The organism is Pseudomonas sp. HR96 (assembly GCF_034059295.1).
Lineage (GTDB): Bacteria > Pseudomonadota > Gammaproteobacteria > Pseudomonadales > Pseudomonadaceae > Aquipseudomonas.
Window position 1 is genome coordinate 4,823,139 of record NZ_CP139141.1, and the last position, 55,399, is coordinate 4,878,537.

At 63.3% G+C, this 55,399-nt stretch carries 57 protein-coding genes and 1 other RNA gene; 17 read left to right on the forward strand and 41 right to left on the reverse strand.

What is annotated here, in order from left to right:
* Positions 1-5: 5 nt before the first annotated feature.
* The 19 genes from SFA35_RS21590 to rsmI form a co-directional block, all read right to left on the reverse strand.
* Complete coding sequence (locus SFA35_RS21590; RefSeq protein ID WP_320572540.1) at positions 6-146, reverse strand: hypothetical protein; 141 nt, start codon at positions 144-146, stop codon at positions 6-8.
* A gap of 163 nt (positions 147-309) precedes the next feature.
* The gene (gene lpxC, locus SFA35_RS21595) at positions 310-1,221 is read right to left on the reverse strand and encodes a UDP-3-O-acyl-N-acetylglucosamine deacetylase (RefSeq protein WP_320572541.1); all 912 of its coding nucleotides are present in this window, start codon (positions 1,219-1,221) and stop codon (positions 310-312) included.
* Between the two features lie 112 nt (positions 1,222-1,333).
* On the reverse strand, positions 1,334-2,533 hold the full coding sequence (gene ftsZ / locus SFA35_RS21600) for a cell division protein FtsZ (RefSeq protein WP_320572542.1): 1,200 nt from the start codon (positions 2,531-2,533) through the stop codon (positions 1,334-1,336).
* Between the two features lie 118 nt (positions 2,534-2,651).
* Positions 2,652-3,932 carry a cell division protein FtsA gene (gene ftsA / locus SFA35_RS21605; protein WP_320572543.1) on the reverse strand — a complete coding sequence of 427 codons (1,281 nt, stop codon included), beginning with the start codon at positions 3,930-3,932 and terminating at the stop codon, positions 2,652-2,654.
* 16 nt (positions 3,933-3,948) lie between these two features.
* The gene (locus tag SFA35_RS21610; protein WP_320572544.1) at positions 3,949-4,815 is read right to left on the reverse strand and encodes a cell division protein FtsQ/DivIB; all 867 of its coding nucleotides are present in this window, start codon (positions 4,813-4,815) and stop codon (positions 3,949-3,951) included.
* 4 nt (positions 4,816-4,819) lie between these two features.
* On the reverse strand, positions 4,820-5,797 hold the full coding sequence (locus tag SFA35_RS21615) for a D-alanine--D-alanine ligase (RefSeq protein ID WP_320572545.1): 978 nt from the start codon (positions 5,795-5,797) through the stop codon (positions 4,820-4,822).
* A complete protein-coding gene (gene murC / locus SFA35_RS21620) occupies positions 5,794-7,248 on the reverse strand; it encodes a UDP-N-acetylmuramate--L-alanine ligase (protein ID WP_320572546.1) in 1,455 nt (484 codons plus the stop codon). Before murC ends, SFA35_RS21615 begins: the two co-directional genes overlap by 4 nt.
* Complete coding sequence (gene murG / locus SFA35_RS21625) at positions 7,241-8,311, reverse strand: undecaprenyldiphospho-muramoylpentapeptide beta-N-acetylglucosaminyltransferase (RefSeq protein WP_320572547.1); 1,071 nt, start codon at positions 8,309-8,311, stop codon at positions 7,241-7,243. Before murG ends, murC begins: the two co-directional genes overlap by 8 nt.
* Positions 8,301-9,512: a putative lipid II flippase FtsW gene (ftsW, locus tag SFA35_RS21630; protein ID WP_320579170.1), complete on the reverse strand. Its 1,212-nt coding sequence runs from the start codon at positions 9,510-9,512 to the stop codon at positions 8,301-8,303. The genes murG and ftsW overlap by 11 nt, the downstream gene beginning before the upstream one ends.
* Positions 9,512-10,858 carry a UDP-N-acetylmuramoyl-L-alanine--D-glutamate ligase gene (murD, locus tag SFA35_RS21635; protein ID WP_320572548.1) on the reverse strand — a complete coding sequence of 449 codons (1,347 nt, stop codon included), beginning with the start codon at positions 10,856-10,858 and terminating at the stop codon, positions 9,512-9,514. The genes ftsW and murD overlap by 1 nt, the downstream gene beginning before the upstream one ends.
* A 5-nt stretch (positions 10,859-10,863) precedes the next feature.
* Positions 10,864-11,946 (reverse strand): phospho-N-acetylmuramoyl-pentapeptide-transferase, encoded by a 1,083-nt coding sequence (mraY, locus tag SFA35_RS21640; RefSeq protein WP_320572549.1) that lies wholly within the window; start codon positions 11,944-11,946, stop codon positions 10,864-10,866.
* On the reverse strand, positions 11,946-13,313 hold the full coding sequence (locus SFA35_RS21645) for a UDP-N-acetylmuramoyl-tripeptide--D-alanyl-D-alanine ligase (RefSeq protein ID WP_320572550.1): 1,368 nt from the start codon (positions 13,311-13,313) through the stop codon (positions 11,946-11,948). The genes mraY and SFA35_RS21645 overlap by 1 nt, the downstream gene beginning before the upstream one ends.
* On the reverse strand, positions 13,306-14,766 hold the full coding sequence (locus SFA35_RS21650) for a UDP-N-acetylmuramoyl-L-alanyl-D-glutamate--2,6-diaminopimelate ligase (protein ID WP_320572551.1): 1,461 nt from the start codon (positions 14,764-14,766) through the stop codon (positions 13,306-13,308). The genes SFA35_RS21645 and SFA35_RS21650 overlap by 8 nt, the downstream gene beginning before the upstream one ends.
* Positions 14,766-16,520 (reverse strand): penicillin-binding protein 2, encoded by a 1,755-nt coding sequence (locus SFA35_RS21655; protein WP_320579171.1) that lies wholly within the window; start codon positions 16,518-16,520, stop codon positions 14,766-14,768. Before SFA35_RS21655 ends, SFA35_RS21650 begins: the two co-directional genes overlap by 1 nt.
* Positions 16,520-16,768, reverse strand: a complete 249-nt coding sequence (gene ftsL / locus SFA35_RS21660) for a cell division protein FtsL (RefSeq protein ID WP_414058558.1) — start codon at positions 16,766-16,768, stop codon at positions 16,520-16,522. Before ftsL ends, SFA35_RS21655 begins: the two co-directional genes overlap by 1 nt.
* A gap of 41 nt (positions 16,769-16,809) precedes the next feature.
* Positions 16,810-17,757: a 16S rRNA (cytosine(1402)-N(4))-methyltransferase RsmH gene (gene rsmH, locus SFA35_RS21665; RefSeq protein WP_414058431.1), complete on the reverse strand. Its 948-nt coding sequence runs from the start codon at positions 17,755-17,757 to the stop codon at positions 16,810-16,812.
* Positions 17,754-18,209: a division/cell wall cluster transcriptional repressor MraZ gene (mraZ, locus tag SFA35_RS21670; protein WP_320572553.1), complete on the reverse strand. Its 456-nt coding sequence runs from the start codon at positions 18,207-18,209 to the stop codon at positions 17,754-17,756. The genes rsmH and mraZ overlap by 4 nt, the downstream gene beginning before the upstream one ends.
* A gap of 321 nt (positions 18,210-18,530) precedes the next feature.
* An RNA gene (gene rnpB, locus SFA35_RS21675) (RNase P RNA component class A) lies at positions 18,531-18,890 on the reverse strand.
* Between the two features lie 102 nt (positions 18,891-18,992).
* A complete protein-coding gene (gene rsmI / locus SFA35_RS21680; RefSeq protein ID WP_320579174.1) occupies positions 18,993-19,784 on the reverse strand; it encodes a 16S rRNA (cytidine(1402)-2'-O)-methyltransferase in 792 nt (263 codons plus the stop codon).
* A gap of 257 nt (positions 19,785-20,041) precedes the next feature.
* Between rsmI and SFA35_RS21685 the strand changes: the two genes are divergently transcribed.
* The 4 genes from SFA35_RS21685 (at position 20,042) to SFA35_RS21700 (ending at position 23,479) form a co-directional block, all read left to right on the forward strand.
* Positions 20,042-21,835 (forward strand): penicillin-binding protein activator, encoded by a 1,794-nt coding sequence (locus SFA35_RS21685; protein WP_320572554.1) that lies wholly within the window; start codon positions 20,042-20,044, stop codon positions 21,833-21,835.
* Positions 21,835-22,206 carry a YraN family protein gene (locus tag SFA35_RS21690; protein ID WP_320572555.1) on the forward strand — a complete coding sequence of 124 codons (372 nt, stop codon included), beginning with the start codon at positions 21,835-21,837 and terminating at the stop codon, positions 22,204-22,206. Before SFA35_RS21685 ends, SFA35_RS21690 begins: the two co-directional genes overlap by 1 nt.
* 104 nt (positions 22,207-22,310) lie before the next feature.
* The gene (locus SFA35_RS21695) at positions 22,311-22,904 is read left to right on the forward strand and encodes a phosphoheptose isomerase (RefSeq protein WP_213875199.1); all 594 of its coding nucleotides are present in this window, start codon (positions 22,311-22,313) and stop codon (positions 22,902-22,904) included.
* Complete coding sequence (locus SFA35_RS21700; protein ID WP_320572556.1) at positions 22,901-23,479, forward strand: BON domain-containing protein; 579 nt, start codon at positions 22,901-22,903, stop codon at positions 23,477-23,479. Before SFA35_RS21695 ends, SFA35_RS21700 begins: the two co-directional genes overlap by 4 nt.
* Before the next feature lie 69 nt (positions 23,480-23,548).
* Here SFA35_RS21700 and SFA35_RS21705 read toward each other — a convergent pair whose 3' ends face one another.
* The 4 genes from SFA35_RS21705 to rplM form a co-directional block, all read right to left on the reverse strand.
* Positions 23,549-23,974 (reverse strand): ClpXP protease specificity-enhancing factor, encoded by a 426-nt coding sequence (locus tag SFA35_RS21705; RefSeq protein WP_320572557.1) that lies wholly within the window; start codon positions 23,972-23,974, stop codon positions 23,549-23,551.
* A gap of 16 nt (positions 23,975-23,990) precedes the next feature.
* Positions 23,991-24,608, reverse strand: a complete 618-nt coding sequence (locus SFA35_RS21710) for a glutathione S-transferase N-terminal domain-containing protein (RefSeq protein WP_320572558.1) — start codon at positions 24,606-24,608, stop codon at positions 23,991-23,993.
* A 220-nt stretch (positions 24,609-24,828) separates the two neighbouring features.
* On the reverse strand, positions 24,829-25,221 hold the full coding sequence (gene rpsI, locus SFA35_RS21715; RefSeq protein ID WP_158155251.1) for a 30S ribosomal protein S9: 393 nt from the start codon (positions 25,219-25,221) through the stop codon (positions 24,829-24,831).
* Positions 25,222-25,235: 14 nt separating this feature from the next.
* On the reverse strand, positions 25,236-25,664 hold the full coding sequence (gene rplM / locus SFA35_RS21720) for a 50S ribosomal protein L13 (RefSeq protein ID WP_213875204.1): 429 nt from the start codon (positions 25,662-25,664) through the stop codon (positions 25,236-25,238).
* Positions 25,665-26,055: 391 nt separating this feature from the next.
* On the opposite strand from rplM, the gene SFA35_RS21725 reads away from it, so the two are divergent.
* Entirely contained in the window at positions 26,056-26,955 is a 900-nt protein-coding gene (locus SFA35_RS21725; RefSeq protein WP_414058559.1) for a GlxA family transcriptional regulator, read from the forward strand.
* A 25-nt stretch (positions 26,956-26,980) separates the two neighbouring features.
* Here SFA35_RS21725 and zapE read toward each other — a convergent pair whose 3' ends face one another.
* The 3 genes from zapE to SFA35_RS21740 all read right to left on the reverse strand — a co-directional run bounded on the left by zapE (position 26,981) and on the right by SFA35_RS21740 (position 30,987).
* Positions 26,981-28,075 carry a cell division protein ZapE gene (zapE, locus tag SFA35_RS21730; RefSeq protein ID WP_320572560.1) on the reverse strand — a complete coding sequence of 365 codons (1,095 nt, stop codon included), beginning with the start codon at positions 28,073-28,075 and terminating at the stop codon, positions 26,981-26,983.
* Between the two features lie 914 nt (positions 28,076-28,989).
* Positions 28,990-30,336, reverse strand: a complete 1,347-nt coding sequence (locus tag SFA35_RS21735) for a tryptophan--tRNA ligase (protein ID WP_320572561.1) — start codon at positions 30,334-30,336, stop codon at positions 28,990-28,992.
* A gap of 21 nt (positions 30,337-30,357) precedes the next feature.
* Positions 30,358-30,987 (reverse strand): alpha/beta hydrolase, encoded by a 630-nt coding sequence (locus tag SFA35_RS21740; RefSeq protein WP_320579177.1) that lies wholly within the window; start codon positions 30,985-30,987, stop codon positions 30,358-30,360.
* A 145-nt stretch (positions 30,988-31,132) separates the two neighbouring features.
* Here SFA35_RS21740 and SFA35_RS21745 point away from each other — a divergent pair, with 145 nt between their 5' ends.
* Entirely contained in the window at positions 31,133-31,570 is a 438-nt protein-coding gene (locus tag SFA35_RS21745) for a YhcB family protein (RefSeq protein WP_320572562.1), read from the forward strand.
* Between the two features lie 68 nt (positions 31,571-31,638).
* Here the strand turns inward: SFA35_RS21745 and SFA35_RS21750 are convergent, their stop codons facing one another.
* The 5 genes from SFA35_RS21750 to SFA35_RS21770 all read right to left on the reverse strand — a co-directional run bounded on the left by SFA35_RS21750 (position 31,639) and on the right by SFA35_RS21770 (position 38,774).
* Complete coding sequence (locus SFA35_RS21750; RefSeq protein WP_320572563.1) at positions 31,639-32,319, reverse strand: response regulator transcription factor; 681 nt, start codon at positions 32,317-32,319, stop codon at positions 31,639-31,641.
* Between the two features lie 111 nt (positions 32,320-32,430).
* Positions 32,431-34,812, reverse strand: coding sequence for an ATP-binding protein (locus tag SFA35_RS21755; RefSeq protein ID WP_320572564.1), 2,382 nt, complete (start codon positions 34,810-34,812; stop codon positions 32,431-32,433).
* 194 nt (positions 34,813-35,006) lie between these two features.
* Positions 35,007-36,908 carry a sulfate adenylyltransferase subunit CysN gene (gene cysN, locus SFA35_RS21760; protein ID WP_320572565.1) on the reverse strand — a complete coding sequence of 634 codons (1,902 nt, stop codon included), beginning with the start codon at positions 36,906-36,908 and terminating at the stop codon, positions 35,007-35,009.
* A gap of 15 nt (positions 36,909-36,923) precedes the next feature.
* On the reverse strand, positions 36,924-37,841 hold the full coding sequence (gene cysD / locus SFA35_RS21765) for a sulfate adenylyltransferase subunit CysD (RefSeq protein ID WP_320572566.1): 918 nt from the start codon (positions 37,839-37,841) through the stop codon (positions 36,924-36,926).
* A gap of 174 nt (positions 37,842-38,015) precedes the next feature.
* Complete coding sequence (locus SFA35_RS21770; RefSeq protein ID WP_320572567.1) at positions 38,016-38,774, reverse strand: Nif3-like dinuclear metal center hexameric protein; 759 nt, start codon at positions 38,772-38,774, stop codon at positions 38,016-38,018.
* 172 nt (positions 38,775-38,946) lie between these two features.
* Between SFA35_RS21770 and algW the strand changes: the two genes are divergently transcribed.
* Positions 38,947-40,113, forward strand: a complete 1,167-nt coding sequence (algW, locus tag SFA35_RS21775) for a Do family serine endopeptidase AlgW (RefSeq protein WP_320572568.1) — start codon at positions 38,947-38,949, stop codon at positions 40,111-40,113.
* Positions 40,114-40,201: 88 nt separating this feature from the next.
* Here the strand turns inward: algW and hisC are convergent, their stop codons facing one another.
* The 10 genes from hisC to SFA35_RS21825 form a co-directional block, all read right to left on the reverse strand.
* Entirely contained in the window at positions 40,202-41,248 is a 1,047-nt protein-coding gene (hisC, locus tag SFA35_RS21780; RefSeq protein ID WP_320572569.1) for a histidinol-phosphate transaminase, read from the reverse strand.
* Position 41,249: 1 nt separating this feature from the next.
* Positions 41,250-42,575, reverse strand: coding sequence for a histidinol dehydrogenase (hisD, locus tag SFA35_RS21785; protein WP_320572570.1), 1,326 nt, complete (start codon positions 42,573-42,575; stop codon positions 41,250-41,252).
* 125 nt (positions 42,576-42,700) lie between these two features.
* On the reverse strand, positions 42,701-43,336 hold the full coding sequence (gene hisG / locus SFA35_RS21790; RefSeq protein ID WP_320579180.1) for an ATP phosphoribosyltransferase: 636 nt from the start codon (positions 43,334-43,336) through the stop codon (positions 42,701-42,703).
* A 79-nt stretch (positions 43,337-43,415) separates the two neighbouring features.
* Positions 43,416-44,681, reverse strand: a complete 1,266-nt coding sequence (gene murA / locus SFA35_RS21795; RefSeq protein WP_320572571.1) for a UDP-N-acetylglucosamine 1-carboxyvinyltransferase — start codon at positions 44,679-44,681, stop codon at positions 43,416-43,418.
* A gap of 22 nt (positions 44,682-44,703) precedes the next feature.
* Positions 44,704-44,943 (reverse strand): BolA family protein, encoded by a 240-nt coding sequence (locus SFA35_RS21800; RefSeq protein ID WP_213879151.1) that lies wholly within the window; start codon positions 44,941-44,943, stop codon positions 44,704-44,706.
* Between the two features lie 110 nt (positions 44,944-45,053).
* Positions 45,054-45,371 carry an STAS domain-containing protein gene (locus tag SFA35_RS21805; protein WP_320572572.1) on the reverse strand — a complete coding sequence of 106 codons (318 nt, stop codon included), beginning with the start codon at positions 45,369-45,371 and terminating at the stop codon, positions 45,054-45,056.
* The gene (locus tag SFA35_RS21810) at positions 45,368-46,027 is read right to left on the reverse strand and encodes an ABC transporter substrate-binding protein (RefSeq protein WP_320572573.1); all 660 of its coding nucleotides are present in this window, start codon (positions 46,025-46,027) and stop codon (positions 45,368-45,370) included. The genes SFA35_RS21805 and SFA35_RS21810 overlap by 4 nt, the downstream gene beginning before the upstream one ends.
* Positions 46,028-46,037: 10 nt before the next feature.
* On the reverse strand, positions 46,038-46,505 hold the full coding sequence (mlaD, locus tag SFA35_RS21815) for an outer membrane lipid asymmetry maintenance protein MlaD (RefSeq protein ID WP_320572574.1): 468 nt from the start codon (positions 46,503-46,505) through the stop codon (positions 46,038-46,040).
* Positions 46,505-47,302 (reverse strand): lipid asymmetry maintenance ABC transporter permease subunit MlaE, encoded by a 798-nt coding sequence (gene mlaE / locus SFA35_RS21820; protein ID WP_320572575.1) that lies wholly within the window; start codon positions 47,300-47,302, stop codon positions 46,505-46,507. Before mlaE ends, mlaD begins: the two co-directional genes overlap by 1 nt.
* On the reverse strand, positions 47,302-48,111 hold the full coding sequence (locus tag SFA35_RS21825) for an ATP-binding cassette domain-containing protein (RefSeq protein WP_320572576.1): 810 nt from the start codon (positions 48,109-48,111) through the stop codon (positions 47,302-47,304). Before SFA35_RS21825 ends, mlaE begins: the two co-directional genes overlap by 1 nt.
* A gap of 231 nt (positions 48,112-48,342) precedes the next feature.
* On the opposite strand from SFA35_RS21825, the gene SFA35_RS21830 reads away from it, so the two are divergent.
* The 10 genes from SFA35_RS21830 to SFA35_RS21875 all read left to right on the forward strand — a co-directional run bounded on the left by SFA35_RS21830 (position 48,343) and on the right by SFA35_RS21875 (position 55,371).
* Positions 48,343-49,317 (forward strand): KpsF/GutQ family sugar-phosphate isomerase, encoded by a 975-nt coding sequence (locus SFA35_RS21830; RefSeq protein WP_320572577.1) that lies wholly within the window; start codon positions 48,343-48,345, stop codon positions 49,315-49,317.
* On the forward strand, positions 49,318-49,842 hold the full coding sequence (locus tag SFA35_RS21835) for an HAD family hydrolase (RefSeq protein WP_320572578.1): 525 nt from the start codon (positions 49,318-49,320) through the stop codon (positions 49,840-49,842).
* A 24-nt stretch (positions 49,843-49,866) separates the two neighbouring features.
* Positions 49,867-50,439 carry an LPS export ABC transporter periplasmic protein LptC gene (gene lptC, locus SFA35_RS21840; RefSeq protein ID WP_320572579.1) on the forward strand — a complete coding sequence of 191 codons (573 nt, stop codon included), beginning with the start codon at positions 49,867-49,869 and terminating at the stop codon, positions 50,437-50,439.
* A complete protein-coding gene (lptA, locus tag SFA35_RS21845; RefSeq protein ID WP_320572580.1) occupies positions 50,426-50,968 on the forward strand; it encodes a lipopolysaccharide transport periplasmic protein LptA in 543 nt (180 codons plus the stop codon). Before lptC ends, lptA begins: the two co-directional genes overlap by 14 nt.
* Positions 50,968-51,693, forward strand: coding sequence for an LPS export ABC transporter ATP-binding protein (lptB, locus tag SFA35_RS21850; RefSeq protein WP_320572581.1), 726 nt, complete (start codon positions 50,968-50,970; stop codon positions 51,691-51,693). Before lptA ends, lptB begins: the two co-directional genes overlap by 1 nt.
* 159 nt (positions 51,694-51,852) lie before the next feature.
* Entirely contained in the window at positions 51,853-53,349 is a 1,497-nt protein-coding gene (locus SFA35_RS21855) for an RNA polymerase factor sigma-54 (protein WP_320572582.1), read from the forward strand.
* An 84-nt stretch (positions 53,350-53,433) separates the two neighbouring features.
* Positions 53,434-53,742 carry a ribosome hibernation-promoting factor, HPF/YfiA family gene (gene hpf / locus SFA35_RS21860; protein ID WP_213879163.1) on the forward strand — a complete coding sequence of 103 codons (309 nt, stop codon included), beginning with the start codon at positions 53,434-53,436 and terminating at the stop codon, positions 53,740-53,742.
* A 12-nt stretch (positions 53,743-53,754) separates the two neighbouring features.
* On the forward strand, positions 53,755-54,219 hold the full coding sequence (gene ptsN / locus SFA35_RS21865; RefSeq protein ID WP_320572583.1) for a PTS IIA-like nitrogen regulatory protein PtsN: 465 nt from the start codon (positions 53,755-53,757) through the stop codon (positions 54,217-54,219).
* Between the two features lie 5 nt (positions 54,220-54,224).
* The gene (gene rapZ / locus SFA35_RS21870; protein ID WP_320572584.1) at positions 54,225-55,082 is read left to right on the forward strand and encodes an RNase adapter RapZ; all 858 of its coding nucleotides are present in this window, start codon (positions 54,225-54,227) and stop codon (positions 55,080-55,082) included.
* 16 nt (positions 55,083-55,098) lie between these two features.
* A complete protein-coding gene (locus SFA35_RS21875; RefSeq protein WP_320572585.1) occupies positions 55,099-55,371 on the forward strand; it encodes an HPr family phosphocarrier protein in 273 nt (90 codons plus the stop codon).
* The last annotated feature ends 28 nt before the right edge of the window (positions 55,372-55,399 follow it).

Here is a 55,399-nt window from a genome sequence, read left to right on the forward strand (position 1 = left end):
CTGCTTCAGTCGGCCTGCTGAAGTCGCGGCAGATCAAGATCAAGATCAAGATCAAGATCAAGATCAAAAGCCAAAGCCAAAGCCAAAGCCAAAGCCAAAGCCAAAGCCAAAGCCAAAGCCAAAGCCAAAGCCAAAGCCAAAGCCAAAGCCACATCTACAGCAAAGCAGATCTCAAGCAGATCTCAAGCAGATCTCAAGCAGATCTCAAGCAGGGTCGGGGTGTCGGGCTTTGGACACTCAATGAAAAAAGGCCGCCCCGCAAGGGGCAGCCTCAATCAAACCAAAACTAGAGAAGGAAAGCTTTACTGCTTAACCGGCGGCTACCGGACGCATATACGAAATCGGCGCCAGACTGGCATCCTCAAACGTAACCACTTCCCACGCATCCTTCTCGGACAGCAACTTGCGCAACAGCTGGTTGTTCAGCCCGTGCCCCGACTTGTAGCCGCGGAACTCGCCGATCAGGCTGTTGCCGAGTTGGTAAAGATCACCAATGGCGTCGAGTATCTTGTGTTTGACGAACTCGTCCTCGTACCGCAGGCCGTCTTCGTTGACCACGCCATCCACGCCAACGACGATCGCGTTGTCCACGCTACCGCCCAATGCACGGTTGTGCTTGCGCAGGTATTCCAGGTCGCTCATGAAACCGAAGGTACGGGCGCGGCTGACTTCCTTCACAAACGATGTGCTGGAAAAGTCGACGCTCGCAGTCTGCGTGCGATCCTTGAAAACCGGGTGATCGAAATCTATCTCGAAACTGACCTTGAACCCTTCGAAAGGCACGAACGTGGCGCGCTTGTCGCCCTCGGTCACGGTGACTTCACGCAGGATGCGGATGAATTTCTTGGCAGCGTCCTGTTCTTCCAGGCCGGCCGACTGAATCAGGAATACAAAGGGCCCGGCACTACCATCCATGATCGGCACTTCGGACGCTGAGAGTTCGACGTAGGCGTTATCGATTCCCAGGCCAGCCATGGCCGAGAGCAGGTGCTCTACCGTATCCACCTTGGTGTCGCCATTGATCAGCGTGGTGGACATCGTGGTGGCGCCGACGTTTTCGGCGCGTGCAGCAATCTGCACGACCGGGTCGAGGTCGACGCGGCAGAACACGATACCGGTATCCACCGGCGCAGGCTTGAGGGTCAGGTAAACCTTTTCCCCGGAGTGCAGCCCGACGCCGGTAGCACGGATAATATTCTTGAGGGTGCGTTGTTTAATCATGGCATTGGCCGCTTCAGCGCAAATTGCGAACTGGTATCAACAAAGGCTGGCGATGATAGCAGACCGCGCCTTTGCTGAACACCAATCACCCTCATGACCCTGATAAATTCCATCAATCAGCCTGACGACGCAGAAATGCCGGGATGTCCAGGTAGTCCAGGTCATCGTGCGGATTCATCTTCTGGGCGGCGGAAGCACCGGCGTGAGCCTGGTTGCGCATCACGGTCGGACGGTCCAGATCGCGGTAGTTCGGCGAAGCGGGCTCCTGGCGAGCGGGCTGCTGCTGAGCGGCGGCCGACTGCTGGGATGGGCTTTGCAGAGTGTTGTCGATGACCTTGACCACCGGCTTCTCGATTTTCGCACCCAGACCGGTGGCAACGACAGTTACATGCAGCTCGTCGCGCATGTCCGGATCGATCACGGTGCCGACCTTGACCATCGCGTGGTCGGAGGCGAACGCCTCGATGATGCTACCCACGTCGGAGTACTCGCCCAGGGACAGGTCGGGACCGGCGGTGATGTTCACCAGGATGCCACGGGCGCCCTGCAGGTTGACGTCTTCGAGCAGCGGGTTGCGAATCGCCGCCTCGGTCGCTTCGCGGGCACGATTCGGACCGCTGGCGCAGCCGGTACCCATCATGGCCATGCCCATTTCGCTCATCACGGTGCGCACGTCGGCGAAGTCGACGTTGATCATGCCCGGACGCTTGATGATGTCCGAGATACCGCGAACGGCACCGGCCAGCACGTCGTCGGCCTTGGCGAAAGCCGACAGCAGGCTGGCGTCCTTGCCCAGGATGGTCAGCAGCTTCTCGTTGGGGATGGTGATCAACGAGTCGACGCTTTCGGACAGCATGCGAATGCCTTCGTCGGCGATCTGCATGCGCTTGCGGCCTTCGAACGGGAACGGACGGGTCACCACCGCAACGGTGAGGATGCCCATTTCCTTGGCCACTTCGGCGATGATCGGCGCTGCACCGGTACCGGTACCGCCGCCCATGCCCGTGGTGATGAAGACCATGTTGGTGCCTTGCAGCACTTCGGCGATGCGCTCGCGGTCTTCCATGGCGGCCTGACGGCCGACTTCAGGGTTGGCGCCAGCGCCCAGCCCCTTGGTGACACCCGTACCCAACTGCAGAATGGTGCGCGCACCAATGTTCTTCAGGGCTTGAGCATCGGTGTTGGCGCAGATGAACTCGACGCCTTCGATGTTGCTCTTGACCATGTGGTTGACCGCGTTGCCGCCGCCACCGCCGACACCGATCACTTTGATGACCGGGCTTTGCGGGATGTTGTCTACGAGTTCGAACATGTTCCCTCTCCTTTCATTCTCTAGTTTTATGCGCCTACCGCTACTGCTGATGAAACTGTCTGAAGCTGATCAAAACGGCTGAAGCTGTGGTAAATCGTGAAGCTTTTTGCCCGAAGGCTTAAAAGTTGCCTTGAACCCAACGTTTCAGGCGCTCCAGCACGGGAGCCTTGGGTTCGTCGCCATAACCGCCACCGTAGCCACCGCCACTGTTGCTGTTATGGCTGATACCGCTCAGGGAGAGGCCATCGGACTGCTTCTGCAGGCCGTACATCAGAAGCCCCACGCCGGTCGAATAGATCGGGTTGCGCACCACGTCGGACAGACCGCGGACCGTATGCGGCACGCCAAGGCGTACCGGCATATGGAAAATTTCCTCGGCCAGCTCGACCGCGCCTTCCATTTTTGCCGTACCTCCGGTCAGCACGATGCCGGCCGGAATCAGGTCTTCGTAACCGCTACGACGCAACTCTGCCTGAATCAGCGTGAACAACTCGTCATAACGCGGCTCCACCACCTCGGCCAAGGCCTGGCGGGACAGCTCGCGCGGTGGACGGTCGCCGACGCTCGGCACCTTGATGGTCTCGCCGGCGCCGGCCAGCTTGGCCAGCGCACAGGCGTAGCGGATCTTGATTTCTTCGGCGTACTGCGTCGGCGTGCGCAAGGCCATGGCGATATCGTTGGTGACCTGGTCGCCGGCGATCGGGATCACCGCCGTGTGGCGGATGGCGCCTTCGGTGAAGATGGCGATGTCGGTGGTACCGCCGCCGATATCCACCAGGCACACGCCCAGCTCTTTCTCGTCATCGGTGAGCACCGAATAGGCCGACGCCAGCTGCTCGAGGATGATGTCGTCGATTTCCAGGCCGCAGCGACGCACGCACTTCTCGATGTTCTGCGCCGCGTTCACCGCGCAGGTGACCACGTGGACCTTGGCCTCCAGGCGCACGCCGGACATGCCCAGCGGCTCGCGCACGCCTTCCTGGTTGTCGATCACGTAATCCTGAGGCAGCGTGTGCAGCACGCGCTGGTCGGCCGGGATGGCTACGGCCTGGGCGGCGTCGAGGACGCGCTCAAGGTCGGCCATGCTCACTTCACGGTCGCGGATGGCGACGATGCCGTGGGAGTTCAGGCTGCGGATGTGATTGCCGGCCACGCCGACGAACGCCGAGTGAATGCGGCAGCCGGCCATCAGTTGCGCCTCTTCCACGGCGCGCTGAATGGATTGCACGGTCGACTCGATGTTCACCACCACGCCCTTCTTCAGGCCGCGCGAGGGGTGGGTACCGATGCCGACGATGTCCAGCGTGCCGTCGGCCGCGACTTCGCCTACCAGCGCCACCACCTTGGAGGTGCCGATATCCAGACCGACGATCATTTTGCCGCTTTGCACGTTTGCCATGGGGTCCTGCCTCTTCTTAATTCTTCGCGACGGCCGGTTTTTCCGGGGCCGCCGCCTGGGGATCGCGCCAGCCTACGGCCAGGCCGTTGGCGTAGCGCAGATCGACCCGCGCGATATTGGTAATCTGGTCTTTCAAGGTCTTGTCATAGATGGCGATAAAGCGGCGCATCTTCGGCAGCAGGTCGTCCCGACCCAACAACAGTTCGATACCGGGGCCGGCATTGCTGGCACCGGTGGTCAGGAACCAGCTGCCACGTTCGCGCAATTCCAGCCGCGCAACGGAGAAACCCAGGGGCCGCAACATCTGACTGAGCACCTGGTATTGCTGCATCACCTGCTGTTGGGCCCGCTGGGGGCCAAACAACTGCGGCAGATGATCGTAATTAGCCAGTTCGCGCGGCGCGAACGCCTCGCCCTGGTTGTTGAGCAAGGCCGAGTCCCCCCAGCGGGCCACCGGCAATTGCTCTTCGAGACGGATCACCACCTGGTCGGGCCACACCCGGCGTACCTCGGCGTGGGCGATCCACGGCATGGTCTCGAGATCCGAGCGCATGGTGGTCAGGTCGATGGTGAAGAAACTGGAATTGAGGTAAGGCGCGATCCGCTGCTGCACCGCCTGCTGGCTGATGTAGCTGAGGTCGCCCTGGATGGCCACGTGGGCGATCGGACGGTCGGCATAGGGCATCAGGCGCTGGGCCCCTTCGTAGGTACCCAGGCCCAGCACCACCAGCAGCACCGGCCACATCAATTTGCGCAGGAAGCCGAAATTGGCCCGCGGCAGGCGCAGCGGTTCCTTTTCCACCATACGGCTGGCACCACGCGGCACCGGCTTGTTGCGGCCGATGGCGGGTGCGGACTGATGACGAATCGATGCGCCTTGCATGGTCTTAACCTCGCGCCTCAAGACTGTCGGCCAGGATCGCCAGCACCAACTGCTGGAAGTCCAGGCCGGCCGCCGCTGCCGCCATGGGGACCAGGCTGTGGTCGGTCATGCCTGGGGCCGTATTGACTTCGAGCAGCCAGAAACGGCCCTGCTCGTCCTGCATGACATCCACGCGGCCCCAACCGGCGATGCCGATGGCCTCGCAGGCACGGGCGCACAGGTCGATCAGCTCGCGTTCGCGGGCAGCGTCCAGGCCACAGGGGATGCGGTATTGGGTGTCGTTGGCGATGTACTTGGCGTCGTAGTCGTAGAACGTGTGCGGGGTGCCCAGGGCGATGGCCGGCAACATCTGGCCACGCAGGGTCGCCACGGTGAACTCCGGACCTTGAATCCATTGCTCGACCAGAACTTGCGAGTCGTAACTGCTGGCGGCCTGCCAGGCGACAATCAGCTCTTCAACGCTGCTCACCTTGGCCATGCCGATACTTGAACCTTCATGGGCCGGTTTGACGATCAAAGGGAAGCCCAGTTCCGTGCTCGCGTAAATACAGTCGGCTTCGCTGGCCAGCACAGCGTGCGCCGGGGTGGCAATGCCCAGGCTCTGCCACACCTGCTTGGTGCGCAGTTTGTCCATGGCCAGCGCCGACGCGAGGATGCCGCTGCCGGTATAGGGGATGCCCATGCATTCGAGCAGGCCCTGCATGCTGCCGTCTTCACCGCCGCGGCCGTGCAGGACGATAAAGGCGCGGTCGAACTTTTCGGTGCGCAGCAATTCCAGCAGGTCGTCGCCCACGTCGATACCAAAGGCGTTGACCCCGGCGTCGCGCAAGGCGTGCAGGCAGGCCTGGCCGGACTTCAGCGACACTTCGCGCTCGGCGCTCTTGCCGCCGTACAGCACCGCGACGCGGCCGAAATCCTCGGGCGCGACGGTCGAAAACAGCTGGGCGTAGCCGCTGTCGGAGTGTGGGGTGCTTACGCTCATTTCAACTTCCCTGCGGCTGCCACAGCGCCGGCGAATAACGGACTTTTCAACAATTGTGGAGCCAGCCCGCCGATATCCCCGGCGCCCTGGCACAGCAGAATGTCACCGGCGCGCAGCAGCGGCTTGACCAGTGGTGCGAGTTCGACGCCACGCTCGATGTAGATCGGGTCGACCTGGCCGCGCTGGCGGATGCTGCGCGCCAGCTGGCGGCTGTCGGCCCCGGGAATCGGCTCTTCACCGGCCGGGTAGACTTCCATCAGCAGCAGCACATTGGCGTCGGCCAGCACCTGGACGAAGTCGTCGTACAGGTCGCGGGTGCGGGTAAAGCGGTGCGGCTGGTAGACCATCACCAGTCGGCGCTCCGGCCAGCCACCACGTACCGCCTTGATCACCGCCGCCACTTCGGTGGGGTGGTGGCCGTAGTCGTCGACCAGCATCACGCTGCCATTCTCTACCGGCAGTTCGCCGTAGACCTGGAAGCGCCGGCCCACACCCTGGAAGCCCGAGAGCCCCTGGACGATGCCTTCGTCGCTGATGCCTTCGTCGGTGGCGATGGCGATGGTCGCCAAGGCGTTGAGCACGTTATGGTTGCCGGGCATGTTGACCGACACGTCAAGCGGCTCGCGGTCGCGCCGCAGCACGGTGAAATAGGTGCGCATGCCCTGCTGGCGAATATTGATGGCGCGCACGTCGGCCTGCTCGCTGACCCCGTAGGTCAGGGTCGGGCGGGCGATCTGCGGGAGAATCTCGCGCACCACCGGGTCGTCCAGGCAAACCACGGCCAGGCCGTAGAACGGCAGGTTGTGGAGGAACTCGACGAAGGTCTTCTTCAGTTTGTTGAAGTCGCCTTCGTAGGTCGCCATGTGATCGGCGTCGATGTTGGTGACCACGGCTACCAGCGGCTGCAGGTGCAGGAAGCTGGCGTCGCTTTCGTCGGCTTCGGCGATCAGGTAGCGGCTGGTGCCGAGCTGGGCATTGGTGCCGGCCGCATTCAGCCGGCCGCCGATGACGAAGGTCGGGTCCAGGCCACCGGCCGCGAACACCGAGGCGATCAGGCTGGTGGTGGTGGTCTTGCCGTGGGTGCCGGCGACGGCGATGCCGTGGCGATAGCGCATCAGCTCGGCGAGCATCTCGGCGCGAGGCACCACGGGGATGCGGCGCTCCAGCGCAGTGGCCACTTCCGGGTTGGAGGTATTGACCGCGCTGGAGACCACCAGCACGTCGGCGCGCGCGGCATTCTCGGCACGATGGCCGATGAAGATTTCCGCACCGAAGCTTTGCAGGCGCTCGGTTACGGCCGAGGCCTTGAGGTCGGAGCCGGACACCTGGTAACCCAGGTTGAGCAGTACTTCAGCGATGCCGCACATGCCCACGCCGCCGATACCGACGAAGTGAATGTGACGTATGCGGCGCATTTCCGGCTGGGGCATGGCGCGTTGGCTTTCAACCATGGGCCACCTCCAGGCAGACTTCGACCACGGTACGGGTAGCGTCGGGCTTGGCAAGGCGGCGTGCGGTGCGCGCCATGCTGTCGAGTTTTTCGGGTTGCATCAAAACCTCTTTCAGGCGCTCGGCCAGTTGCACGGCGCCCGTTGTCGCTTGTGGCATCAGGAAGGCAGCGCCTTCGCGAGCCAGATAATCGGCGTTATGGGTCTGGTGGTCGTCGATCGCATGGGGCAACGGCACCAGCAGCGACGGCAGGCCGGCAGCAGCCAGCTCGCTGACGGTCAGGGCGCCCGCGCGGCAGACCACCAGGTCGGCCCAGCCATAGGCCTGGGCCATGTCCTTGATGAAAGGCGCGACCTGCGCCTCGATGCCCACGTCGCGGTAGCGCTGGGCGGTGATTTCATCGTGTTGCTTGCCGGCCTGGTGAAACACCTCGGGGCGATACGCCTCGGGGACCTGGGCCAGCGCAGCGGGCAGCAGCTTGTTCAACGGCTCGGCGCCCAGGCTGCCACCCAGCACCAGCAGCCGCGGCTTGCGCCCGGCACGGGCCTGGCGCGGGGTTTCCAGAAACAGCTCGGGGCGCACCGGGTTGCCGGTGGTACGGCGCTTGGCCGACTTGCCGAAGGTTTCCGGGAAAGCTTCGCAGACCCGCGCGGCAAACGGCACCAGCATCCGATTGGCGGTACCGGCCACGGCGTTCTGTTCATGCACGATCACCGGCACGCCGCACAGCCGTGCCGCGAGGCCGCCAGGGCCGGTGACATAGCCGCCGAAGCCGACCACGCAGACCGGCTGCAGCTGGCCAATGATGCGCCGCGCCTGCAGCACGGCCTTGACGATCATCAGCGGCGCCTTGAGCAGCGACAGCTTGCTCTTGCCGCGCACGCCGCTGACCTGGATCAGGTGCAACGGCAGGCCCGCTGCCGGTACCAGCTCGTTCTCGATGCCGCGCGGCGTACCCAGCCAGTGCACGGCAAAGCCGCGCGCCTGGAATTCGCGGGCGCAGGCCAGGGCCGGGAACACATGGCCCCCGGTGCCGCCGGCCATGATCAGGACGTTACCGGCCACGCGGCACCTCCTCGGCGAAGTCGCTTTCCTTGAAGTCGGCTTCTTCGCTGCCCAGCGCCGCGCGGCTTTCCCACTCGATGCGCAGCAGCAGGCCCAGGCAGGCGCAGCAGATCACCAGCGAACTGCCGCCGTAGCTGAGAAACGGCAGGGTCAGGCCTTTGGTCGGCAGCAGGCCGACGTTCACGCCAATGTTGATCAGGAACTGGCCGATCCAGAGGAACGACAGCCCGTAGGCCACGTAGGCGGCGAAGAACTGCTTGGCGCGCTCGGCCCACAGGCCGATGTACAAGCCGCGGATACAGACGAACATGAACAGGGCCACGGTGCACAGCGAGCCGACCACGCCCAGCTCTTCGGCGAGCACCGAGAACACGAAGTCGGTGTGCGCTTCGGGCAGGTAGAACTGCTTCTGTACGCTGTTGCCCAGCCCCACACCCAGCCACTGGCCGCGGCCAAAAGCGATCAAGGCCTGGGTCAGCTGGTAGCCGGAGCCGAACTGATCGGCCCAGGGGTCGGTAAAGGTAATCAGACGCGCCATGCGGTAAGGCTGCGCCTGCACCAGCAGGAACACCGCACCCACCGCCAGCAGCACCATCAGGCCGAAGCGGAACAGGCCGACGCCGCCAAGGAACAGCATGGCCGCCGCGGCCCCCATCATGACCACGGTGGCGCCGAAGTCCGGCTCCATCAGCAGCAGGAAGGCCATGGGCAGCAACACCACGAAGGGCTTGAAGAAGCCCATCCAGGTTTCGCGAACCTCGGTCTGCCGGCGGATCAGGTAGCCGGCCAGGAAGATCACCACGAACACCTTGGCGATTTCCGACGGCTGCACGTTGAAGAAGCTGAAGCCGATCCAGCGCATCGAACCGTTCACTTCGCGGCCGATACCCGGCAACAGCACCGCCACCAGCAGGCCGAAGGCGCCCATCAGCATCCACCAGCCAAGGCGCTGCCAGGTGGCCACCGGGATCATCAGGGTGACGCCACAGGCGCCCAGGCCGAGCACCAGGTAGATCAGGTGGCGGATCATCATGTACAGCGGGTTGCCGGACTGCGCGGCAGCCACTTCCGAAGACGCCGAAGTGATCATTACCAGGCCCAGGCCGAGCAGCGCCAGGCAGCCGGCGAGCATGGGGAAGTCGACATCGATGCCGCGCCCGCTGATCAGCGGTGACGGGTAAGGCTTGATCACGCCAAGGATCATGACAAGGCCTCCACGGCCTGGGCGAACAGGCGCCCACGCTCTTCATAATTCTTGAACATGTCGAAACTCGCGCAGGCCGGCGACAGCAGCACGGCATCGCCTGGCTGGGCCAGTTCGGCGCCTCTGGCCACCGCTTCGTCAAGGCTGGCAACTCGTAGCGTAGGCACGCTGTCACCCACCGCGCCGGCGATCAGGTCGGCGTCGCGGCCCAGCAGGATCAGCGCCCGGCAGTGGGCCGCCACGGCGCCGCGCAAGCCACTGAAGTCAGCACCCTTGCCGTCGCCGCCGGCGATCAGCAGCAGTTTGCCGTCGATGTCAGCGCCCAGCCCCTCGATGGCGGCCAGCGCCGCGCCCACATTGGTGGCCTTGGAGTCGTCGTACCAGCTCACGCCGTCACGCTCGCGCAGCCACTGGCAGCGGTGCTCGAGGCCGGCGAACTGGCGCAGCGTCTCGAGCATGGGCGTGAACGGCAAGCCGACCGCGTGGCCGAGGGCCAGGGCCGCAAGCGCGTTGGCCTGATTGTGGCCACCACGGATTTTCAGTTCGCGCACCGACAGGAGTTTCTCGAACTCGAACGCCAGGTATTTTTCGCCGTTTTCCTCGATCAGGCCGAAGCCCTTGAAGTCAGGCTTGTTCAGGCCAAAGGTGAAGAACGGCAAGCCCTCGCCCCACAGCGGACGGCTCAGCGCATCCTGGCGATTCCACACCACCTGGCGCGCGCCACGGAAGATCCGGTGCTTGGCCAGGTGATAGGCCGGCAGGCCGCTGTAGCGGTCCATGTGGTCTTCGCTGACGTTGAGCACCGTGGCCACTTCGGCGTTGAGTTGATCGGTGGTTTCCAGCTGGAAGCTGGACAGCTCCACCACGTACAGCTCGACGTCATCGGCCAGCAGGTCCAACGCCGGCTCGCCGAGGTTGCCGCCCACGGCGACGCGCTTGCCGGCCGCAGCGGCCATCTGCCCGACCAGGGTGGTCACGGTGCTCTTGGCGTTGGAGCCGGTGATGGCCACGATCGGCGCCTGGGCATGGCGGGCGAACAGGTCGATGTCGCCGGACATCTTCACCCCGCGTGCCGCGGCCTGTTGCAGCGCAGGCGTGGCCAGGGCCAGGCCCGGGCTGACATAGAGCTCGTCGGCGCGGCAGAGAAACTCCACGTCCAGCTCGCCGCAGCGCACTTCCACCTGCGGATAGTCGCGCTGCAACGCCGCCAGTTCCGGCGGGTTGGGCCGAGTGTCAGCCACAGCAAAAGCCACGCCCCGGCGCGCCAGGAAGCGCACCAGGGACATACCGCTCTTGCCGAGGCCGACAACGATGCGGAAGTGGTCAGAAGCAATAAGAGACACTCGTTCTACCTCAGTTTCAGCGTGGCAAGGCCGACCAGCACCAGAATCACGGTGATGATCCAGAAACGCACGATCACCCGCGGCTCGGGCCAGCCTTTGAGTTCAAAGTGGTGGTGAATCGGCGCCATGCGAAACACGCGGCGCCCGGTGAGCTTGAAGGACGCGACCTGGATGACCACCGACAGGGTCTCCACCACGAAGATGCCGCCCATGATGAACAGGACGATTTCCTGTCGCACGATCACCGCAATGGTGCCCAGGGCAGCGCCCAGCGCCAGCGCGCCGACGTCGCCCATGAACACCTGGGCGGGATAGGTGTTGAACCACAGAAAGCCCAGGCCCGCGCCGATCAGCGCGCCGCAGAACACGATCAGCTCACCAGCACCCGGCACATACGGGATCAGCAGGTAATCGGCGAATTTGATGTTGCCCGAGAGGTAGCAGAAGATCCCCAGCGCACCGCCCACCAGTACCGTCGGCAGGATGGCGAGGCCGTCCAGGCCATCAGTGAGGTTGACCGCGTTGCTCGAACCGACGATGACGAAATAGGTCAGCACCACGAAGAACGCGCCCAACGGGATGCTGGCATCCTTGAGCATCGGGATGATCAGCGTGGTTTCCACCGCCGACGGCGCGCTGTGGTACAGAAACAGCGCAGCGCCGAGGCCGAACACCGATTGCCAGAAATACTTCCAGCGGCTGGGCAGGCCGCGCGAGTTCTTTTCGATCACCTTGCGGTAGTCGTCGACCCAGCCGATGCCGCCGAACAGCAGGGTCACCAGCAGCACCACCCACACATAACGGTTGGACAGGTCAGCCCAGAGCAGGGTCGCGATGGTGATCGCCGACAGGATCAGCGCGCCACCCATGGTTGGCGTGCCGGATTTCTTGAGGTGCGATTCCGGGCCGTCGTTACGCACGGCCTGGCCAATCTGGCGAATCTGCAAGGTGCGGATCATCCATGGGCCCAGCCACAGGGCCAGCGACAACGCGGTCAACACACCTAAAATCCCGCGCAGGGTCAGGTATTGAAAGACCGCGAAGCCTTTGTAGAACTGTTGCAGATACTCCGCCAGCAGCAGCAGCATTAATGTGTCTCCCCGCCAGATCCGCACAAGGCCGCCACGACGTGTTCCATGGCAGCGCTGCGCGAACCCTTGATCAAGATTGTGGTAGTGGAATCCTGCTCGGCGCCCAGCGCCGCGATCAGTTCTGCTTGTGTGGCGAAGTGCCGGCCCTGACTGCCGAAAGCCTTCACCGCATGGGCCATCAACGGCCCGGTGGCGTACAGGGCCGAGACCTTGCCAACGGCGTATTCGCCGACTTCGCGATGGCCTTGCTCGGCCCAGTCGCCCAGTTCGCCGATGTCACCCAGCACCAGCACGGTGCGGCCGCCGAAGGCCGCGAGGATGTCAATGGCGGCGCACACCGAGGTCGGGTTGGCGTTGTAGCTGTCGTCGATCACCCGCACGCCGCTGCCGGCCAGCTGCGCAACGGTGCGGCCCTTGACCGGCTTGACGCTGTCCAGGCCGGCGGCAATACCGGCCAGCGAGATGCCCATGGCCTTGGCGCAAGCGGCAGCGGCCAGGGCGTTGCGCACGTTGTGCACACCGAGCAGGTTGAGCTGCACCGGTGCCGAACCGTCCGGCCCGTGCAAGGTGAAACCCGGGCAACCACGGGCATCGAGGGTCAGCTCGCTGGCGTGGAAGTCGGCGCGCTCATCGCTCAGGGCGAAGGTCAGCAGCGCGTGGCGGCCGGCGCGCGCCTTCCAGCGGGCGAACGCCTTGTCGTCGAGGTTGAGCACGGCGGTGCCGCCAGGCTGCAGGCCCTCGAGGATCTCGCCCTTGGCTTCGACGATCTTGTCCGGCCCACCGAATTCGCCGACGTGGGCGGTGCCGGCGTTGTTGATCAGCACCACGTGCGGTTTGGTCAAGCCGACGGTGTAGGCGATTTCGCCGACGCGCGAGGCGCCCAGTTCGATCACCGCAGCGCTGTGCTCGCGCTCCAGTTGCAGCAGTGTCAGCGGTGCGCCGAGGTCGTTGTTGAGGTTGCCACGGGTGGCCAATACCGGGCCAGCCGTGCGCAGGATGGCGGCGAGCATTTCCTTGACTGTGGTCTTTCCGCTGGAGCCGGTGATGGCGGCAACCTTGTGAGTGAACGCGGCGCGATTCAGCGCACCCAGCTGGCCGAGAGCCAGGCGAGTGTCGGCCACCACCAGTTGCGGCAGCGGGGCATTCGGCACTTCGCGCTGCACCAGGGCGGCCACCGCGCCTTTTTGCGCGACCTGTTCGAGGTAATCGTGGCCATCGAAGCGTGGGCCGACCAAGGCGATGAACAGATCACCGACATCGAGGCCGCGGCTGTCGATGCTGACCGCGTCGAAACTGCAGTCGGCACCGACCAAGCGCGCATTCAGCGGGCCGGTCAATTGGCTGAGGGTCATGGCATCAAGCATGTTCGGCCTCCCAGGCAGCCAGGGCTTTCTCGGCCTCGAGCAAGTCGGAGAAAGGGTGGCGCACGCCGTCGATCTCTTGATAGTCCTCGTGCCCTTTGCCGGCCAGGACGATCACGTCGTCGGCAGCGGCAGCCGCGATCAGCTGCGCGATCGCAGCGCCACGCCCGGCAATGAACTGGGCGGCATCGGCATTCGTGAAGCCTGGGCGAATGTCAGCGAAGATCGCCTCGGGCACTTCGCTGCGCGGGTTGTCATCGGTGACCACCACGCGATCGGCCAGACGCTCGGCCACTTCAGCCATCAACGGGCGCTTGCCGCGATCACGATCGCCGCCGCAGCCGAACAGGCAGGCAAGCCTGCCACGGGCATGCGGGCGCAGGGTCTGCAGGACTTTTTCCAGGGCGTCCGGGGTGTGCGCATAGTCGACCACCACCAGCGGGCGCTGGCCGCCGCCCAGGCGCTGGATGCGCCCTGCCGGCCCTTGCAGGCCCGGCAACACCTTGAGAATGTCGTCCAGCGGAAATTCCAGTGCGAGCAAGGCGCCGACCACGGCCAGCAGGTTGCTCAGGTTGAAGCGACCCAGCAGGCCACTGACCAGGCTGTGCTCGCCCTGGGCGGTGACCAGGATCGCGCGCACGCCAGCGTCACTGAACTGCATGTCGCGGCAATGAAGCGTGGCGGCCGGATCTTCCAGGCTGTAGCTGATCACCCGGCCAACGGCATCCCGGGCCAACTGCTGGCCAAAGGCGTCGTCCAGATTGAGCACCTGGCACTTCACGCTCGGCCAGGCAAACAGCTGCGCCTTGGCTTCGGCGTAGGCCTGCATGCTGCCGTGGTAGTCCAGATGGTCGCGGGACAGGTTGGTCAGCACAGCAATGTCGAACGCCAGCGCCGCCACGCGCCCCTGGTGCAGGGCGTGGGACGACACTTCCATGGCCACGGCCTTGGCCCCGGCCTTTCGCAGGTCGTTGAGGGTCGCCTGCACCGCCACCGGGTCCGGGGTGGTCAGGCGCCCGCTCTGCAGCGCGCCGTAAAAACCGGTGCCCAGCGTGCCGATCAGCCCGCAATGGCGACCCAACTGGTCAAGGGCCTGGGCCAACAGCTGGGTGACGCTGGTCTTGCCGTTGGTGCCGGTGACTCCGATCAGGTCGAGCATGCGGCTCGGCTCGCCGTAGAAGCGCCCGGCGATGTCCGACAGCTGCGCGATCAGGCCCTTGACCGGAATCAGCGGGACGTCGGTGAACGGCAGCACCGTGGCGCCTTCGGCCTCATAGGCCACCGCGGCGGCGCCATGTTGCAGGGCATCGACGATGTGCTCGCGGCCATCGACCACCGCGCCGGGCACGGCGAGAAACAGGTCGCCGGGGCGAACCACGCGGCTGTCCAGGCTCAGCTCACGGATCAACGGATCATGGCCGGCCTGGGGGAAAAGTTTGTTCAGGGGCATGGACATCAGCCGCGCCCTCCTTTATTGGCCAGCGGCACAGCAACCGGCGCAGGCGCCGCATTGGCCTGCTGTTGCGGGGTGGCGACGATGTTGTCAGGGGTGACGTTCATCAGGCGCAGCGTGCCCGACATCACCTTGCTGAACACCGGCGCGGAAACCAGGCCACCGAAGTAACCGGCCTTGCTCGGTTCGTCGATGACCACCACCACGGCGTAGCGCGGGTTGCTCATCGGGCCGAAGCCGGCGAACAGCGAGCGGTAGGCGTTTTCGGTGTAACCCTTGGAGCCGACCGTGGCTTTACGGGCGGTACCCGACTTGCCGGCCACGTGATAGCCCGGCACGCGCGCACGGTAGACGCCACGCGGGTCCTCGATCACCTGCTGCATCATGCCCTGCAGGGTCTTGGCGATATTCTCCGGCATGACTTGGGTGGCCACCGGCGGCTCGTCGGTCTTGAGAATGGTCAGGGGCAGGATCTTGCCGTTGTTGGCGATCGCCGAGTAGGCGTGCACCAGCTGCAGCGCGGTCACCGACAGGCCATAGCCATAGGACAGCGTGGCGGTTTCGGCCGGGTGCCACTCGCGGTGGTTGGGCAGGTTGCCGACGCGCTCGCCGGGGAAGCCCAGGCCGGTGTACTGGCCCAGACCCACGGCGGACATGGCGCGGTAGATGCTCTCGCCGCCGATGTCGAAGGCTACCTTGCTCATGCCGACGTTACTGGAGTTGATCAGGATGCCGGTGAGGTCCAGTACTGGCCCTTCGGTCTTGGTCACGTCCTTGATGGTGTAGCGGCCGATCTGCAGGGAGCCCGGGTACACGGTGACCTTGTCGGTGGGTTTCCAGCGGCCGCTTTCCAATGCTGCGCTCATGGAGATCGGCTTCATGGTCGAGCCAGGCTCGAACACGTCGATGATTGCCCGATTGCGCATGGCCGCCGGGACCATGGTGCGACGGTTGTTCGGGTTGTAGGTGGGCATGTTGACCATGGCCAGCACTTCGCCGGTCTTCACGTCCATGATCACCAGGCTGCCGGCCTTGGCGTCCTGCTCGGCAATTGCGTTGCGCAGCTCGCGGGTAGCCAGGTATTGCAGCCGCAGGTCAATGGACAAGGCCAGGGTTTTCCCGGCCTTGGCGTTCTTGGTCACCTGTACGTCCTTGATCAGCCGGCCGCGCCGGTCCTTGATCACCTGACGCCGACCCGGCACGCCGGCCAGCCACTCGTCATAGGCCAGTTCCACGCCTTCACGGCCGTGGTCGTCCAGGTCGGTAAAGCCGACCATATGCGCGGCAACGTCGCCGGCCGGATAGAAACGACGAAATTCCTCGATGCCGTAGACACCGGGAACCTTGAGGTCGAGCACCGACTGGCCCTGCTCGGGGGTCAGGCCGCGGACCAGGTAGATGAACTCCTTGGTCGCCGAGGCTTCGAGGCGCTCATTGAGCGACTTGGCGTCCTGGCCCAAGGCCGCAGCCAGCGCCGGCCACTTGTCCTTGCCCTGCTGCATTTCCTTGGGGTTGGCCCACAGCGTGGTGACCGGGGTGCTGACCGCCAGGGGTTCGCCGTTGCGATCAGTGATGACCCCACGGTGCGCCGGTATCGGGATGTAGCGCATGCTGCGCGCATCGCCCTGACCGATCAGGAACTCGCGGTCGATGACCTGCAGGTCGACGATGCGCCAGCTGATGGCCAGCACCATGATCGACAGCAGGCCGACCATGACGCGGAAACGCCACGGGTAAAGAGCGCCTTCGAGCTTCATCATGGCGCCACCATGCGGATTTCGGCGGCATCGGGGATGCGCATCTTCAATTGGTCGGCGGCCAGGGTCTCGATGCGGCTATGGGCGGTCCAGGTGCTCTGTTCGAGGATCAGCCGGCCCCACTCGGCCTGGGCCTTGTCACGCTCGTTGAGCTCGGTGTACAGCGTGTTGACCAGCTGGCGATTGAGGTGCGCGCTGTAGGCCACGCCGATCGCCGAAATCAGCACGCCAAGAAACAGCAGCAGCATGAGGAAGCTGCCACCTGGCAACGGCTTGAAGGCTGACTTGCTCAACGCAGCTTCTCCGCCACACGCATGACCGCACTGCGCGAACGCGGGTTGGCCTTGAGCTCGGCCTCGCCGGCGAACTGCGCCTTGCCGTGGATGCGAATGAACGGCTCGAACGCCTCGAAACGCACGGGCAGGTTGCGCGGCAGGTTGTCGGCCTCACCCTTGGCCAGCTTGCGCATGAACAGCTTGACGATACGGTCTTCAAGCGAATGGAAGCTGATGACCACCAGTCGACCGCCGACACGCAGGGCAGCCAACGCCGCAGCGAGACCCGCCTCGAGGTCGGCGAGCTCGTTGTTGACGTGGATACGCAGGCCCTGAAAGGCGCGTGTGGCCGGGTTCTTGCCTTTTTCCCAGGCGGGGTTGGCAACCTTGAGCACTTCGGCGAGGTCGGCAGTGCGCTCGAACGGCTGGGTCGCGCGGCGCTCGACCACAGCGCGGGCCATGCGCTTGGCAAAACGCTCTTCGCCGTACTCCTTGAACACCCGGGCGATTTCTTCCTCCGGGGCATCGGCGATGAACTGCGCAGCGCTGACGCCGCGGGTGGGGTCCATGCGCATGTCCAGCGGGCCGTCGTTCATGAAGCTGAAGCCGCGCTCGGCATCGTCCAGCTGCGGCGACGACACGCCGAGGTCGAGCAGGATGCCGTCGACCTGGCCGGCCATGCCGCGTGCGGCCACTTCGGCGCCCAGCTCGGCAAAACTGCGCTGCACAATGACAAAGCGGCCGTCTTCGGCCGCCAGCGCTTGCCCGGTGGCAATCGCTTGGGGATCTTTGTCGAATCCCACCAGGCTGCCCTGCGGCCCGAGGTGGCTGAGGATCAGCCGGCTGTGGCCACCGCGCCCGAACGTACCATCGAGGTAGCGGCCATCCGCGCGCACGTCCAGAGCCTCGACGGCTTCGTCGAGCAGCACGGTGATGTGGTTGTAGCCGCTCTTTATAGTCACAGAATCAAATCACGCAGTTCGTCGGGTATGGCACCCGGTTGTTGAATAGCTGCCAGATCCGCTGCCGCAACAGCGTTCCAGGTGTCTTCGTCCCACAATTGAAACTTGTTCAGCTGGCCGACCAGCATGGCCTTCTTGTCCAGCTTGGCGTGCTCGCGCAGGCGCGGAGGCACGAGGAAGCGGCCGCTGCCGTCCAGTTCCAGGTCGACCGCGTTACCGATCAACAGGCGCTGCAGCCGGCGCACGCTTTCATGCTGCGATGGCAGGGCGCGAAGCTTGGCTTCGATCGCTTCCCATTCATCCAGCGGATAGACACACAGGCAGGGGTCAATGGTGTCGACAGTGATGATCAACTGGCCGGAACTCTTCGAATCAAGCTCGTCGCGATACCGGCTCGGCATGGCGAGCCGACCCTTCGCATCGAGGCTGATCGGATTTGCTCCACGAAACACAGTCGCGCCACCTCAGGAATTGACTCGATTTTGGAAAAAGCCGCCGAAAAAACCCACTTTATGCCACTTTCCTCCACCCGCGCACACTATAGGAATGCGCCCACCACACCGTCAAGGCGCGGACGACGGGAAAACCCTTATAGATCGGAGATTTAGGACACGAAAAGCAACGATGAGGGTGTTTAGGACGAGGGAATGAGCGATAAAAGCGTTTGAGTTCAATTAGCTACGAGGCACACTTGATGTAATTTATTAACTTTAAGATCTTTTCGATCTTACGATCCGGGGGTCTGCTATCGATTCAAGCAGGGGAGGAAATAGGTGGAGAGTCGATCTGTAAGCCGGGTTTTGTCGAGGACAGTCATTCCTCTACGATGGCCATCACTGGACACCTCTAGCAACCTACCCGGTTCCAACGCGGGCCGCGCCATGTGGAACCCTATTTGGTCTTGCTCCCAGTGGGGTTTGCCTTGCCACGCACTGTTACCAGACGTGCGGTGCGCTCTTACCGCACCTTTTCACCCTTACCGGCGCTTGCGCGCTTAGGCGGTTATTTTCTGTGGCACTTTCCGTAGGCTCACGCCTCCCAGGTGTTACCTGGCACTGCGCCCTATGGAGCCCGGACTTTCCTCCCCCCTTTTTTGCGGAACAAAAAAAGGCAGCGACTGTCCGATCGACTCTCCGGCGCGCAGGTTAACGACATGGTGCGAGGGGGGCAAGCTTTATTGGCCTGATGACCCGCCATTGGTCCAACACCGGGCAGTCATGCCGCAGGTCGTGCCCTCAGCCCTTCTGCTTCTCCAGGGCCACCTGGTACAGCAGGTTCTTGCGCACCCCGGTGATCTCGGCCGCCAGCGCCGCCGCGCGCTTTAGGGGCAACTCGGCCAGCAGCAGGTCGAGCACCCGCATCACCTCGGCACTGACCGCCTCCTCGGCTTGCGGCGCGGTCCAGCCAGCCACCAGCACGACACACTCGCCGCGCTGCTGGTTGCTGTCTGCCTCCACGAACGCGCGCAGCTCGCTCAATGGCAGACCCTTCAAGGTCTCGAAGGCCTTGGTCATCTCACGCGCCAATAGCGCCGGCCGGTCACCGCCAAACACCGCCTCCATATCCTGCAGGCATTCGAGAATGCGGTGCGGCGCCTCGTAGAAAATAAGCGTACGCGGCTCTTCGCGCACCTGCTCCAGGCGCGCACGGCGGCCCACTGCCTTGGCCGGCAGGAAACCCTCGAAGATGAACCGGTCGGACGGCAACCCGGCGGCCGACAAGGCCGCGATCAAGGCACAGGGCCCCGGCACCGGCACGACCGGGATGCCCGCAGCCCGAACCTGACGCACCAGGTGATAACCCGGATCGGAAATCAGCGGCGTTCCCGCATCAGAAATCAGCGCAACGTCCTCGCCCGCCTGCAACTTGGCCAGGAAACGGCTGCCCTCCTCACGCTCATTGTGCTCGTGACAGGCAGCCAACGGCGTACCTATGCCGAAGTGTTGCATCAACCGGATCGAGTGCCGGGTGTCCTCCGCCGCGATCAGCGCCACGTCGCTCAGCACCTTGAGCGCGCGTGCACTCATGTCGTCGAGATTACCGATGGGAGTCGCCACCACATAAAGTGTGCCAGTGGTGGAATTCAAAGCGCCCGGAGCAGTCACAGCACACACCTTTCGTTCAGCAAAAGCGCATTCTACATAATCACGCTGCCGAGACAGGAAATGCGTGGTGGGCAGTCGCTGACACGAAAGGTAAAGCCTCAATCACCAGCAAGATCGCGCCCCGGCCAGTGCTTGGGTACAATCGAGCGTCTTTATGCCCGCGTATCAGGAAAACCTACATGATTGCTTGTCTGCGGCTGTTCTCCGCTCTCTGTCTCGCAGCCCTGCTGGCCGCGTGCGCCAGCTCGCCTTCATCGAACCTGGGCGAACTGCCGCGCACCCCTGACGCCAGCATCGAGCAGCTGCTGCAGCAAGCCGACAGCAGCAAGACACCAGAACAAGGCGCACTGCTGCGGCTCAACGCAGCCCAGCTGGCTTACCAGCAGAAAGACAACAACCGCGCCGCGCAGATTCTCGCCCAGGTCAAGCTGGACGTGCTCAAGCCGGGCCCGCAGGTGATCGCCAGCACCCTGGCTGCCGAGCTCGCCCTGAGCCGCAATGACGCCAAGGGCGCTCTCGCCGCCCTGAGCCATCCCAGCCTCGGCCGCCTGAGTGAGCTGCCGGTCGAGCAGCAGGTCCAGACTCAACTGGTTCGCGCCAAGGCACTGGAAGCCGACGGGCAGATCCTCGCCGCCGCGCGTGAGCGCGTGTTCATCGCGCCGATGCTCAGCGGCGAGCAAGCCGCGAGCAACCACGAAGCCATCTGGAGCCTGGTCGCCGCACTGCCGGCCGACCAACTGCAAGGTGCTGGCAACGACGAATTCGGCGGCTGGCTGAGCCTGGCCCTGGCGGTCAAGAACGGCGCCAGCCTGGAACAACAGCAGAGCGCCATCGACACCTGGAAAGCGCAGCACCCTGACCACCCAGCCGCCCGGCAACTGCCGGCACCGCTGGTCAAGCTCAAGGAGCTGGCCAGCCAGCCGCTGAGCAAGATCGTTCTGCTGCTGCCCCAGGAAGGCCAGCTGGCCAGCGTTGGCCGCGCCTTGCGCGACGGCTTCATGGCGGCGGACTTCCAGGCCCAGCAGGCCGGAGTCAAGACTCCGACCATCGAGGTGGTGGACAGCTCGCGACTAACCTCCCTGGACGATTTCTACCGCCAGGCCCAGGCCGCGGGTGCACAGCTGGTGGTCGGCCCGCTGGAGAAGCCGCTGGTCAAGCAACTGGCCGGGCGGGCGCAACTGCCCATCAACACCCTTGCCCTGAATTACAGCGACACCAACCAGGCCGGCCCGCCACAGCTGTTCCAGTTCGGCCTGGCCGCTGAAGACGAAGCGCGCGAAGTCTCCCGACGTGCCCGCGCCGATGGCCGTCACAGCGCCGTGGCCCTGGTGCCCAAGGGCGAATGGGGCGACCGCGTGCTGGCCGCCTTCCGCCAGGACTGGGAAGCCAATGGCGGCACCCTGCTGGGCGCTGAACGGGTCGATCAGCCGGTGGCGCTGGCCCAGCAGATCGAGCGCCTGTTCCAGGTGCGCGGCCAGGCCAATGGCAGCCTGCAGAGCGGCCAGGCGCAGCCGAGCCGCCGCCAGGATGTCGACTTCATCTTCCTTGCCGCCACGCCGCAGCAGGCCCAGCAGATCAAGCCCACGCTCAACTACCAGTACGCCGGTGACGTGCCAGTGTATGCCACGTCCCACGTATACAGCGCCAGCGGCGACCAGGCGCAATACAACGACATGAACGGCATCCAGTTCTGCGAAACTCCGTGGCTGCTGGACACAACTGGCGCCCTGCACCAGCAGGTCACCCGGCAATGGCCGCAGGCGGCCAGCAGCCTGGGTCGCCTGTACGCCATGGGCGTCGATGCCTTCGCCCTGACCTCGCGCCTGCAGCAGCTCAAGGCCCTGCCCGACAACCGCATTCCGGGCGCTTCCGGCAGCCTGGGGCTGGGCCCGAACCAGCGTATCGATCGCCAGCTGCCCTGGGCACAGTTCGACGCGCGCCAGATCAAGCGCTTGGCCGACACCGCGCCCTGATGGCCAGTGCCTCGCCTCGGCAGGCCGGCCAGGCCGCTGAGCAGCAGGCCCTGGACTATCTCCAGGCCCAGGGCCTGCAACTGCTGCAGCGCAACTGGATGTGCAAGGGAGGAGAGCTTGATCTGGTCATGATGGATGGCGATACAGTAGTATTCGTCGAAGTTCGTTACCGGCGTCATGCGCAATGGGGCGGCGCCCTGGAGAGCATCGATGCGCGCAAACGCGGTCGGCTGATCCTCGCCGCCCAACGGTTTCTGCAAACACAAAGTCAGTGGCAGGATTCGCCGTGCCGCTTCGACGTCGTCGCTCTGGAAGGCAACGCGCGAATCGGCCAGCCCGTGCAGTGGCTGACCAACGCCTTCGACTGCTGACTGCTTTTCGCTTTTCGCTTTGCGGGCTGCACATTCATGTGCCGGGACCACGCCAGGAAGACCCTGGCATTGCCCGACCAGCCGCCCTTATTAAGGTCACTTTGATGGACATGCAATCCCGAATTCGCCAGCTTTTCCAGGCCAGTATCGACACCAAGCAACAGGCGATGGAAGTCCTTGCACCGTACATCGAGCAGGCCAGCCAGGTCATGGTCAACGCCCTGCTCAACGAGGGCAAGATGCTGTCCTGCGGCAATGGCGGCTCGGCCGGCGATGCCCAGCACTTCTCTTCCGAGCTGCTCAACCGCTTCGAACGCGAACGCCCCAGCCTGCCGGCCATCGCGCTGACCACCGACAGCTCGACCATCACCTCGATCGCCAACGACTACAGCTACAACGAGGTGTTTTCCAAACAGATCCGCGCCCTGGGCCAGCCCGGCGACGTGCTGCTGGCGATTTCCACCAGCGGCAATTCGGCCAATATCATCCAGGCCATCCAGGCCGCCCATGATCGCGAAATGATTGTCGTCGCCCTGACCGGCCGCGACGGTGGTGGCATGGCCTCGCTGCTATTGCCCGAAGATGTCGAGATCCGCGTGCCGGCCAACGTCACTGCGAGAATTCAGGAAGTCCACCTGCTGGCGATCCACTGCCTGTGCGATCTGATCGACAGCCAACTGTTCGGGAGTGAAGAATGACCCCTCATCGCCTTGGCCTCATGGCCCTGACCCTGTGCCTGAGCCTTTCCGGCTGCGGCTCGGTATTGACCGCCACCCGCGACAAACCTATCGAAGACGACCGTGGCACCCGCACCTTCGGCAGCAAGATCGACGACTCGCTGATCGAGACCAAGGTGCAGGTCAACGTGGCCAAGGCCAACGTCGACCTCGACCAGAACTCGCACATCGTCGTCACCAGCTTCAACGGTGTGGTGCTGCTCGCCGGGCAGACCCCGCGCGCCGAGCTCAAGGCCCAGGCCGAGCAGGCGGCCACCGAGGTGCAGAAGGTCAAGAAGGTACACAACGAGATCCAGGTGCTGCCGCCTTCGTCCATCCTGGCGCGCAACAACGATGCCTGGCTGACCACCAAGATCAAGACCCAGATGCTCGCCGATTCCAGCGTGCCAGGCTCGCGCATCAAGGTGGTGACCGAGAACGGCATCGTCTACCTGCTTGGCCTGCTGACCCAACAAGAGGCCGCTCGCGCCACCAGCGTGGTGCAGAGCGTCTCGGGCGTGCAGAAGATCGTCAAGCTGTTCGAGTACATCGACTGACCGGTTCGAGTCTGTGATGGGCCCCACTGCCTGGCACAATAAAAAAGGCGACCCTCAGGTCGCCTTTTTTCATTTCACCACTTTGAGACTCGGCCGCCCGCTCGGCCGTGGCGGCTGGCCATCCGGCGGCGTATCGTCGTCAGAGCCCTCCTCCAGCGACTCCGACAGCTCCTCCTCGGCCAACCCAGGCTCCAGGTCGAACACCATGCCCTGGCCGTTCTCGCGGGCGTAGATGCCCAGGATCGCGCCGGTGGGCACGTACAGGGTGTGCGAGGTGCCACCAAAGCGGCCATCGAAGCTCACAGCCTCGTTGTCCATGTGCAGATGGCGCACGGCACTGGGCGACACATTGAGCACGATCTGACCATCGCTGGCAAAGCCCTGGGGAACCTGCACTGCAGGGTATTCGGCGTTGACCAGCATGTGCGGGGTGCAATCGTTATCCACGATCCACTCATAAAGAGCACGGATCAGATAGGGACGACTGGAGTTCATCAACAGCTCCTTAAAGCTAGCGCATTTCACGTTCAGCGGCCGACAGGCTGGCCTGAAAGGCCTCCCGGGCAAACTGACGCTCCATATAGTCCAAGAGCGGCTTGGCGGGCCGTGGCAGTTCGATACCCAGCACCGGCAAACGCCAGAGTATCGGTAATAGACAGCAGTCGACCAGACTTAGCTCCTCACTGAGGAAATAAGGCTTGTCGGCGAACAGGGCAGACACGCCGGTCAGGCTCTCGCGCAATTCCTTGCGCGCCTGGACGCGCAACGGCTCCTTGCTGCGCGGGTCGAGAATCTGATCGACCAGCCCGCACCAGTCACGCTGGATACGGTGAATCAGCAAGCGGCTGTTGGCGCGAGCCACCGGGTACACGGGCAGTAAAGGTGGGTGCGGGTAACGCTCGTCGAGGTATTCCATGACCACGGTCGACTCGTACAACGCCAGGTCACGATCGACCAGGGTGGGCGTGCTGCCGTAGGGATTGACTTCGACAAGCTGCGGCGGCAGGCGGCCCGCCACGACATCGATGATTTCGACGCTGACACCCTTCTCGGCGAGAACGATGCGCACCCGATGAGAATAGTGGTCGGCGGGGTCGGAGTAACAGGCCAACCGATTGGTCACGCCCATGGCGGTCCTCCTCGCGTATAGAAATAAAAACTCACAAAAGCAAACGCGCCCCTTGGGGCGCGCAGGATCAGCCGGGAATTTTACAGCATTTCCCGGCACAACCCTTGGCTAATCTTGCCCTGCCCCGCACAAAGGCACGCGCCGATACAAATCAAAAAAAAACCCGCTTCCGTGAGGAGGCGGGTTTCTTTTGAGCGTAAAGCTCGAACGAAGCAGCGAATTAACGCTTCGAGTACTGCGGACGCTTACGCGCTTTACGCAGACCGACTTTCTTACGTTCAACTTCACGGGCATCGCGAGTGACGTAGCCCGCTTTGCGCAGAGCGCCACGCAGGGTTTCGTCGTACTGCATCAACGCACGGGTGATACCGTGACGGATCGCACCGGCCTGACCGCTGACACCACCACCGATAACGGTGACGTAGATGTCGAACTTTTCAGTGGTTTCGGTCAGTTCCAGCGGCTGACGAACTACCATGCGGGCAGTCTCGCGGCCGAAGAAAGTGTCCAGCGAACGGTTGTTAATGGAGATGTTACCAGTGCCCGGACGCAGGAAAACGCGTGCGGTTGCAGTCTTGCGACGGCCAGTGCCGTAATTTTGAGTCGCCGACATAATGAACTATTCCGTTAAAACTTCAGTTCTTGGGGCTGCTGAGCAGTATGAGGGTGAGCAGTGCCCGCATAGACTTTCAGCTTACGGTACATGTCGCGACCCAGCGGGTTCTTAGGCAGCATGCCTTTAACCGCGGTCTCGATCACGCGCTCAGGGGCCTTGGCGATCAGCTTTTCGAAGTTGATCGACTTGATACCGCCCGGGAAACCGGAGTGGGAGTAGTACATTTTATCGGTGGTCTTGGCACCGGTAACGCGAACCTGCTCGGCATTGATCACGACGATGTAGTCGCCAGTGTCAACGTGAGGGGTGTACTCAGGCTTGTGCTTGCCACGCAGACGGCTCGCGATTTCTGTAGCCAGACGACCCAGGGTCTGACCAGCAGCATCAACGACGAACCAGTCGCGCTTTACTGTTTCCGGTTTAGCAGTAAAAGTTTTCATTCTTTATAGCCTCAGGGGCCGCCCAGCAAAAATAGACGGCGGATCTTACTGAATAGTGCTTACTTTGACAAGTCAAAGGCAGCCGGGCACATGACGCTTTTCGGGGGCTCGGGTCATCACGTCGCATGCACGGCAAGATTCTTCCGGGAGGCGGGGCATCACGCCGCTTCTTAGAGAGGTGCCGAATTATCCAGATTTTCAGCTGAAAAGCAAGCTTGATGCGGACGTCTTGAGCTCAAGGCGTTCCGGCCATATCCTGACCGCTTTCCCCTATAAGAATAATGATATGACCTTCTCTCCTCCCGCCACGGCGGCGTTGCGCCGTGTCAGCATCCTGGCCGTCGACAAGGTCATGGCCGCCACCTTGATGCAGGCCAAGGACTTCTTCCACATGGCCAGCCTGCGCTATGGCAAGCAGACCGGACGCGGCCTGACTGCGGTGTTCGAGAGCCGGCTGGTCAGCCCCGACGGCCTGCCGGTGCGCAGTTTCAGCGATGTGGTGCTGCCGGTGAGCGGCGCGCTGGAGGATGCCGACATCATCATCCTGCCGGCCCACTGGGACGACTTCGACGCCCTGAGCCAGCGCTACCCGCAGGTGGTGCCCTGGCTGCGCGCGCAGCATGCCCGGGGCGCGGTGCTCTGCGCCGAGGCCAGCGGGGTGTTCTGGCTGGCCGCTGCCGGCCTGCTGGACGGCAGGGAGGCGACCACCTATTGGCGATTCTTCGAGGAGTTCCGCCAGCGCTTCCCGCAGGTCATCCTCAACCCGGACAAGCACCTGACCGACGCCGACAATGTGTACTGCGCCGGCGGGCCGGTGTCCGCGTGCGACCTGTACATCTACCTGATCGAGCGCTTCTGCGGCGCCAGCGTGGCCCAGGCGGTTTCGCGCGACATTCTCTACGAGGTGCAGCGCAGCTATTCACCGGGACGGATGGGTTTCGGCGGGCAGAAACTGCATCAGGACGCCCTGATCCTGCAGGTGCAGCAATGGCTGGAGGGGCATTTCGCCGAGAAATTCCGCTTCGAGGACGTCGCCCGCCAGCACGGCATGAGCATCCGCAACTTCATGCGACGCTTCCAGACCGCCACCGGCGACAAGCCGCTGCATTATCTGCAGCGACTGCGCATAGAAACCGCCAAGGGTCTGCTGTCGGGCTCGCGCAAGAGCATCAAGACCATCAGTTACGAGGTGGGCTACGACGATGCCAGCTTCTTTGCCCGACTGTTCCGCCAGCACACCGAGCTGTCCCCCAACGAGTACCGGCTGCAGTTCGTCGGCAGCTGCGCGTAGGTGCTAGCCGCAGCGCCCAGGCCTCTCAGGGCTTGTGCGCGCGCGCCAGGAATTCGTGGGACTGCATCTCCAGCAGCCGGCTCAGGGTACGCTGGAACTCGAAGTTCAGGCGACCGCCGGTGTACAGGTCCTTGAGCTCGACCTCGGCAGAAATGATCAACTTGACGTTGCGATCGTAGAACTCGTCGACCATGTTGATGAAGCGCCGGGCGATGTCATCGGTGGTCACACTCATCTGCTCCACGCCGCTGAGCAGCACGGCATTGAAAATCTTGCCCAGCTCGATGTAGTCGTTCTGGCTGCGTGGGCCGTCGCACAGCTCGCGAAAGTCGAACCAGGCCACGTCGTCACAGGTGCGCAGGGCATGGATCACACGATTCTCGATGGTCAGGGGATCGTTTTCGGTGACCTTCTTGCTGTTGTGGGTCAATGCCGCGAAGCTTTCGCGCATGCTCTTCTGCGCCGCTTCGTCGAGCGGAAAATGGAACAGCTCGGCCTGCTCGAGATGGCGCAAACGGTAGTCGACGCCGCTGTCGACGTTGACGATCTCGGTGTTTTCCTTGATCAGGGCAATCGCCGGCAGGAAGCGCGCGCGCTGCAGGCCGTCCTTGTAGAGCCCGTCGGGAACGATGTTGGAGGTGGCGACCAGGGTCACGCCGTTCTTGAACAGCTCCTCCATCAGGGTGCCAAGGATCATGGCGTCGGTGATGTCGGAGACGAAGAATTCGTCAAAGCAGATGACCCGGGCCTCGTCGGCGAACCGCCGAGCGATGACGGTGAGTGGGTTCTTCTGGTCCTTGAGGGTCTTGAGCTCTTCGTGGACGCGTTTCATGAAGCGGTGAAAGTGCGTGCGCACCTTCTGCTCGAACGGCAGCGCATCGAAGAAGGTATCGACCAGGTAGGTCTTGCCACGCCCTACCCCGCCCCAGAAATACAAGCCCTTGACCGGCTTCTGCTCTTTTTTCCCGAACAGCTTGCCGAAGACCCCGGGCTTGCTGTCCGGGGCGGCGATCAGGTCGTCGTAGAGCCGCTGCAGATGACGAACGGCCGTCTCTTGCGCTGCATCGTGGAAAAAGTCAGGGCGTTGAAGATCGGCTTGATATCGTTCTAGAGGCGTCATATTCGTTAGCAAGGCAACAAAAACGGGCGGTCACTGTAGCGACGGGTTGGAATAATGGCAATGCAGCTTGCGACGTTCTGTCGCTTTTGCGTTGCGAGGGCCGCCTATCGGCGAGATGCAACCGCGCGGGCCGGGATTCTGATCCGGATCTAATCTGTGAATAGGATTTTGCAGGTGTTCTTGATCTTGATCTTGATCTTGATCTGCTTTTGACCTTGATCTGCTTTTGATCTTGATCTGCTTTTGATCTTGATCTGCTTTTGATCTTGATCTGCTTTTGATCTTGATCTTGATCTACCGCGACTTCAGCAGGCCGAACGGAGCAGCGCGGGAGTGGTGGCGCGAGGCAGGAGCCGAGCGAGCGCCGCGCGGCCAGGGACGGCCGCTCGGCGCGTACGCCACGGAGCGATGTGGAGTGAGGGAACCCGGAGCGCAGCGTAGGGCCAATGAATGGAGCGGAGGCCTTTTGGTTACTTTTGGGCCTTTCCAAAAGTGACTCGCCGTAAGGGCGAAAAGGTGATTTCGCGCCACCCTAGCAAATGGATTAGCTTAAAAACCCGGGGGTCGCTACTGCGATATCGAAGCTTATCCGGCATCTTCGACGCGGCCAAAGGCCCCTTTCGCCCTTACGGCGACTCACTTTTGGAAAGGCCCAAAAGTAAGCAAAAGGCCTCCGCTCCGTTCATTGGCCCTGCGTTACGCTACGCTCCACTCCGGGTTCCCTCCTTACGCATCGCTCCGTGGCGTACGCGCCGAGCGGCCGTCCCTGGCCGCGCGGCGCTCGCTCGGCTCCTGCCTCGCGCCACCACTCCCGCGCTGCTTCAGTCGGCCTGCTGAAGTCGCGGCAGATCAAGATCAAAAGCCAGATCAAAAGCCAGATCAAAAGCCAGATCAAAAGCCAGATCAAAAGCAGATCATTCCTGCGGTAGCAGCGCCAATCTCAATGCCTCGATGGCGATCTCACGCGCGCCGGCATCGGCAAACGCCGGGCTGTCGGCCACGCAGACACCGTCCACCCACAGAGTGAAACTGTGCAATTCAGGTCGCACGTCCAGTGCCGCGCCGCTCTGCAGTTGCTTGGTCACCGCGCCAGCGGCCTTGCCATCGGCGAAGTTGCGCGACAACAGCAGTTGCTCGCCATCGGCGGCCAGCAGGCGGAAACGGAAGCTGCCGTCGTCTTCGCGGAAACTGACGAAACGCGCGGCTTTGCCGGTTTTCTTCTTGCTGGCAGTGGCCACCTGGACCTGTTCGCGGAACGAACGCAGACCAACCGCTTCACGTAGCTCGCCAAGGAAAGGCGTTGCCACCTGGCGGGCCTTGCGGGCGCCGGTCTGCAGGATATCTTCCAGCTCCGCCGGCCGCTCGATCAAACGTCGATAGGCCTCGCGTGGCTCGGCCAACTGCCCGTCCAGCAGCGTGAACAAGCGGCTCTTCGCTTCGCCCCAGCCGAGGCCCTGCAGCAGCGCCTGGCGAAATTCGGCGCTGCCCTCTGGCGTGGCGAACGCCTGATAGAGGGTGAACAGGTGCGAGTTGTCCGGATCCTTGGCCTCGCCCGGCGCCCTGGAATCGGTGACGATGCGCGAGATCGCTTCCTTCATTTCCTTGGCGCTGCTGAAAAGCGGGATGGTGTTGTCGTAGCTTTTGGACATCTTGCGGCCATCGAGGCCGGGCAAGGTGGCGACGCTTTCCTCGATCAGCGCCTCGGGCATGACGAAAAACTCCTTGCCCTGGCCGAACAGATGGTTGAAGCGCTGGCCAATGTCCCGGGCCATTTCCACGTGCTGGATCTGGTCACGACCCACCGGCACCTTGTGCGCGTTGAACATCAGGATGTCGGCGGCCATCAGCACCGGGTAGCTGTACAGGCCCATGGTGATGCCCGCGTCGGGGTCTTCGCCGCCCTCGACGTTCTTGTCCACCGAGGCCTTGTAGGCGTGGGCGCGGTTGAGCAGCCCCTTTGCCGCCACGCAGGTCAAGAGCCAGGTCAGCTCGGTGATTTCCGGGATGTCGGACTGCCGGTAGAAGGTCACGCGGTCGACATCCAGCCCCGCCGCCAACCAGGTCGCGGCGATCTCCAGGCGCGAGCGCTGAATGCGCAGCGGCTCGTCGCACTTGATCAGCGCATGGTAGTCGGCCAGGAAATAGAACGAGTCGGCATCGCTTTGTCGGCTGGCGACGATGGCCGGGCGGATGGCACCGGCGTAGTTGCCCAGGTGCGGGGTCCCGGTGGTGGTGATGCCGGTGAGGATACGAGTGGTCATATTTTTTGAATTCTTGTGCATTCAGTTCGAAAGGCGCGGCAGCACCAGATCTTTCAGGTCGGTGAGCTTGCCATGAAAAAAGTGTCCGCATTCTGCCACTTTCAGCAGCTCATGGGGCAGTGCAAGGGCCTGCGACCAGTCGTAGACCTTCTGCGGCTCGACCACTTCGTCGCTTTGCGGCTGGATCACGGTGATCGGGCAGCGCTCGGGCAGCGGGTGCTCGGCGCCCAGGCGCATGACCGCCGGTGCCACCATGAACAGCCGCTCGACCGCCTGCCCCGCCGCCTCCAGGCGCCCGGCCAGGCTGGCGGCGACAAAGCCGCCAAAGGAAAAGCCGAGCAGCGTCAGCGGCAACGGCGGTTGCTGGCCAAGCAGCCAGGCAGTGGCGGCCCGGGCGTCATCCACCTCACCGCTGCCCATGTCGTGGCTGCCAGCACTGGCACCGGTGCCGCGATAATTGAAACGCAGTGTGTTGAGGCCTGCGTCGCGCGCCGTGCGCTGCAAGGTCGACACGACCTTGTTGAGCATGGTGCCCCCTTGCACCGGGTTGGGGTGGCAGATCAACGCCACGCCCCGGGCGTCCGGGACTTGCAGGTACAATGCTTCCAATTGGCCGACGGGGCCATCGATGAAAAAGGCGGTTTCGCGCATGAGCACGTCTGAACTCCGTGACCTTGAATAGGGTCGACTCGTCTAGTCGATTGACGCTGCCAGGCATATCCGCGTCTTATCGCAGGTATACAGGGCAGGTCCGAGCCGTTAACGTAAAGCAAAGCCGTTTATAGAGGAAGGACTCGTGGATTACTCGCTCTTAGTTTGGCTGTTGCCGACCCTGGCCCTGGTCATCGGCGTTGCCGTAGGCTTTCTGGTGGCGCGGGTGCTGCCCAATGCCGTGCCCAATAGCACCCAGCGTCAGCTGGATGACATCCAGGAACGCTTCGACAACTATCAGAATGAAGTGGTGACCCACTTCAACAGCACGGCGATTCTGGTCAAGAAGCTGACTCAGAGCTATCAGGAGGTGCAAGACCACCTCGCCGAGGGTGCCAACCGCTTGGCGCTCGACGAGCTGACCCGTCAGCGCCTGCTGGCCTCGCTGCACTCCGACAGCGCCGCGCAGGTCTCCCAGCGCCTGACGCCACCGCGCGACACCGAGGTACCCAAGGATTACGCGCCAAAGGCGCCGAACTCTCCCGGCATGCTCGACGAGCAATATGGCCTGAAGCGCAAGTAAGGCCTGCCAGCACCACCGTGGAACTGCAACGGGGCCGATGGGCCCCGTTTGCTTTTACCTGGGCCCGGTCAACAAGGCCCCAGCCCGCCGTCGACCTTGAACAACTCGATGTCGCTGCGGATGCCCAGCTTGCGGAACGCCGCGATTTTTTGTGCGCTGATGGTCTTGACGCTGCGGTTGAATTTGCTGGCAATCTGCGACACCGACATCCCCTCCAGGCAACAGCGCAGCACTTCCTGCTCGCGTGCGGAGAGCCCCGGTGTGGCGGCCAGGGTTTGGGCGCGCTCGGCGCTTGCCGGCTCGCCCGACACCGCTGCCTGTCGTTGTCCCGGCTCGATACCCGGCTGCAGGTAGACCTTGCCGCTGCCGACCTGGCGGATGGCGCGCAACAACTCGTCCAGGCCCTGGGATTTGCCGATGAACCCACTGGCGCCCGTACGCAGGCTCAACGCCACGATCGCCGGCAGCTCGCTGGCTGAAGACACCAGCAGACGCATCGCCGGGTAGCGCACAGCCAACAGGCGAATCAGGTTGAGGCCATCCACCTCATGGGGCTGCAGCGAGTAATCGAGCACCAGCACATCGATCGATGTACTGCTCAAGGCCTGCAGCATCTCGCGGCTTGAGGCATACAGCGCCACCACCTCGATATCCCGCTCAGGCTGCATGCGCATGGCAAAGCCGTTGCGGATCAGCGGATGATCATCCAGCAAGGCCACGCGCAACGGGGACCGATTGGACCATTTCATGGGGGTGAGCGCCAGTGAGCCGCAGGTACTACTTCGCGCCAGTATATGTGTGCGAGCCTCACCCAGAGGCGGTGAGCAAAGATATTCTTGAGCAGACTGGCGTAATGATTTTTACACCGGCCGCTCGCCTTGCAGGCGTTGCAGCTCGGCGTCCAGCTCGTCTACCAAAACCGCCAACGGGCCGACCGCCACTGCGCCGCAAGGCCCACCGGCATGCTCCTCGATGCGCCGGGCGGCGCCTGCGACAGCTGCCAAGTCGAGCATCAGCGCTGCTCCCGCGATTCGATGGGCGAGGCTGGTCACTGCCCGCCAGTCGCCATTGGCGTGCGCCGCACGAATGCCCTGGAGGTCGTCCCGCGAGGTCTGCTGGAACAAACCCCGTTGCCCGGCCATCACCTCGCTGATGGTGGTCGCAGTCTTGGCTGCCCGCTGGTCAGGCTCCCCGGCGCACCATAGCTCGATCATTTCCTTGAGCTCCTGGATGCGCAATGGCTTGCTCAGCAAGCCGTCCATCCCCGCTGCCAGGCAGGTCTGCGCGTGATCAGCACCGACCATGGCGGAAATGGCGATGACCGGGGTGTGACGGCCATTCACTCTCTCCCTTTCGCGCAGGCGGGTGGCCACGGTGTAGCCGTCCATATCGGGCAGGTTGCAGTCCAGCAGCACCAGGTCGAACACCTCGTCGTTCAGCAGCTCCAGGCCCGCCTCCCCGGTGCTCGCCTGGGTTACCGCATGGCCCAGGGTGGCCAATTGCCGCTCGATGACGAACTGATTGACCGGGTGATCCTCGACCACCAGCACTTTCAAGCCGGACACGCTGGCCGGCTCGATACCCGGCTCGGCCGTCGATAACCCGCTCGGGGCCGCCGCCAGCGCCACCGGTAGTTCGACATGCATGACCGTGCCGCGGCCAGGTTCGCTGTCGACGGTGATATGCCCCTGCATCAGATTGACCAGGTCGCGGCAGATGCTCAGGCCCAACCCGGTGCCGCCAAACCGCCGGGTAGTGCTGCGGTCGGCCTGGGTAAAGGCCTTGAACAGGCGTGCCTGCTGGCGTCGCGGGATACCAATGCCGGTGTCACTGACAGTGATGAGCAAGGTGCCCCGTTCGGGCTGCCCGGGCGCGGCGTCCAGGGTCGCCGCCAGCTCGACGTAACCCTGCTCGGTGAACTTGATGGCATTGGCCAGGAGATTGTTCAGCACCTGGCGAACCCGATGGGCGTCGAGCACCGGCCAGACCTCCCGCTCGGCAGGCAACCGCACGTAGAGCAGTAGTCGTTTGTCGGCAGCCCGGGCCTGGGCGATGTCGACGACCTCCTGCAGCAGGGCGCGGATATTCACCGGCGCGCATTCGAGCTCCAGCTTGTCGGCCTCCATTTTGGAGAAGTCCAGAACGTCATCGAGCAGCTGCAGCAGGGTGACCGAGCTGGCCACCGCTACATTGGCCAGGCGCGCCTCCGCAGGCGGCAGGCGACCTTGGGCGAGCAGCTCCACCGAAGCGAGGATGGCGTGCATCGGCGTGCGAATCTCGTGGCTCATCACCGCGAGAAACATCGATTTGTCGCGCTCGCTGCGCTCTGCACGGCGGCGCGCCAGCACCACGCGATAACTGAGAAAGGCCAGAAACAGCACCACGGCAACGCCCGCAGCGAATTCCAGGCGGTAGTGGTGCAGCATCAGCGACCAGGAGGGCAAACCGTAATCGCTGGACTCCAGCCAGCGGGCAAGCATGCGGTCAGTCTCCTGGGCGCTGAGCGAAGCCAGGGACTTGTCGATGATCGACAGCAGCACGCGATCATCGGCGCGCACGGCCATGCTCAGCGATGCCGGCATCTGGGTCAGCACGCCCGCCACATGCAGCTCGTCGAAATAGCGTCGATGCAGGATGGGAATCACCGCCGCATCGATGTCGATGGCGGCGTAGGCGTGCCCGTTCGCGACCTCTTCCAGTGCCTCGTCAGGGCTGGCGGTGCCGATGACCTGTATGCCTGGGTACTCCTCGCGCAGCTCGGCGTCATAGGCGGCGCCGCGCTTGACCGCGACCACCTTGTTCAGCAGTTGCCGCAGGTCATAGATGACGGCAGCATCCGCCCGGGTGACCACCAGGGTACTGCTGGCGAAATACGGCGCACTGAAGGCGATCTGTTCGGCCAGTCGCGAGTCGCCCAGTTGGCCGTAGGCAGCGGGAAGCAGGTCGACCTGGCCGTCGATCAGCGCGTGGCGCGCCGAGCTCCAGTGGATGTCGGGACGAACACTGAAGCGCAGGCCGGACACCCGAGTGATGGCCGCCAGGTACTCTGCGGCCAGGCCCTTGACGGTGCCGTTCTCCAGGTAGGCCAGCGGCACCCAGGCGGGATCGACGCCGACCCGCAACACGGGGTGCGCCTCGATCCAGGCGAGCTCTTCGCCGGTGAACAGACTGCGGTTCTGGCTGAAGGCTGGTGCGCAGAGCAACAGCAAGCCGCAGAGCAACACATGCAGAGCCTGGCGCATCACGGTCTGTCCTGGTCGGTGGGAAATGCTGATGAGGGAGGCGAAGAGCAGAAGTCTATACCGCAGCAAGGCTGCAACGACACGCGCCAATTGCAAGCGAACGTCTCAAGGCCGCTGCGCACGAGCCAGAAGCAAAGACCCCGCGTCGGCGGGTGCCGGCGCGGGGTCGGGTGTTGCGAGGAAGTGGCGGCCGGTCAGATGGCGCCGCGCAGACGCAGCAGGTCCAGCACCTGTTTAACCCCTTCGTCCACCGACAACGACTGGGTGTCGACCACCAGGTCGGCCCCCAGCGGCACGTCGTAGGGGAAGGACTCACCCGGAATGTTGTCCTTGTCGGCCGCATACAGCCCTTGCGGGTCACGCTCGCGGCAGGCCTGGGGCGAAGCCTGGACATACACGGTGATCAACCGGTCGCTGCCGATCAGGTCCCGGGCCTGGTCGCGGCCGGCGGCGTCCGGTGCGACGAACGCGGCGAGGGTGATCATCCCGGCCTCGTTGAACTGGCGCGCGACATGGGCGGCACGGCGCCAGTTTTCGGTACGCCCGGCGCGATCCTGGGCCAGGCCCTTGTTCAGGTCGTGCCGCAGGTTCTGGCCGTCGAGCACATAGACGGCGCGGCCCTGGTCGAACAGCTTGCGCTCCACGGCATAGGCCAGCGTGCTCTTGCCAGCGCCGGACAGGCCGGTAAACAGCACGGTGGCCGGTTGCTGGCCAAGGCGCAGGGCACGCTCCTCGGTGGTGACATGCGCCAGCTTGCCATGGTTACCGCTGCCGCCATGGGGCACTACCGGCGGCGCGACGATCATGCCGGCGCCCACGGTGCCATTGGTCATGCGGTCGATGACAATGAAAGCACCGGTGGTGCGATTGCTGTCGTAGCCGTCCAGGGCGATCGGCGCGTCGAGGGCGATGCGCACCTTGCCGATCTCGTTGAGGCTCAGGGAGCTCGCCGGCCCTTCGGCCAGAGTGTTCACATCGACCCGGTTGACGATGCTGGCGATGGAACCTGGCACGTAGCTGGTGGCGCGCTTGATGTCGTATTTCTTGCCCGGCAGCATCGGCTCTTCGGCCATCCACACCAGCATGGCTTCGAAGCTGTCGGTGACCGTCGGCACGTTGTCGGCATGCACCAGCAGGTCGCCGCGTGAGATGTCGATCTCGTCTTCCATGGTCAGGGTCACGGCCTGGCCCGGGCCAGCATGCTCCAACTCGCCTTCGAAGGTGACGATGGACTTGACCCGGCTCTTCTTGCCCGAAGGCAGCACCACCACTTCATCGCCCTTGTGCACCACGCCGCTGGCGAGGGTGCCGGCAAAGCCGCGGAAGTTGAGGTTGGGGCGGTTGACGTACTGCACCGGGAAACGCAGGTCGGTGAGGTTGCGGTCGGCCGCCACTTCCACGGTTTCGAGGATTTCCATCAGGGTCTGGCCGGTGTACCACGGCGACTGCTCGCTGTGGTTGACCACGTTGTCACCCTTGAGCGCCGACATCGGCACGAAGTGCAGGCTGCTTGGCTTGAGCTTGATGCCCTCGGCAAACTTCAGGTAGTCGGCCTTGATCGACTCGAACAGGTTCTGGTCGAAACCCTTGAGGTCCATCTTGTTGATGGCCACCACTATGTGCTTGATGCCCAGCAGCGACGCGATGAAGCTGTGCCGGCGAGTCTGGGTCTGCACGCCATAGCGGGCGTCGACGAGGATGATCGCCAGGTCGCAGGTGGAGGCGCCGGTGGCCATGTTGCGGGTGTACTGCTCATGGCCCGGGGTGTCGGCGATGATGAACTTGCGCTTGGCGGTGGAGAAATAGCGGTAGGCCACATCGATGGTGATGCCCTGCTCGCGCTCGGCCTGCAGGCCGTCGACCAGCAGCGCCAGGTCGATGTCGTCACCGGTGGTGCCGCTTTTCTTCGAGTCGCGGGAGATGGCTTCAAGGTGATCTTCATAGATCATCTTGGAATCGTGCAGCAGGCGGCCGATCAGCGTGCTCTTGCCGTCATCGACGTTGCCGCAGGTGAGAAAGCGCAGCAGCTCTTTACGCTCGTGCTGGGCCAGGTAGGCGAGGATGTCCTCGCTGATCAATTCAGAAACATGCGACATGAATACACCCTCCCCTTAGAAATAGCCCTGACGTTTCTTTTCTTCCATGGAGCCGGCACCGTCGTGGTCGATGACCCGGCCCTGGCGTTCGGAGGTTCGCGTCAGGAGCATTTCCTGGATGATGTCGGTGAGGCTGGTCGCCTCGGACTCGACGGCACCGGTCAACGGGTAGTCGCCCAGGGTGCGGAAACGGACCTTCTTCTTGACGATGCGCTGCTTGTCCTCGTCGCTGAGGTGGTTACGCAAGCGATCGTCGTCGATCATGATCCAGGTACCGTTCATCTCGATGACTTCGCGCTCGGCGGCAAAGTACAGCGGCACGATCGGGATGCCTTCCAGGTAGATGTACTGCCAGATGTCCAGCTCGGTCCAGTTGGACAGCGGGAACACACGGATCGACTCGCCTTTGTTGACGTTGCCGTTGTACACGTTCCACAGTTCCGGACGCTGGTTCTTGGGGTCCCAGCGGTGCTTGCTGTCGCGGAACGAGTAGACTCGCTCCTTGGCCCGCGACTTTTCTTCGTCGCGGCGCGCGCCACCGAAGGCCGCGTCGAAACCGTGCTTGTCCAGAGCCTGCTTGAGGCCTTCGGTCTTCATGATGTCGGTGTGCTTGGCACTGCCGTGGGTCAGCGGGCTGACGTTCTGCGCCACGCCATCCGGATTGATGTGCACGATCAGGTCCAGGCCCATTTCCTTGACCATGTGATCACGGAACGCGTACATCTCCTGGAACTTCCAGCGAGTGTCGACGTGCATCACAGGAAACGGCAGCTTGCCGGGGAAGAAAGCCTTGCGTGCCAGGTGCAGCATCACGGCAGAGTCCTTGCCCACAGAGTAGAGCATCACCGGGTTGTCGAACTCGGCGGCGACCTCGCGGATGATATGGATACTCTCCGCCTCCAGCTGTTTCAAATGCGTCAGTTTGTCGACCATGGCTACTCACGAATCATTGCGTTTATGGGGCCAGACGGCAGGCCTTTGGGCGGCCAGCGGGCCGTGTTCGAGCCGGCCACTTTATCATGGAGACTGATTCTATTGACCGGCCTTGGTATATCGAAACGGTATAACGATATACCCGCAGGTTTGGTGCCAAATGTTTCGACAGCCTCAGATCGGGTTGGCGCAATCGATGAACAGGTGCTCGACTGCGAAACGCCGGGCCAGGTATTCACCCAGTGCCTGCACACCATAGCGCTCGGTGGCGTGGTGGCCGGCAGCGATGAAACTGATGCCGTTTTCCCTGGCGCTGTGAAAGGTCTGCTCCGAGGCTTCGCCACTGATATAGAGGTCGACCCCGGCTGCCACCGCGTGATCGATGTAACCCTGGCCACCGCCGGTGCACCAGCCCACCCGCCGGATCATCTCCGGCCCCTCGACCAGTAGCGGCTCACGGCCTGTCACCTCCTGAACCCGGCGTGCGAAGTCGCGCGGCGACACCGGCTCGGCCAGCGAGCCGACCAACCCGACCACCTTGCTGTCGGCCGGATCGAGCGCGCTTTCCACGGTAATGTCGAGGTGCCGGGCCAGTTGCACGTTGTTGCCGACTTCAGGGTGCAGATCGAGTGGCAGGTGGTAGGCCAACAGGCTGATGTCATGCTTGAGCAGGGTCTTCAGGCGTCGCTGCTTCATGCCGGTGACACAGGGGTTTTCGCCTTTCCAGAAATAGCCATGGTGCACCAGGATCAGGTCGGCCTGGGCCTGGACGGCAGCATCGAGCAGCGCCTGGCTGGCGGTCACGCCACTGACGATGCGCATGACCTGCGGGCGGCCTTCGACTTGCAGCCCATTGGGACAGTAGTCGTGGATTTTCGCACTGTTGAGGTAGCGATCGGCTTCTTCGACCAAGGTATTCAAGGCAACGGCCATGGGGCCTCCGCAAACTGGATGTAAAGAGGATGAAAAGGCCGTTCGGCGAACAGAAAGCCCTCGTATAATGGCGCCCATTATGGGCCCTTCGCCGCGGTTGCAGAACCGGCTGCATGGCAATGTTCGCCTGACCTCCCCCGATCACTCCTACTGCTGACTGCGGAATCGTTCAATGTTCAAGGCACTGCGTTTTTTTGGCTGGCCGTTGCTGACGGGCGTGCTGATCGCCCTGTTGATTATTCAGCGCTTTCCCGAGTGGGTCGGCCTGCCCAGCCAGGACGTCAACCTGCAGCAGGCCCCGCAGGCCATCAGCAGCCTGCAGGGGCCGGTCACCTACGCCGATGCCGTGGTTGCCGCAGCGCCGTCAGTGGTCAATCTCTACACCACCAAGGCGGTCAACAAGGCCGCCCACCCGCTGTTCGATGACCCACAGTTCCGGCGCTTCTTCGGCGACAATTCGCCCAAGCAGAAGCGCTGGGAGTCGAGCCTCGGCTCGGGCGTGATCATGAGCCCCGAAGGCTACGTACTGACCAACAACCATGTGGTCGCGGGTGCCGACCAGATCGTCGTGGCGCTCAAGGACGGCCGCGAAACCCTGGCCCGAGTGATCGGCAGCGATCCGGAGACTGACCTGGCGGTGGTCAAAATCGACCTCAAGAACCTCACGGCCATCACCATCGGCAGTTCCGACAGCATCCGCATCGGCGACATCGCGCTGGCCATCGGCAACCCCTTCGGTGTCGGTCAGACAGTCACCATGGGCATCATCAGTGCCACCGGGCGCAACCAGCTGGGGCTCAATACCTACGAAGACTTCATCCAGACCGACGCGGCGATCAACCCGGGCAACTCCGGCGGTGCGCTGGTGGACGCGCGCGGCAATCTGACCGGGATCAACACGGCGATCTTTACCCGCTCCGGCGGCTCCCAGGGCATTGGCTTTGCCATTCCCACCAAGCTGGCGCTGGAGGTGATGAAATCGATCATCGAACACGGCCAGGTGATTCGTGGCTGGCTGGGTATCGAAGTGCAACCGCTGACGGCGGAGCTTGCGCAATCCTACGGGCTCAAGGACCGCCCAGGCATCGTGGTGTCCGGGGTATTCCGCGACGGGCCGGCGGCGAAAGCCGGACTCAAGCAGAGCGATGTGATTCTCAGCATCGACGGCGAACCGGCCGGCGACGGCCGCCGCTCGATGAACCAGGTGGCGCGCACCAAGCCGGGCGACAAGATTGCCATCCAGGTGATGCGCAATGGCAAGGAGTTGAAGCTGCTGGCCGAAGTGGGCCTGCGCCCGCCACCGGCGGCTGCAGCAGCGCCGGCGGCCGAGCAGCCTTGATTGGGTAACCACAGGGCTGATCAAGCCGGCCCTGTGGCCTCGGGACCACGCACCTCCCACTAGGGGGCCGCATCCCGATGTGTCGACCTTATCCGAGCGCGTCGATGAGCGCCTGATTCTGCTCCGGCGTGCCGATGCTGATGCGCAGGAACTGGGCGATGCGCGGCTGCTTGAAGTGGCGCACGATCACACCCTTTTCGCGCAGGCGCGCCGCCAGTTCGCCAGCATCCTGGTGGGGATGCCGGACGAAGATGAAGTTGGCAGCCGACGGCAACACTTCAAAGCCCCTGTCCTGCAGCTGCGCCACCAACTGCTCGCGACTGGTGATAACGGCCTGGCGGGTCTGTTCGAACCAGGCCTGGTCCTCGAACGCTGCCGTGGCACCGACCAGCGCCAGGCGGTCGATCGGGTAGGAGTTGAAGCTGTTCTTGATCCGCTCCAGCGCCTCGATCAGGTCTGGATGGCCCACCGCGAGGCCGACCCGCAGCCCCGCCAACGAACGGGATTTGGACAGAGTCTGGGTCACCAGCAGGTTGGGGTAGCGATCGACCAACGCGATAGCGGTCTGGCCACCGAAATCGATGTAGGCCTCATCGACCACCACCACCGAATCCGGACTGGCCTTGACCAGCGCCTCGACCGCATCAAGTGCGAGCACACAGCCCGTGGGCGCGTTGGGGTTGGGAAAAATGATGCCGGCGTTTGGCCGGGCGTAATCCTCGACGCAGATCTGGAACTGCTCATCGAGCGGCACCGCCTCGAACGGGATGCCGTACAGGCCACAATAGACCGGGTAGAAGCTGTAGCTGATGTCGGGAAACAGCAGCGGCTGATCGTGTTTGAACAAGCCGTGGAAGATGTGCGCCAGCACCTCGTCCGAACCATTGCCGAGGAAGACCTGGCGCGGCTGCACACCGTAGTACTCGGCCACGGCCTGCTTGAGCAGGTCGCTGTTGGGGTCAGGGTACAGGCGCAGGTTGTCGCCCAGCTCGGCGCGCATGGCTTCGAGTGCCTTGGGCGACGGGCCATAGGGGTTTTCGTTGGTGTTGAGCTTGACCAGATTGGCGATCTTGGGTTGCTCGCCGGGCACGTAAGGCACCAGCTCCTTGACGAAATCACTCCAGAACTTGCTCATTTCAGACCTCCTTGCTGTCGTCGAGGATGCGGTATTCGGCGCTGCGCGCGTGAGCGCTGAGGGACTCGCCACGGGCCAGCACCGAGGCGGTCTTGCCCAGTTCGGAGGCGCCCTCTGGCGAGCAGAAGATGATCGAGGAGCGCTTCTGGAAGTCGTACACCCCCAGCGGCGAAGAGAACCGCGCGGTGCCGGAAGTGGGCAGCACGTGGTTGGGCCCGGCGCAGTAATCGCCCAGCGCCTCGCTGGTGTGGCGGCCCATGAAGATCGCGCCGGCGTGACGGATGTGCGGCAGCCAGGCCTGGGGGTCGGCCACCGACAGTTCGAGGTGCTCGGGAGCGATGCGGTTGGCCACTTCGATGGCCTGTTCCATGTCACGCACCTTGATCAGGGCGCCGCGGCCGTTGATCGAGGTGTTGATGATGGCGGCGCGGTCCATGGTCGGCAAAAGTTTGTCGATGCTCGCCGCGACCTTGTCGAGAAACTCGGCGTCGGGGCTGACCAGGATGGCCTGGGCGTCTTCGTCGTGTTCGGCCTGGGAGAACAGGTCCATGGCGATCCAGTCCGGATCGGTGCCGCCGTCGCAGACCACGAGGATTTCCGAAGGCCCGGCGATCATGTCGATGCCGACCTGGCCGAACACGTGGCGCTTGGCCGTGGCTACATAGATATTGCCCGGCCCTACCACCTTGTCCACCTGGGGTACGCTCTCGGTGCCGTAGGCCAGTGCGGCCACGGCCTGCGCCCCGCCGATGGTGAAGACTCGGTCGACACCGGCGATGCAGGCAGCGGCCAGCACCAGCTCGTTGATTTCGCCGCGCGGGGTCGGCACCACCATGACCACCTCGGTGACCCCGGCGACCTTGGCCGGGATCGCGTTCATCAACACCGAGGAAGGGTAGGACGCCTTGCCGCCCGGCACGTACAGGCCGGCACGGTCCAGCGGTGTGACCTTCTGGCCAAGCACCGTGCCATCGGCCTCGGTGTAGCTCCAGGAGTCCTGCTTCTGTTTCTCGTGGTAGCTGCGCACGCGCGCGGCGGCGGTTTCCAGGGCTTGGCGCTGCTCGGCGGTGATGCGCGTGAGGGCCAGCTCGAGCCGCGCGCGCGGCAGGATCAGGTCCGCCATGGACGCCACTTCGAGGCCGTCGAAACGCTGAGTGAATTCCACCACGGCGGCATCGCCGCGCTCGCGTACCGCCTTGATGATGTCCAGCACCCGCTGATTGACCGAGTCGTCGGACACGCTTTCCCAGCTCAGCAGATGATCCAGATGCCTGGCGAAATCGGCATCGGTGGCGTCGAGTCGGGCGATTGCAGTGGGAGCGGTCATAGCGGGGGCCTCAAATGGATGACAAAGACTCAGGCGCCCTAAATTACTACGCTATCCGCGCGGGCACCTGAGAATCTGGCTATGAGGCGGATAGAGGCATCGCGCGGCGAGTGCCGCGCACGAACTCAGCCGCGGTGTCGCGATTCGACCGCCTGGCGCAGGGTATCGATCAGCGACTGGATGCGGGCGTGCTGCATCTTCATCGAAGCCTTGTTGACCACCAGCCGCGAGCTGATCATGGCGATCAGCTCCTGGGGCTCGAGGCCATTGGCGCGCAGCGTGTTGCCGGTGTCGACCACGTCGATGATCTTGTCGGCCAGGCCCACCAGGGGTGCCAGTTCCATGGAACCGTACAGCTTGATGATGTCGACCTGACGGCCCTGTTCGGCGTAGTAACGCTTGGCCACATTGACGAACTTGGTCGCCACGCGCAGACGGCCCTTGGGCTCGGCTGCGCCCACGGCGCCGGCGGTCATCAGCTTGCACTGGGCAATCTGCAGGTCCAGCGGCTCGTACAGGCCCTGGCCGCTGTACTCCATGAGCACGTCCTTGCCGGCCACGCCGAGGTCGGCCGCGCCGTGTTCGACATAGGTAGGCACATCGGTGGCACGGACGATCAGCAGACGCACATCGGCCTGGGTCGTGGGAATGATCAGCTTGCGGCTCTTGTCGGGGTTCTCGGTGGGCACGATGCCCGCCTCCGCCAGCAATGGCAGGGTGTCATCGAGAATTCGGCCCTTGGACAACGCAATGGTCAGCATGGGAAACGTCAGCCCTTCAAAAAAAGAGCGCATTGCTGCGCTCTGTCGTCCTGGCTGGAAGCGTCCAGCCCAGGAGCACCTAGCCTGGTACGCGACGGATCTTCGCGCCCAACTGCTGGAGTTTTTCTTCGATGCACTCGTAACCACGGTCGATGTGGTAGATGCGGTCGATCAGGGTATCACCTTCGGCCACCAGGGCCGCGATCACCAGACTGGCCGACGCACGAAGGTCGGTCGCCATGACCGGCGCACCCTTGAGGTGGGTCGCGCCAGTGACCACAGCCGTGTTGCCCTCGACGAGGATCTGCGCACCCATGCGAACCATTTCGTAGACGTGCATGAAGCGATTTTCGAAGACCGTCTCGATGACTGCGCCAGTGCCTTCGGCAATCGCGTTGAGCGAGACGAACTGCGCTTGCATGTCGGTCGGGAACGCCGGGTACGGCGCGGTGCGCAGGTTGACGGCCTTGGGCCGCTTGCCGTGCATGTTCAGCTCGATCCAGTCTTCACCCGAGGTGATCTCGGCACCGGCTTCGCGCAGCTTGTCGAGCACGGCTTCGAGAATGGTCGGATCGGTGTCCTTGAGCTTGACGCGGCCACCGGTGACCGCGGCAGCGACCAGGTAGGTGCCGGTCTCGATACGGTCGGGCATCACCTTGTAGTGCGCCGAACCCAGGCGCTTGACGCCGTCGATGGTGATGGTGTCGGTGCCTGCGCCGTGGATTTTCGCGCCCATGGCGATGAGGAAGTTGGCCAGGTCGACCACTTCAGGCTCGCGCGCGGCGTTCTGCAGCACGCTGCGACCGTTGGCCAGCGCCGCCGCCATCATGATGTTCTCGGTGCCGGTGACGCTGACGGTATCGAAGAAGAAGTGCGCGCCACGCAGGCCGCCTTCCGGCGCCTTGGCCTTGATGTAGCCAGCCTCGACGTCGATTTTCGCACCCATGGCCTCGAGGCCGCGGATGTGCAGGTCGACCGGGCGCGAACCGATGGCGCAACCGCCGGGCAGGGCCACTTCAGCCTCGCCGAAGCGCGCGACCATCGGGCCGAGCACGAGAATCGAGGCGCGCATGGTCTTGACCAGCTCGTAAGGCGCCACCAGGGTCTTGATGGTGCGCGGGTCGATTTCCACCGCCAGCTTCTCGTCGATCACAGGCTCGATGCCCATGCGCCCGAACAGCTCGATCATGGTGGTGATGTCGTGCAGGTGCGGCAGGTTGGCGACGGTCACGGGACCATCAGCCAGCAAGGTAGCCGCCAGAATCGGCAGGGCGGAGTTCTTCGCCCCGGAGATGCGGATTTCGCCATCAAGACGAACGCCGCCGGTAATAATCAGTTTGTCCATAGGGATCTCGACGCCAATTGGCTCAGGAACGCTCAGCCCAGGCTGCGCTGCTGAAGAATTTCATGGTGACCGCATGGATGCTGCCATCGGCAATCCACGGGTTCAGGTGAGCATAGATCTGCTGCTGACGCTTGACTGGGCTCAGTGCCACCAAGGCGTCATCGATCACGTTCAGCTGAAAATTACAGCCTTCGCCTTCAACTTCCACCAGGGTTCCTGGCAGTTTCTCTTCAAGGAAGCTTTTAACTTCTAGGGCCTGCATGCTCAACCTCGATCGGCGCCCAGTGCGCGCGGGTCGGCCATCATACAAAAAAAGCCCCTCGACGGCGAATCCAGCGTGCAAGGATCCGACGCAGGGGCATCGTTGTCGCTTCAGACTTCGGCGAACATGCCAGTCAGGCCGCAGACCTGCGCGATCTGCTGCATGTCGTGGGGCATGGCGCGGACCTGCAGGGTCTTGCCCGCGGCAATCGCGTCGCGAGTGAAAGCCAGCAGCAGGGAAACCCCTACGCTGCTGGACTTCTCCACGGCCGAGCAGTCGACCACTACGGCCTCGACCTGGCTGCCACTGATCAGCGCCTGGCCCTGCTTGCGCAGGGCGGCGCCGGTGCGGTAGTCGAGCACGCCGCCAAGCATCAACTGCCCTGGAGCGGTCTCGCTGAGCGCAGCGTTTACAGGGCTGTCGGTCATTGGTCGCCCTTGGCCGCAGCGGGGTCGGTGTCGGCCTTGGCCTTGGCTTTGGCCACTTCACCGGCCCAGCCGTTGATGGTGGCCTCGAGATTGCCATTGTTGGCTTTCATGGCATCGGCGAACTGGTCACGGAACAGCTTGCCCAGGTTGATGCCGTTGATGATCACGTTGCGCACTTTCCACTCACCGGCGATTTTCTCCAGCGTGTAGGAGACCGGGTAAACCGCACCGCCATTGCCCTTGACGGTCATGTCGACGCTGGTGCGATCGCCACTCTCGTCCTTGGCCGGAGCTACGGTGATGCCCTGGTTGTTGTACTCCAGCAGGGCGTTGCCGTAGAACTGGAACAGGCCGCGCTTGAAGTTCTCCTGGAACCTGTTGATCTGCTCAGGGGTGGCATTGCGCGAATACTTCACGGTCATGACGCTTTTGGATATACCTTCGGCGTCCACTACCGGGCCGACGATGCTGTTAAGCGACTCGTAGAAAGCACCCGGATTGGCCTTGTACTTTTCCTTGTTGGTGGCCAGGTCGGCAAGCAGCTGCTTGGTCGTGCCTTCGACCACATCATGGGCCGAGGTACCAGGCGCCGCGTTGGCCCACAAAGGTACGGCGGCCAGCAGGACCAGCAAACTGCGGCGCAGAATCGTCATCATGAAGCGTCCCTCATTTGGCGTCTTTATTGACGGAATTGAGCATGAATTTACCGATCAGGTCTTCGAGCACCAACGACGATTGTGTGTCGTGGATGGTCCCGCCATCGGTGAGCAGCTTGTCGTCGCCGCCCACGCTGAGGCCGATGTATTTCTCGCCCAACAGGCCGGCAGTGAGAATCGACGCAGTGGAGTCGATGGGCAGGTTGTTGACCTTCTTGTCCAGTTGCATCGTCACTCGACCGGTGAAGTTGTCGCGATCCAGATCGATGGCCGTGACCTTGCCGATGCTCACACCGGCCATGGTCACTTTGGCTCTGACCGTCAAACCGGCAATATTGTCGAAGTAGGCGTAAAGTTTATAAGTGTCGGTGTTGGCGCTGGCGGACAGTCCACTGACACGCAGGGCCAAAAGCAGCAAAGCCAGGATCCCGGCCAGTAGAAACAGGCCGACACCAACTTCCAGGGTGCGGTTTTGCATTAGAAATCTCCAAACATCAAGGCGGTCAGAATAAAGTCCAGGCCGAGCACTGCCAGCGAGGCGTACACCACGGTCTTGGTCGTCGCACGGCTGATGCCCTCCGACGTGGGTTCACAGTCGTAGCCCTGAAACACGGCGATCCAGGTGACCACGAAGGCGAACACCAGGCTCTTGATCACGCCGTTCAGGACGTCGTCACTGAAATTGACGCTGTTCTGCATGTTGGACCAGAACGAGCCCTGATACACACCGAGCCAGTCGATCGCCACCCAGGAACCGCCCCAGATACCCACCACGCTGAAGATCATCGCCAGCAGTGGCAGCGAAATGAAGCCCGCCCACAGGCGCGGCGAAACAATGTACTTGAGTGGGTCGACGCCGATCATCTCAAGGCTGGAGAGCTGCTCGGTGGATTTCATGTTGCCGATTTCGGCGGTCAGTGCGGAACCGGCGCGACCAGCGAACAGCAGCGCCGTCACCACCGGGCCCAGCTCGCGCAGCAGGGTCAGGGCGACCATCTGCCCCACGGCCTGCTCCGAGCCGTACTTGGCGAGAATGCTGAATCCCTGCAGCGCCAGCACCATGCCGATGAACATGCCGGAAACGACGACGATCAGCAGTGACATCACGCCAACCGAATAGAGCTGCCTGACCAGCAGCGAGAAGCTGCCGGCGACCGAGCCACGGCCCACCAGCGCGTGCATCAGAAACAGCCCGGAACGCCCCAGCACGCCCACGGCGTCGATCGCCGCGCGACCAAACAGGCGAATGCGTTCAATTATGGATTTTCGGCGCATCAACGCGTCCCCAACAGATCGGCGCGGTAATCGGGCGCAGAGAAATGGAAAGGTACCGGACCGTCCGGGTCACCCTTCATGAATTGCCGGATGCGCGGGTTGTCGGAGCTCATCAGCTCCTCGGGCGTGCCCTGCCCCAGCACCTGGCCATCGCCGACCACATAGAGATAGTCGGCGATGCTGGCGGTTTCCGAGAGGTCATGGGACACCACGATGCTGGTGATGCCCAGGGCGTCGTTGAGCAGGCGGATCAGCCGCACCAGCACGCCCATGGCGATCGGGTCCTGGCCCACGAAGGGCTCGTCGTACATGAGGATCTGCGGGTCCATGGCGATGGCGCGAGCCAGGGCGACCCGGCGCTTCATGCCGCCGGACAGCTCGTCGGGCATCAGCTCGATGGCGCCACGCAGGCCTACGGCCTGCAGCTTCATCAGCACGATGTCGCGAATCATTTCCTCGGGCAGGTCGGTATGCACCCGCAATGGGAAGGCAACGTTCTCGAACACATCCAGGTCGGTGAACAGCGCGCCGCTCTGGAACAGCACGCCCATGTGCTTGCGCGCGTCGAACAGGTCGCTGCGCGACAGCTTCGGCAGGTTCTGGCCGTTGACCCAGACTTCACCCTGGGTCGGACGCAACTGCGCACCCATCAGCCGCAGCAGGGTGGTCTTGCCACTCCCTGACGGCCCCATGATGCCGGTGACCTTGCCCCGGGGAATGCGGATGTCGACGTTCTTGAAGATGCTCCGCGCACCTCGCTGGAAGGAAACACCCTTCAGCTCGACCGCGTAGTCGTTCTCGGCACTCATTGGAACTCCTTGCAATGCGGCCCCATCACTCCGACAGCGCCCCTCGTGAAAGGGTTCGCCTACCGAGCGGGCCGGACAAGCGGCGCACTATATCACCGCAGACACAACCGCCCCAAGCCGTTAGCACCCTTGTTAAGTAACCGGACAGTAACCTTTGATGAATCGAGCGTGAGCCTTTGTCGCTTTACCGCTATAATCGCCGCCTTTTCGTCAGGCAACCCGATTTCGTCCATGAGCCAGTCCAGCGAGTTGATCCAATCCGCACAACGCACCATCCGCTTCGAAGTCGAGGCGGTCGAAGGCCTGCTCGCGCATATCAATGCCGACTTCGTGCGCGCCTGCGAGATGATCCTGGCCAGCAGTGGTCGCGTCGTGGTGCTGGGCATGGGCAAATCCGGCCACATCGGCAAGAAGGTGGCCGCGACCCTGGCCAGCACCGGCACGCCGTCGTTCTTCGTTCATCCGGCCGAGGCCAGCCACGGCGACATGGGCATGATCACCGGCAACGACATCATCCTGGCCCTGTCGAACTCCGGCTCCACCGCCGAGATCGTCACCCTGCTGCCTCTCATGAAGCGCATGGGCATCCAGATGATCAGCCTGACCGGCAACCCCGATTCGCCCCTGGCCCAGGCCGCCGAGGTCAACCTCGATGCGCGCGTGGCCCAGGAGGCCTGCCCGCTCAACCTGGCGCCGACGTCCTCGACCACTGCCGCCCTGGTCCTCGGCGACGCCCTGGCCATCGCCCTGCTCGAAGCGCGCGGCTTCACCGCCGAGGACTTCGCCTTTTCGCACCCCGGCGGCGCCCTCGGCCGCCGCCTGCTGCTCAAGGTCGAGAATGTCATGCACAGCGGCGCCGCCCTGCCTCGGGTAGACCGCGGCACGCCGCTGCGCGAGGCGTTGATGGAGATGACCCGCAAGGGCCTGGGCATGACCGCCATCGTCGAGCCCGACGGGCGCCTGGCCGGGATCTTCACCGACGGTGACCTGCGCCGCACCCTGGACCGCGAGCTGGATATCCGCAGCGCCACCATCGACGAGGTGATGACCGTGCACGGCAAGACCGCTCGCCCGGACATGCTCGCCGCCGAGGCGCTGAAAATCATGGAAGACCACAAGATCGGCGCGCTGGTGGTGGTGGACGGCGACGACCGCCCGATCGGCGCCTTCAATCTCGGCGACTTGCTGCGCGCAGGAGTGATGTAAATGCACGACGAATTGTTGCAGCGCGGCCGGCAGGTCAAACTGGCCGTTTTCGATGTGGACGGCGTACTCACCGACGGGCGCCTGTATTTCCTCGAGGACGGCAGCGAGATCAAGACCTTCAGCACCCTCGACGGCCAAGGTATCAAGATGCTGATCAACGCCGGGGTGGCCACGGCGATCATCACCGGGCGCTCGTCGCCAATGGTGCAACGGCGCGCGAAGAGCCTGGGCATCGCTCACTTGTACCAGGGGCGCGAGGACAAGCTGGCGGTGCTCGACGAACTGCTCGCGCAGCTGGGCCTGAGCTATGCCGAAGTAGCCTATCTGGGCGATGATCTGCCCGACCTCGCGCCGATCCGCCGGGTGGCGCTCGGCATGGCCGTGGCCAATGCCACCGCATTCGTCAAGGAGCACGCCGCCGGCGTCACCCAGGCCCGTGGCGGCGAAGGTGCCGCACGGGAATTCTGCGAACTGATTCTACGCGCCCAGGGCAATCTCGACGCCGCCCTGGCTGCTTACCTCTAAGCGTTACCCGAACCGAGTTATCCGATGCCGACCAAGAAACTACGCAACCTCGTGCTGTTGGCAGTGCTCGCCGCACTGTTCGCCGCCGTGGGCTATTGGAACATCAGCCCCGAGCGCTTCCAGGCGCGCCCGGTGGCAGTCATCGACCCCAAGGCCGTCGACTACTACGCCATCAACGCCCATGCCAAGCAGTTCCTGCCCGATGGTGGCATCCAGTACGACATGACCGCCGACAAGGTCGAGCACCTGCAGGCCAGCCAGGTCTCGCTGCTGACCAACCCCGACATGAACCTGTACCGCGGCACGGTCTACCCCTGGCACGTCACCAGCGAGCGCGGCGAGGTCAACCCCGACGGCACCCAGGTCGAGCTGATCGACTCGGTGCGCATCGCCCGTACCGACCAGAAATCGCGCGCCACGGTCATAACCTCTTCACGCATGACCGTATTCCCGCAGAAGCAATATGCGCAGACCGAGCAAGACGTTAGAATCGACGGCGCCGGTGGCGTCTCCACCGGCAAAGGCATGAAAGCCTATTTGAACGACAGCAAGATCAACTTGCTGTCCAACGTAAGAGGACTGTATGAGGCTCGTTAAAACCCTCCCCTTTTTGCTCAGCCTGGGCGCAGCACTGGGAAGCGTGAGCGCCTGGGCATTGCCGACGGATCGCGATCAGCCTATCCACATCCAGTCCGACGACGCGCAGATCGATGACAAGCAGGGCATTGCCACCTACAAGGGCAATGTCATCATCACCCAGGGCACCATGAAGATCACCGGCAACACCGTGACCGTCACCCGTACCCCCCAGGGCGATATCGACGTATTCACCTCGGTCGGCAACCTGGCTTACTACGAGCAGAAGCCGGCGATCGACAAACCGATCGTGCAGGCCTGGGGCGTGACCATCCAGTACTTCGCCGCGCAGAACCGCATCATCCTGATCGACAAGGCCAAGGTGGTGAACGACGGCAACACCTCGGTCGGCGAGAAAATCGTCTACGACACCGTCAAGCAGGTGGTCAACGCCGGCCGCGCCAATGGCGCCAAGGTCACCGAGCCGCGTCCGCGGGTCGACATGGTGCTCCAGCCGAAAAGCAAAACCGACGCACAGAAGGCTCAGTAATGGCAACTCTCAAGGCTCAGCACCTGGCCAAGGCCTACAAGGGCCGCCAGGTGGTGCGCGACGTCAGCCTGTCGATCGAGAGCGGGCAGATCGTCGGCCTGCTCGGGCCCAACGGCGCCGGCAAGACCACCTGTTTCTACATGATCGTCGGCCTGGTGCAGGCCGATCAGGGCCGCGTGCTGATCGACGACCTCGACGTCAGCTTCCAGCCCATGCACGGCCGGGCCAAATCCGGCATCGGCTACCTGCCCCAGGAAGCCTCGATCTTTCGCAAGCTCTCGGTGGCCGACAACATCATGGCCATCCTCGAGACGCGCAAGGAGCTGGACGCTGCGGGCCGGCGCAAGGAGCTCGAAGGCCTGCTGCAGGAATTCCACATCACCCACATCCGCGACAACCTCGGCATGAGCCTGTCCGGTGGCGAACGGCGCCGGGTGGAAATTGCCCGAGCACTGGCGACCTCGCCCAAGTTCATCCTGCTCGACGAACCCTTTGCCGGTGTCGACCCGATATCGGTCGGCGACATCAAGCAGATCATCCATCACCTCAAGGCCAAGGGCATTGGCGTGCTGATCACCGACCACAACGTCCGTGAGACCCTGGATATCTGCGAGACCGCGTACATCGTCAACGATGGTCGACTGATCGCCGAGGGCGATTCGGCGGCCATTCTTGCCAACGACCTGGTGAAAGAGGTGTACCTCGGCCACGAGTTCCGCCTGTAAAGGATGATTCGCGCGCCACAAGGCGTATTTATTGTGGCGCAGCTCTAGGCAAATGCTCGGGTTTCAGGCATATAATTTGCTTACGACATAAGTGCGACGCTTCGGCGCCGTGTAGTGGATGGCGCATCGCGCCGGCGAACAAGGTGTTAAGCCCCTGCCATGAAACCATCGCTCGTCCTGAGAATGGGCCAGCAACTGACGATGACACCGCAGTTGCAACAGGCCATCCGACTACTCCAGCTCTCGACCCTGGATCTTCAACAGGAGATCCAGGAAGCGCTGGAATCCAATCCTATGCTGGAGCGCCAGGAAGAAGGCGACGACTTCGACAACAGCGATCCACTGGCCGACAAGATCGAGCACAACGCCACCCCAGAGGTCCAGGAGCCCAGCTTCCAGGAAACCTCCGCGCCGACCGTCGACAACCTTGAGGACGGCGAGTGGAACGAGCGCATCCCCAACGAGCTGCCGGTCGACACGGCCTGGGAAGACATCTACCAGACCAGCGCCAGCAGCCTGCCCAGCAATGACGACGACGAGTGGGACTTCACCACCCGCACCTCGGCGGGCGAGAGCCTGCAGAGCCATCTGCTCTGGCAGCTGAACCTCGCGCCGATGTCCGACACCGACCGCCTGATCGCCGTCACCATCATCGACTGCATCAACAACCAGGGTTACCTGGACGAGACGCTGCAAGAAATCTGCGACTCGTTCGACGCCGAGCTGGACATCGAGCTCGACGAGGTCGAGGCCGTGCTGCGCCGCGTGCAGCAGTTCGAACCCGCCGGTATCGGCGCGCGCGACCTCAGCGAGTGCCTGGTCCTGCAACTGCGCCAGATGCCGCCCAAGACGCGCTGGCTGGCCGAAGCCCAGCGCCTGGTGCGCGAATTCATCGATCTGCTCGGCAGCCGTGACTACAGCCAGCTGATGCGCCGCATGAAGCTCAAGGAAGACGAGCTGCGCCAGGTCATCGAGCTGGTGCAGAGCCTCAACCCGCGCCCTGGCTCGCAGATCGAGTCCAGCGAGCCGGAGTACGTCATACCCGACGTCATCGTGCGCAAGGACAACGAGCGCTGGCTGGTCGAACTCAACCAGGAATCGGTGCCACGCCTGCGCGTCAACCCGCAGTATGCCGGCTTCGTGCGCCGTGCCGACACCAGCGCCGACAACACCTTCATGCGCAACCAGTTGCAGGAGGCGCGCTGGTTCATCAAGAGCCTGCAGAGCCGCAACGAGACGCTGATGAAGGTCGCCACGCAGATCGTCGAGCACCAGCGCGGCTTCCTCGACTACGGCGACGAGGCCATGAAGCCACTGGTACTGCACGACATCGCCGAGGCCGTGGGCATGCACGAATCGACAATTTCCCGGGTGACCACGCAGAAATACATGCACACCCCCCGCGGCATTTACGAACTGAAATACTTTTTTTCCAGCCACGTCAGCACCTCGGAGGGCGGTGAGTGCTCGTCCACGGCCATTCGCGCGATCATCAAGAAATTGGTTGCCGCCGAAAATCAGAAAAAGCCGTTGAGTGACAGCAAGATCGCTGGTTTACTGGAGGCACAAGGCATCCAGGTAGCCCGTCGCACCGTCGCCAAGTACCGTGAGTCCCTCGGGATTGCACCCTCCAGCGAGCGCAAGCGACTGATGTGAATGGCGCTTTCCTGATGCCACCACCAGCGTTCCAGTGGCAGGTTCCACCTGCCTCTTTATGCACTGGCAATAAGGAGAAGCGGTATGCAAGTCAACATCAGTGGGCACCAGCTGGATGTGACCGACGCCATGCGTGACTATGTCGGGGAAAAACTCGCCCGACTCGAGCGCCATTTCGACAAGATAACCAACGTGCAGGTCATCATGGAGGTCGAAAAGCTCAAACAGAAGATCGAAGCCACCCTGCGTGTACCTGGTGGTGAAGTTGTCGCCAACGCCGAGCATGATGACATGTACGCCGCCATCGACCTCCTCACTGACAAGCTCGACCGACAATTGCTCAAGCATAAGGAAAAGCAGCAGAGCCACCTGCAAGGTGCCGCCGCTCGCTGATACTCCCAACCCATGATCCGACTCGAAGATATCCTGACCCCCGGCCGTTCCCTGGTGAACGTGCCGGGTGGCAGCAAAACACAAGTACTCGAACAGATTGCTCAGCTGATCGCACGCGAAGTGCCACAGCTGGATCAGCAAACCGTGTTCGACGCCTTGGTTGCCCGTGAGAAACTCGGCTCTACCGGTTTCGGCAACGGCATAGCCATTCCCCATTGTCGCCTGAACGGTTGCGCCTCGCCGATCAGCGCCTTGCTGCACCTGGCTTCCCCCGTAGACTTCGACGCCATCGACGGTGCGCCCGTCGACCTGCTGTTCGTGCTGCTGGTACCAGAGGCAGCGACCGACGCGCACCTGGAATTGCTCCGGCAGATCGCCAGTATGCTGGACCGCAAGGATGTCCGTGACAGCCTGCGTGCCGCTGCCAGCAACGAAGCCCTCTATCAAGTAGTTCTGGACGTGCAGAAAGGGCATTGACCACCATGCGCTTGATCATTGTCAGTGGACGCTCCGGCTCCGGCAAAAGCACCGCGCTGGATGTACTGGAAGACAGCGGCTTCTATTGCATCGACAACCTGCCCGCCGGCCTGCTGCCGGAACTGGCCGAGCGCGCTCTGATCCACACCGAACTGGCGCAACCGCTGGTGGCGGTGTCCATCGACGCCCGCAACCTGCCCAGCCACCTGTCGCGCTTTCCGCAGCTGCTCGAGGAAGTGCGCAGCCGGCACATCCAGTGCGACGTGCTGTACCTGGACGCCGACGAAGACACCCTGCTCAAGCGCTTCTCGGAGACGCGCCGGCGTCATCCACTGAGCAGCGCCAACCGCTCGCTGGCTGAAGCCATTCGCGTCGAAACCGTGCTGCTGGGGCCGATCGTCGACCTTGCCGACCTGAAGATCGACACCACCAATCTCAATCTTTACCAGCTGCGCGACTCGATCAAGATCCGCCTGCTGAACAAGCCCGAGCCTGGCACCGCCTTTCTCGTGGAATCCTTTGGCTTCAAGCGTGGCATGCCGGTGGACGCCGACCTGGTGTTCGACGTGCGCTGCCTGCCCAACCCCTACTGGAAGCCCGAATTGCGCGAGCAGTCGGGCCTCGACCAGCCGGTGGCCGATTACCTCGCAGCCCAGCCGGACGTCGAGGAGATGTTCCAGGACATCTCGGCCTACCTGCTCAAATGGCTGCCGCGCTTCGCCGCCAGCAACCGCGCCTACGTCACCATCGCCATCGGCTGCACCGGCGGCCACCATCGCTCCGTGTACCTGACCGAGCGCCTGGGGATACTGCTGCAACAGTCACTCAAGAACGTTCAGGTTCGCCACCGCGACCTCAGTTGAAAGGATCACCTGCGCAATGCCCGCTTTGCAAATAACCATCATCAACAAGCTGGGCCTGCATGCGCGCGCTGCGGCCAAATTCGTCGGCGTCGCTGGGCGCTTTCCTTGCCAGGTGCGCATCGGCCGTACGCCGGAAACCCTGGTGGACGGCAAGAGCATCATGGCCGTCATGATGCTGGCGGCAGGCAAGGGGACCGAGGTGCACCTGAGGACCGAAGGCGAGCAGGAGCAGGAAGCACTGGATGCGATCGTCGAGCTGATCAACAATCGGTTCGACGAGGGGGAGTAATTTCGCCACCGACTCTTGGGCTTGCCCC

Bases quoted from the DNA above. Each gene is read 5' to 3' on its own strand.
- lpxC (WP_320572541.1), bottom strand. From the start codon at position 1,221: ATGATTAAACAACGCACCCTCAAGAATATTATCCGTGCTACCGGCGTC.
- ftsZ (WP_320572542.1), bottom strand. From the start codon at position 2,533: ATGTTCGAACTCGTAGACAACATCCCGCAAAGCCCGGTCATCAAAGTG.
- ftsA (WP_320572543.1), bottom strand. From the start codon at position 3,932: ATGGCAAACGTGCAAAGCGGCAAAATGATCGTCGGTCTGGATATCGGC.
- SFA35_RS21610 (WP_320572544.1), bottom strand. From the start codon at position 4,815: ATGCAAGGCGCATCGATTCGTCATCAGTCCGCACCCGCCATCGGCCGC.
- SFA35_RS21615 (WP_320572545.1), bottom strand. From the start codon at position 5,797: ATGAGCGTAAGCACCCCACACTCCGACAGCGGCTACGCCCAGCTGTTT.
- murC (WP_320572546.1), bottom strand. From the start codon at position 7,248: ATGGTTGAAAGCCAACGCGCCATGCCCCAGCCGGAAATGCGCCGCATA.
- mraY (WP_320572549.1), bottom strand. From the start codon at position 11,946: ATGCTGCTGCTGCTGGCGGAGTATCTGCAACAGTTCTACAAAGGCTTC.
- SFA35_RS21645 (WP_320572550.1), bottom strand. From the start codon at position 13,313: ATGCTTGATGCCATGACCCTCAGCCAATTGACCGGCCCGCTGAATGCG.
- SFA35_RS21650 (WP_320572551.1), bottom strand. From the start codon at position 14,766: ATGTCCATGCCCCTGAACAAACTTTTCCCCCAGGCCGGCCATGATCCG.
- SFA35_RS21655 (WP_320579171.1), bottom strand. From the start codon at position 16,520: ATGAAGCTCGAAGGCGCTCTTTACCCGTGGCGTTTCCGCGTCATGGTC.
- ftsL (WP_414058558.1), bottom strand. From the start codon at position 16,768: ATGCTGCTGCTGTTTCTTGGCGTGCTGATTTCGGCGATCGGCGTGGCC.
- rsmI (WP_320579174.1), bottom strand. From the start codon at position 19,784: ATGAGTGCACGCGCGCTCAAGGTGCTGAGCGACGTGGCGCTGATCGCG.
- SFA35_RS21685 (WP_320572554.1), top strand. From the start codon at position 20,042: ATGATTGCTTGTCTGCGGCTGTTCTCCGCTCTCTGTCTCGCAGCCCTG.
- SFA35_RS21690 (WP_320572555.1), top strand. From the start codon at position 21,835: ATGGCCAGTGCCTCGCCTCGGCAGGCCGGCCAGGCCGCTGAGCAGCAG.
- SFA35_RS21695 (WP_213875199.1), top strand. From the start codon at position 22,311: ATGGACATGCAATCCCGAATTCGCCAGCTTTTCCAGGCCAGTATCGAC.
- SFA35_RS21700 (WP_320572556.1), top strand. From the start codon at position 22,901: ATGACCCCTCATCGCCTTGGCCTCATGGCCCTGACCCTGTGCCTGAGC.
- SFA35_RS21705 (WP_320572557.1), bottom strand. From the start codon at position 23,974: ATGAACTCCAGTCGTCCCTATCTGATCCGTGCTCTTTATGAGTGGATC.
- SFA35_RS21710 (WP_320572558.1), bottom strand. From the start codon at position 24,608: ATGGGCGTGACCAATCGGTTGGCCTGTTACTCCGACCCCGCCGACCAC.
- rpsI (WP_158155251.1), bottom strand. From the start codon at position 25,221: ATGTCGGCGACTCAAAATTACGGCACTGGCCGTCGCAAGACTGCAACC.
- rplM (WP_213875204.1), bottom strand. From the start codon at position 25,664: ATGAAAACTTTTACTGCTAAACCGGAAACAGTAAAGCGCGACTGGTTC.
- SFA35_RS21725 (WP_414058559.1), top strand. From the start codon at position 26,056: ATGGCCAGCCTGCGCTATGGCAAGCAGACCGGACGCGGCCTGACTGCG.
- zapE (WP_320572560.1), bottom strand. From the start codon at position 28,075: ATGACGCCTCTAGAACGATATCAAGCCGATCTTCAACGCCCTGACTTT.
- SFA35_RS21735 (WP_320572561.1), bottom strand. From the start codon at position 30,336: ATGACCACTCGTATCCTCACCGGCATCACCACCACCGGGACCCCGCAC.
- SFA35_RS21740 (WP_320579177.1), bottom strand. From the start codon at position 30,987: ATGCGCGAAACCGCCTTTTTCATCGATGGCCCCGTCGGCCAATTGGAA.
- SFA35_RS21750 (WP_320572563.1), bottom strand. From the start codon at position 32,319: ATGAAATGGTCCAATCGGTCCCCGTTGCGCGTGGCCTTGCTGGATGAT.
- SFA35_RS21755 (WP_320572564.1), bottom strand. From the start codon at position 34,812: ATGCGCCAGGCTCTGCATGTGTTGCTCTGCGGCTTGCTGTTGCTCTGC.
- cysN (WP_320572565.1), bottom strand. From the start codon at position 36,908: ATGTCGCATGTTTCTGAATTGATCAGCGAGGACATCCTCGCCTACCTG.
- cysD (WP_320572566.1), bottom strand. From the start codon at position 37,841: ATGGTCGACAAACTGACGCATTTGAAACAGCTGGAGGCGGAGAGTATC.
- SFA35_RS21770 (WP_320572567.1), bottom strand. From the start codon at position 38,774: ATGGCCGTTGCCTTGAATACCTTGGTCGAAGAAGCCGATCGCTACCTC.
- algW (WP_320572568.1), top strand. From the start codon at position 38,947: ATGTTCAAGGCACTGCGTTTTTTTGGCTGGCCGTTGCTGACGGGCGTG.
- hisC (WP_320572569.1), bottom strand. From the start codon at position 41,248: ATGAGCAAGTTCTGGAGTGATTTCGTCAAGGAGCTGGTGCCTTACGTG.
- hisD (WP_320572570.1), bottom strand. From the start codon at position 42,575: ATGACCGCTCCCACTGCAATCGCCCGACTCGACGCCACCGATGCCGAT.
- hisG (WP_320579180.1), bottom strand. From the start codon at position 43,336: ATGCTGACCATTGCGTTGTCCAAGGGCCGAATTCTCGATGACACCCTG.
- murA (WP_320572571.1), bottom strand. From the start codon at position 44,681: ATGGACAAACTGATTATTACCGGCGGCGTTCGTCTTGATGGCGAAATC.
- SFA35_RS21800 (WP_213879151.1), bottom strand. From the start codon at position 44,943: ATGCAGGCCCTAGAAGTTAAAAGCTTCCTTGAAGAGAAACTGCCAGGA.
- SFA35_RS21805 (WP_320572572.1), bottom strand. From the start codon at position 45,371: ATGACCGACAGCCCTGTAAACGCTGCGCTCAGCGAGACCGCTCCAGGG.
- SFA35_RS21810 (WP_320572573.1), bottom strand. From the start codon at position 46,027: ATGATGACGATTCTGCGCCGCAGTTTGCTGGTCCTGCTGGCCGCCGTA.
- mlaD (WP_320572574.1), bottom strand. From the start codon at position 46,505: ATGCAAAACCGCACCCTGGAAGTTGGTGTCGGCCTGTTTCTACTGGCC.
- mlaE (WP_320572575.1), bottom strand. From the start codon at position 47,302: ATGCGCCGAAAATCCATAATTGAACGCATTCGCCTGTTTGGTCGCGCG.
- SFA35_RS21825 (WP_320572576.1), bottom strand. From the start codon at position 48,111: ATGAGTGCCGAGAACGACTACGCGGTCGAGCTGAAGGGTGTTTCCTTC.
- SFA35_RS21830 (WP_320572577.1), top strand. From the start codon at position 48,343: ATGAGCCAGTCCAGCGAGTTGATCCAATCCGCACAACGCACCATCCGC.
- SFA35_RS21835 (WP_320572578.1), top strand. From the start codon at position 49,318: ATGCACGACGAATTGTTGCAGCGCGGCCGGCAGGTCAAACTGGCCGTT.
- lptC (WP_320572579.1), top strand. From the start codon at position 49,867: ATGCCGACCAAGAAACTACGCAACCTCGTGCTGTTGGCAGTGCTCGCC.
- lptA (WP_320572580.1), top strand. From the start codon at position 50,426: ATGAGGCTCGTTAAAACCCTCCCCTTTTTGCTCAGCCTGGGCGCAGCA.
- lptB (WP_320572581.1), top strand. From the start codon at position 50,968: ATGGCAACTCTCAAGGCTCAGCACCTGGCCAAGGCCTACAAGGGCCGC.
- SFA35_RS21855 (WP_320572582.1), top strand. From the start codon at position 51,853: ATGAAACCATCGCTCGTCCTGAGAATGGGCCAGCAACTGACGATGACA.
- hpf (WP_213879163.1), top strand. From the start codon at position 53,434: ATGCAAGTCAACATCAGTGGGCACCAGCTGGATGTGACCGACGCCATG.
- ptsN (WP_320572583.1), top strand. From the start codon at position 53,755: ATGATCCGACTCGAAGATATCCTGACCCCCGGCCGTTCCCTGGTGAAC.
- rapZ (WP_320572584.1), top strand. From the start codon at position 54,225: ATGCGCTTGATCATTGTCAGTGGACGCTCCGGCTCCGGCAAAAGCACC.
- SFA35_RS21875 (WP_320572585.1), top strand. From the start codon at position 55,099: ATGCCCGCTTTGCAAATAACCATCATCAACAAGCTGGGCCTGCATGCG.